This is a genomic window from Sphingomonas sp. PP-F2F-A104-K0414 (genome assembly GCF_004340945.1).
Taxonomy (GTDB): Bacteria; Pseudomonadota; Alphaproteobacteria; order Sphingomonadales; family Sphingomonadaceae; genus Sphingomonas.
On record NZ_SLYD01000013.1, the window covers coordinates 1 to 55,399 of the forward strand.

General features: G+C 66.2%; 57 protein-coding genes (1 of these 57 cut by a window edge). 33 read left to right on the forward strand and 24 right to left on the reverse strand.

Features of this window, described 5'->3' with window-relative positions; translation table 11 throughout:
* Positions 1 to 354: 354 nt before the first annotated feature.
* Positions 355 to 1,908, forward strand: coding sequence for a lipopolysaccharide biosynthesis protein (locus tag C8J46_RS19955; protein WP_279388919.1), 1,554 nt, complete (start codon positions 355 to 357; stop codon positions 1,906 to 1,908).
* 27 nt (positions 1,909 to 1,935) lie between these two features.
* Here the strand turns inward: C8J46_RS19955 and C8J46_RS19960 are convergent, their stop codons facing one another.
* A complete protein-coding gene (locus C8J46_RS19960) occupies positions 1,936 to 2,364 on the reverse strand; it encodes a CBS domain-containing protein (protein ID WP_132742438.1) in 429 nt (142 codons plus the stop codon).
* Between the two features lie 71 nt (positions 2,365 to 2,435).
* Here C8J46_RS19960 and C8J46_RS19965 point away from each other — a divergent pair, with 71 nt between their 5' ends.
* Entirely contained in the window at positions 2,436 to 2,726 is a 291-nt protein-coding gene (locus tag C8J46_RS19965; RefSeq protein ID WP_243643540.1) for a hypothetical protein, read from the forward strand.
* A gap of 118 nt (positions 2,727 to 2,844) precedes the next feature.
* Here C8J46_RS19965 and C8J46_RS19970 read toward each other — a convergent pair whose 3' ends face one another.
* The 4 genes from C8J46_RS19970 to hisS all read right to left on the reverse strand — a co-directional run bounded on the left by C8J46_RS19970 (position 2,845) and on the right by hisS (position 7,727).
* Positions 2,845 to 4,089, reverse strand: a complete 1,245-nt coding sequence (locus C8J46_RS19970; RefSeq protein WP_132742439.1) for a DUF4167 domain-containing protein — start codon at positions 4,087 to 4,089, stop codon at positions 2,845 to 2,847.
* A 241-nt stretch (positions 4,090 to 4,330) separates the two neighbouring features.
* Entirely contained in the window at positions 4,331 to 5,137 is an 807-nt protein-coding gene (gene prmC, locus C8J46_RS19975; RefSeq protein ID WP_279388920.1) for a peptide chain release factor N(5)-glutamine methyltransferase, read from the reverse strand.
* Between the two features lie 138 nt (positions 5,138 to 5,275).
* A complete protein-coding gene (gene prfA, locus C8J46_RS19980) occupies positions 5,276 to 6,349 on the reverse strand; it encodes a peptide chain release factor 1 (protein WP_132742440.1) in 1,074 nt (357 codons plus the stop codon).
* A gap of 133 nt (positions 6,350 to 6,482) precedes the next feature.
* Entirely contained in the window at positions 6,483 to 7,727 is a 1,245-nt protein-coding gene (gene hisS, locus C8J46_RS19985) for a histidine--tRNA ligase (RefSeq protein WP_132742441.1), read from the reverse strand.
* Between the two features lie 49 nt (positions 7,728 to 7,776).
* Between hisS and C8J46_RS19990 the strand changes: the two genes are divergently transcribed.
* Positions 7,777 to 8,430, forward strand: a complete 654-nt coding sequence (locus C8J46_RS19990; protein WP_132742442.1) for a DUF1345 domain-containing protein — start codon at positions 7,777 to 7,779, stop codon at positions 8,428 to 8,430.
* A gap of 52 nt (positions 8,431 to 8,482) precedes the next feature.
* Here the strand turns inward: C8J46_RS19990 and C8J46_RS19995 are convergent, their stop codons facing one another.
* Positions 8,483 to 10,516 carry a S9 family peptidase gene (locus tag C8J46_RS19995; RefSeq protein WP_132742443.1) on the reverse strand — a complete coding sequence of 678 codons (2,034 nt, stop codon included), beginning with the start codon at positions 10,514 to 10,516 and terminating at the stop codon, positions 8,483 to 8,485.
* Positions 10,517 to 10,764: 248 nt separating this feature from the next.
* On the opposite strand from C8J46_RS19995, the gene C8J46_RS20000 reads away from it, so the two are divergent.
* From C8J46_RS20000 to C8J46_RS20010, 3 genes are read left to right on the forward strand one after another with little or no spacing between them, the layout of a single operon-like run.
* Positions 10,765 to 11,280 carry a DNA-deoxyinosine glycosylase gene (locus C8J46_RS20000; RefSeq protein WP_132742444.1) on the forward strand — a complete coding sequence of 172 codons (516 nt, stop codon included), beginning with the start codon at positions 10,765 to 10,767 and terminating at the stop codon, positions 11,278 to 11,280.
* 9 nt (positions 11,281 to 11,289) lie between these two features.
* On the forward strand, positions 11,290 to 11,790 hold the full coding sequence (locus C8J46_RS20005; protein WP_132742445.1) for a DUF1993 domain-containing protein: 501 nt from the start codon (positions 11,290 to 11,292) through the stop codon (positions 11,788 to 11,790).
* Positions 11,791 to 11,832: 42 nt separating this feature from the next.
* A complete protein-coding gene (locus tag C8J46_RS20010) occupies positions 11,833 to 12,456 on the forward strand; it encodes a DedA family protein (RefSeq protein WP_132742446.1) in 624 nt (207 codons plus the stop codon).
* On the opposite strand, the gene C8J46_RS20015 is transcribed toward C8J46_RS20010, so the two are convergent.
* The 9 genes from C8J46_RS20015 to C8J46_RS20060 form a co-directional block, all read right to left on the reverse strand.
* Positions 12,434 to 12,679: a DUF1488 family protein gene (locus tag C8J46_RS20015; RefSeq protein WP_347812392.1), complete on the reverse strand. Its 246-nt coding sequence runs from the start codon at positions 12,677 to 12,679 to the stop codon at positions 12,434 to 12,436. The two genes, C8J46_RS20010 and C8J46_RS20015, sit on opposite strands and share 23 nt — an antisense overlap.
* Before the next feature lie 85 nt (positions 12,680 to 12,764).
* Positions 12,765 to 15,296 carry a DNA topoisomerase (ATP-hydrolyzing) subunit B gene (gene gyrB / locus C8J46_RS20020; protein WP_132742448.1) on the reverse strand — a complete coding sequence of 844 codons (2,532 nt, stop codon included), beginning with the start codon at positions 15,294 to 15,296 and terminating at the stop codon, positions 12,765 to 12,767.
* 519 nt (positions 15,297 to 15,815) lie between these two features.
* Entirely contained in the window at positions 15,816 to 16,628 is an 813-nt protein-coding gene (locus tag C8J46_RS20025) for an OmpA family protein (RefSeq protein WP_243643541.1), read from the reverse strand.
* An 87-nt stretch (positions 16,629 to 16,715) separates the two neighbouring features.
* Positions 16,716 to 17,924: a DNA replication/repair protein RecF gene (locus C8J46_RS20030; protein ID WP_243643542.1), complete on the reverse strand. Its 1,209-nt coding sequence runs from the start codon at positions 17,922 to 17,924 to the stop codon at positions 16,716 to 16,718.
* A 45-nt stretch (positions 17,925 to 17,969) separates the two neighbouring features.
* Positions 17,970 to 18,770 (reverse strand): Coq4 family protein, encoded by an 801-nt coding sequence (locus C8J46_RS20040; RefSeq protein ID WP_132742449.1) that lies wholly within the window; start codon positions 18,768 to 18,770, stop codon positions 17,970 to 17,972.
* A 52-nt stretch (positions 18,771 to 18,822) separates the two neighbouring features.
* Positions 18,823 to 19,251 (reverse strand): type II toxin-antitoxin system VapC family toxin, encoded by a 429-nt coding sequence (locus C8J46_RS20045; RefSeq protein ID WP_165886691.1) that lies wholly within the window; start codon positions 19,249 to 19,251, stop codon positions 18,823 to 18,825.
* Positions 19,251 to 19,484, reverse strand: a complete 234-nt coding sequence (locus tag C8J46_RS20050) for a type II toxin-antitoxin system prevent-host-death family antitoxin (RefSeq protein ID WP_132742451.1) — start codon at positions 19,482 to 19,484, stop codon at positions 19,251 to 19,253. The genes C8J46_RS20045 and C8J46_RS20050 overlap by 1 nt, the downstream gene beginning before the upstream one ends.
* A 61-nt stretch (positions 19,485 to 19,545) precedes the next feature.
* Entirely contained in the window at positions 19,546 to 20,664 is a 1,119-nt protein-coding gene (dnaN, locus tag C8J46_RS20055) for a DNA polymerase III subunit beta (protein ID WP_056017955.1), read from the reverse strand.
* Positions 20,665 to 20,794: 130 nt separating this feature from the next.
* Positions 20,795 to 21,448: an outer membrane beta-barrel protein gene (locus C8J46_RS20060; RefSeq protein WP_107951824.1), complete on the reverse strand. Its 654-nt coding sequence runs from the start codon at positions 21,446 to 21,448 to the stop codon at positions 20,795 to 20,797.
* Positions 21,449 to 21,588: 140 nt separating this feature from the next.
* Here C8J46_RS20060 and C8J46_RS20065 point away from each other — a divergent pair, with 140 nt between their 5' ends.
* From C8J46_RS20065 to C8J46_RS20080, 4 genes are all read left to right on the forward strand, one after another.
* Positions 21,589 to 22,272 (forward strand): histidine phosphatase family protein, encoded by a 684-nt coding sequence (locus C8J46_RS20065; RefSeq protein ID WP_132742452.1) that lies wholly within the window; start codon positions 21,589 to 21,591, stop codon positions 22,270 to 22,272.
* A complete protein-coding gene (locus tag C8J46_RS20070) occupies positions 22,269 to 22,742 on the forward strand; it encodes a hypothetical protein (protein WP_132742453.1) in 474 nt (157 codons plus the stop codon). The genes C8J46_RS20065 and C8J46_RS20070 overlap by 4 nt, the downstream gene beginning before the upstream one ends.
* 224 nt (positions 22,743 to 22,966) lie before the next feature.
* The gene (rlmN, locus tag C8J46_RS20075) at positions 22,967 to 24,175 is read left to right on the forward strand and encodes a 23S rRNA (adenine(2503)-C(2))-methyltransferase RlmN (RefSeq protein ID WP_132742454.1); all 1,209 of its coding nucleotides are present in this window, start codon (positions 22,967 to 22,969) and stop codon (positions 24,173 to 24,175) included.
* Positions 24,168 to 24,926, forward strand: coding sequence for a sulfite exporter TauE/SafE family protein (locus C8J46_RS20080; protein ID WP_347812393.1), 759 nt, complete (start codon positions 24,168 to 24,170; stop codon positions 24,924 to 24,926). Before rlmN ends, C8J46_RS20080 begins: the two co-directional genes overlap by 8 nt.
* A 206-nt stretch (positions 24,927 to 25,132) precedes the next feature.
* Here C8J46_RS20080 and C8J46_RS20085 read toward each other — a convergent pair whose 3' ends face one another.
* Entirely contained in the window at positions 25,133 to 25,750 is a 618-nt protein-coding gene (locus tag C8J46_RS20085) for a flavin reductase family protein (RefSeq protein WP_132742455.1), read from the reverse strand.
* Positions 25,751 to 25,801: 51 nt separating this feature from the next.
* Between C8J46_RS20085 and C8J46_RS20090 the strand changes: the two genes are divergently transcribed.
* From C8J46_RS20090 to C8J46_RS20100, 3 genes are read left to right on the forward strand one after another with little or no spacing between them, the layout of a single operon-like run.
* Positions 25,802 to 26,560 (forward strand): cytochrome b/b6 domain-containing protein, encoded by a 759-nt coding sequence (locus tag C8J46_RS20090; RefSeq protein ID WP_132742456.1) that lies wholly within the window; start codon positions 25,802 to 25,804, stop codon positions 26,558 to 26,560.
* Positions 26,557 to 27,318 (forward strand): molybdopterin-dependent oxidoreductase, encoded by a 762-nt coding sequence (locus tag C8J46_RS20095; protein ID WP_132742457.1) that lies wholly within the window; start codon positions 26,557 to 26,559, stop codon positions 27,316 to 27,318. The genes C8J46_RS20090 and C8J46_RS20095 overlap by 4 nt, the downstream gene beginning before the upstream one ends.
* Before the next feature lie 49 nt (positions 27,319 to 27,367).
* Positions 27,368 to 28,594: a cyclopropane-fatty-acyl-phospholipid synthase family protein gene (locus tag C8J46_RS20100; RefSeq protein WP_132742458.1), complete on the forward strand. Its 1,227-nt coding sequence runs from the start codon at positions 27,368 to 27,370 to the stop codon at positions 28,592 to 28,594.
* A 163-nt stretch (positions 28,595 to 28,757) separates the two neighbouring features.
* On the opposite strand, the gene C8J46_RS20105 is transcribed toward C8J46_RS20100, so the two are convergent.
* On the reverse strand, positions 28,758 to 29,150 hold the full coding sequence (locus tag C8J46_RS20105) for an EF-hand domain-containing protein (protein WP_132742459.1): 393 nt from the start codon (positions 29,148 to 29,150) through the stop codon (positions 28,758 to 28,760).
* A gap of 148 nt (positions 29,151 to 29,298) precedes the next feature.
* Here C8J46_RS20105 and C8J46_RS20110 point away from each other — a divergent pair, with 148 nt between their 5' ends.
* The 4 genes from C8J46_RS20110 to C8J46_RS20125 all read left to right on the forward strand — a co-directional run bounded on the left by C8J46_RS20110 (position 29,299) and on the right by C8J46_RS20125 (position 35,854).
* Entirely contained in the window at positions 29,299 to 30,516 is a 1,218-nt protein-coding gene (locus C8J46_RS20110) for an argininosuccinate synthase (protein WP_132742460.1), read from the forward strand.
* A gap of 228 nt (positions 30,517 to 30,744) precedes the next feature.
* Positions 30,745 to 32,262 (forward strand): NAD(P)/FAD-dependent oxidoreductase, encoded by a 1,518-nt coding sequence (locus C8J46_RS20115; RefSeq protein WP_132742461.1) that lies wholly within the window; start codon positions 30,745 to 30,747, stop codon positions 32,260 to 32,262.
* A 257-nt stretch (positions 32,263 to 32,519) separates the two neighbouring features.
* Positions 32,520 to 34,256, forward strand: a complete 1,737-nt coding sequence (locus tag C8J46_RS20120; protein WP_165886692.1) for a hypothetical protein — start codon at positions 32,520 to 32,522, stop codon at positions 34,254 to 34,256.
* An 11-nt stretch (positions 34,257 to 34,267) separates the two neighbouring features.
* On the forward strand, positions 34,268 to 35,854 hold the full coding sequence (locus tag C8J46_RS20125; protein WP_132742463.1) for a hypothetical protein: 1,587 nt from the start codon (positions 34,268 to 34,270) through the stop codon (positions 35,852 to 35,854).
* Here C8J46_RS20125 and C8J46_RS20130 read toward each other — a convergent pair.
* The 4 genes from C8J46_RS20130 to C8J46_RS20145 form a co-directional block, all read right to left on the reverse strand.
* Entirely contained in the window at positions 35,817 to 36,962 is a 1,146-nt protein-coding gene (locus tag C8J46_RS20130; RefSeq protein WP_132742464.1) for a GNAT family N-acetyltransferase, read from the reverse strand. The two genes, C8J46_RS20125 and C8J46_RS20130, sit on opposite strands and share 38 nt — an antisense overlap.
* A gap of 42 nt (positions 36,963 to 37,004) precedes the next feature.
* Positions 37,005 to 37,469: a RidA family protein gene (locus tag C8J46_RS20135; RefSeq protein ID WP_132742465.1), complete on the reverse strand. Its 465-nt coding sequence runs from the start codon at positions 37,467 to 37,469 to the stop codon at positions 37,005 to 37,007.
* A gap of 191 nt (positions 37,470 to 37,660) precedes the next feature.
* Complete coding sequence (locus C8J46_RS20140; protein WP_132742466.1) at positions 37,661 to 38,287, reverse strand: HAD family hydrolase; 627 nt, start codon at positions 38,285 to 38,287, stop codon at positions 37,661 to 37,663.
* Positions 38,284 to 38,568, reverse strand: a complete 285-nt coding sequence (locus C8J46_RS20145) for a DUF3572 domain-containing protein (RefSeq protein WP_132742467.1) — start codon at positions 38,566 to 38,568, stop codon at positions 38,284 to 38,286. Before C8J46_RS20145 ends, C8J46_RS20140 begins: the two co-directional genes overlap by 4 nt.
* A gap of 36 nt (positions 38,569 to 38,604) precedes the next feature.
* Between C8J46_RS20145 and C8J46_RS20150 the strand changes: the two genes are divergently transcribed.
* Positions 38,605 to 38,967: a response regulator gene (locus C8J46_RS20150; protein ID WP_132742468.1), complete on the forward strand. Its 363-nt coding sequence runs from the start codon at positions 38,605 to 38,607 to the stop codon at positions 38,965 to 38,967.
* Between the two features lie 224 nt (positions 38,968 to 39,191).
* Here C8J46_RS20150 and rpmG read toward each other — a convergent pair whose 3' ends face one another.
* The gene (gene rpmG, locus C8J46_RS20155; protein ID WP_055881863.1) at positions 39,192 to 39,359 is read right to left on the reverse strand and encodes a 50S ribosomal protein L33; all 168 of its coding nucleotides are present in this window, start codon (positions 39,357 to 39,359) and stop codon (positions 39,192 to 39,194) included.
* Between the two features lie 190 nt (positions 39,360 to 39,549).
* Here rpmG and C8J46_RS20160 point away from each other — a divergent pair, with 190 nt between their 5' ends.
* The 5 genes from C8J46_RS20160 (at position 39,550) to C8J46_RS20180 (ending at position 43,696) form a co-directional block, all read left to right on the forward strand.
* Positions 39,550 to 39,912, forward strand: coding sequence for a hypothetical protein (locus tag C8J46_RS20160; protein WP_243643543.1), 363 nt, complete (start codon positions 39,550 to 39,552; stop codon positions 39,910 to 39,912).
* A gap of 3 nt (positions 39,913 to 39,915) precedes the next feature.
* A complete protein-coding gene (locus C8J46_RS20165; protein ID WP_132742469.1) occupies positions 39,916 to 40,482 on the forward strand; it encodes a TMEM165/GDT1 family protein in 567 nt (188 codons plus the stop codon).
* A 61-nt stretch (positions 40,483 to 40,543) separates the two neighbouring features.
* Positions 40,544 to 41,041, forward strand: a complete 498-nt coding sequence (locus C8J46_RS20170) for a DNA starvation/stationary phase protection protein (protein ID WP_132742470.1) — start codon at positions 40,544 to 40,546, stop codon at positions 41,039 to 41,041.
* 234 nt (positions 41,042 to 41,275) lie between these two features.
* A complete protein-coding gene (locus C8J46_RS20175; RefSeq protein WP_132742471.1) occupies positions 41,276 to 42,868 on the forward strand; it encodes a cisplatin damage response ATP-dependent DNA ligase in 1,593 nt (530 codons plus the stop codon).
* Between the two features lie 78 nt (positions 42,869 to 42,946).
* Positions 42,947 to 43,696: an AcvB/VirJ family lysyl-phosphatidylglycerol hydrolase gene (locus C8J46_RS20180; protein WP_132742472.1), complete on the forward strand. Its 750-nt coding sequence runs from the start codon at positions 42,947 to 42,949 to the stop codon at positions 43,694 to 43,696.
* A 24-nt stretch (positions 43,697 to 43,720) separates the two neighbouring features.
* Here C8J46_RS20180 and C8J46_RS20185 read toward each other — a convergent pair whose 3' ends face one another.
* Both C8J46_RS20185 and C8J46_RS20190 read right to left on the reverse strand, forming a co-directional pair.
* Complete coding sequence (locus tag C8J46_RS20185) at positions 43,721 to 44,512, reverse strand: DUF72 domain-containing protein (protein WP_132742473.1); 792 nt, start codon at positions 44,510 to 44,512, stop codon at positions 43,721 to 43,723.
* 178 nt (positions 44,513 to 44,690) lie between these two features.
* A complete protein-coding gene (locus C8J46_RS20190) occupies positions 44,691 to 45,512 on the reverse strand; it encodes a flagellin (RefSeq protein ID WP_132742474.1) in 822 nt (273 codons plus the stop codon).
* A gap of 297 nt (positions 45,513 to 45,809) precedes the next feature.
* Between C8J46_RS20190 and C8J46_RS20195 the strand changes: the two genes are divergently transcribed.
* The 10 genes in view from C8J46_RS20195 to C8J46_RS20240 are tightly spaced (at most 46 nt apart) and all read left to right on the forward strand, a layout consistent with a single transcriptional unit that may run on beyond the window.
* Positions 45,810 to 47,138, forward strand: a complete 1,329-nt coding sequence (locus C8J46_RS20195) for a sigma 54-interacting transcriptional regulator (protein ID WP_132742475.1) — start codon at positions 45,810 to 45,812, stop codon at positions 47,136 to 47,138.
* Entirely contained in the window at positions 47,135 to 47,497 is a 363-nt protein-coding gene (fliE, locus tag C8J46_RS20200; protein WP_132742476.1) for a flagellar hook-basal body complex protein FliE, read from the forward strand. Before C8J46_RS20195 ends, fliE begins: the two co-directional genes overlap by 4 nt.
* Before the next feature lies 1 nt (position 47,498).
* The gene (gene fliF, locus C8J46_RS20205) at positions 47,499 to 49,184 is read left to right on the forward strand and encodes a flagellar basal-body MS-ring/collar protein FliF (RefSeq protein ID WP_132742477.1); all 1,686 of its coding nucleotides are present in this window, start codon (positions 47,499 to 47,501) and stop codon (positions 49,182 to 49,184) included.
* Positions 49,181 to 50,191, forward strand: coding sequence for a flagellar motor switch protein FliG (gene fliG / locus C8J46_RS20210; protein ID WP_132742478.1), 1,011 nt, complete (start codon positions 49,181 to 49,183; stop codon positions 50,189 to 50,191). The genes fliF and fliG overlap by 4 nt, the downstream gene beginning before the upstream one ends.
* Positions 50,184 to 50,921, forward strand: coding sequence for a FliH/SctL family protein (locus C8J46_RS20215; RefSeq protein WP_132742479.1), 738 nt, complete (start codon positions 50,184 to 50,186; stop codon positions 50,919 to 50,921). Before fliG ends, C8J46_RS20215 begins: the two co-directional genes overlap by 8 nt.
* Positions 50,915 to 52,240 (forward strand): FliI/YscN family ATPase, encoded by a 1,326-nt coding sequence (locus C8J46_RS20220; protein WP_132742480.1) that lies wholly within the window; start codon positions 50,915 to 50,917, stop codon positions 52,238 to 52,240. Before C8J46_RS20215 ends, C8J46_RS20220 begins: the two co-directional genes overlap by 7 nt.
* Position 52,241: 1 nt before the next feature.
* A complete protein-coding gene (locus tag C8J46_RS20225; RefSeq protein ID WP_132742481.1) occupies positions 52,242 to 52,664 on the forward strand; it encodes a hypothetical protein in 423 nt (140 codons plus the stop codon).
* 46 nt (positions 52,665 to 52,710) lie between these two features.
* Positions 52,711 to 54,525 (forward strand): flagellar hook-length control protein FliK, encoded by a 1,815-nt coding sequence (locus C8J46_RS20230; RefSeq protein ID WP_132742482.1) that lies wholly within the window; start codon positions 52,711 to 52,713, stop codon positions 54,523 to 54,525.
* Between the two features lie 16 nt (positions 54,526 to 54,541).
* Positions 54,542 to 55,171 carry a flagellar basal body-associated FliL family protein gene (locus tag C8J46_RS20235; RefSeq protein WP_132742483.1) on the forward strand — a complete coding sequence of 210 codons (630 nt, stop codon included), beginning with the start codon at positions 54,542 to 54,544 and terminating at the stop codon, positions 55,169 to 55,171.
* 3 nt (positions 55,172 to 55,174) lie between these two features.
* Positions 55,175 to 55,399 carry the beginning of a flagellar motor switch protein FliM gene (locus tag C8J46_RS20240; RefSeq protein WP_132742484.1) on the forward strand. Its footprint extends 738 nt past the window's final position, so the window shows 225 of its 963 coding nt (coding positions 1-225); it begins with the start codon at positions 55,175 to 55,177; its stop codon lies off the right edge, out of view.

Sequence of the window (55,399 nt, forward strand, 5' to 3'; positions counted from 1 at the left end):
ATGTCAAAGAGCCGACAAAAATACCGACACTCGCATAACCCCTCCCGTAGAAGAAGCTTGCAGCATCTGGTTTTTTGCGACCACCGCGGTAACCAGTAAGGCACTCCGCTGCGGTGACACCCCTCTAGGCGGGGTTCCGATTCGCGTCAAACACAATCTTTCACATTTGTGGCAATTTTCTCGAGTTGGCGCGTTTATGACGCCCCACACCCCCCGGCCGGTGCTGACGAAGCGCTTGTAACTGCACTTCATTCCGCCGCCGGAGATCGCCAAAGGACGCCCCCGCGTCCTGTGGCACGCACCATCCGTCTTTAGGGCCTCGCCTTAAGCGCTTGTGAAGGCCCATATCGCTACATGCCCGATACGATGGATACCGCGATCCCTGCCCCCCCGCCGGCGAACGTGCCCGAGACCCTGTCGGCGCCTGGGTCCTCGGACGCGCCGGGCGCGCCCTCCGGACCGACCTCGCTCGCCGGGCAGGTCCGCAGCGCGCTCATATGGCGATCGGGCAGCCAAATCGTCGCGCAGATGGTGCAGTGGTGCGCGACCTTCCTAGTTATCCGCATCTTGGCGCCTGCCGATTACGGCCTGTTCGCGATGTGCCAGGTGGTTCTCACCTTCATGGCGATGCTCAACGGCTATGGCTTGGCGAGCGGGCTGATCCAGCAAAAGGAGATCAGCGAGCGCGAAGTCCGGCAGCTGTTCGGGATGCTGATCGTTTTGAACGTCGGGCTTGCCGTCGCGCAGCTCTCACTCGCACCACTCGCCTCCGCCTATTATCGCCAGCCGATCGTCGGCGACATGCTCCGCGTCCAAGCGCTGCTCTATCTGACGACCCCCTTCATCGCGCTCCCGTATGCGCTGCTCTCGCGGGCGATGGATTTCCGTCACCAGGCCAAGGCTAACATCACCGCGTCGATCGCCTCGGCCAGTGCGGCGCTCGGCGGTGCGCTCTATGGTCTCGGGGTATGGACTTTGGTGCTGGCGCCGATCGTGCTGTTTAGCGTGCGCGGCGCGATGATGACGTGGAGCGCGCGGTCGCTGGTCTGGCCGAGCTTTGACTTTCGCGGCGCCGGGACGATCGCGCGTTATGGCGGGGTGATGGCCGCGGGGCAGCTGTTCTGGTTCCTGCAGAGCCAGACCGACGTGTTCATCGCCGGGCGCAGCTTTTCGCCGCACATGCTCGGCATCTATACAACCAGCCTGTTCCTCACGCAGATCTTCGTCTCGAAATTCGTGCCGCCGCTGAACGAGGTCGCCTTCTCCGCCTATGCGCGGATGCAAGCCGATCCCGCCGCGATCGGGCGCGCGTTCGTGAAGGGGGTGCGGATGGTGATGATCGTCGCGATGCCATTCTACATGGGGCTGGCCGCCACCGCCGAGCCGCTGGTGCTGACCGTGCTGGGCGACAAATGGCGCGAGACGGCGCCCATCGTCCACCTGCTCGCGCTGGCGATGCCGTTCATGACGTTGCAGGTGTTGTTCACGCCAGCATCGGACGCGCGCGGCCGTCCGGGGATCGGCGTCCAGAACGGCGCGGTCGGTGCAATGATCCTGACCACGGCGTTTCTGGTCGGCGTGCAATGGGGCCCTACCGGCATGGGCATCGCGTGGATCACGGCGTATCCGGTCTACCTGGCGATCAGCGCATGGCGGACACTGCCGGTAATCGGGGTGCGCGCGCGAGACGTGGCGCGGGCGGTCGCATCACCGGCGCTGGCGGCGATCGCGATGGCGCTGATCGTCGGGCTGGTGGATCGCGGCCTGCCGCCGCTCGACTCGCATTGGCGGCTGTTGGTCCTCGTGGCTATCGGCGCAGCGGTCTATGCGGCGTGGATGCTGATCTTTGCGCGGGCGACGGTGCGCGAACTGATCGCCGTGGTGCGGAAGCAACCTGTCGCTGCCTAGTTTAGCCCCCTGGTTTAGCCCCCTGATCTAGGCGGACTGAATGTATTCGCGCATCGCTGCAGCATCGGCTTCGATCCGGTCGATACGGTATTTGACCAGGTCGCCGATCGACACGAAGCCGACCAGCGTGTCGCCGTCGATCACCGGCAGATGGCGGATGCGCCGCTGAGTCATCAGCGACAGCGCGCCGATCGCGGACTCGTTCGGGCCGACCGACTTCACCGCGGTGGTCATCACATCGGCGATCCGCCGGTCCAGCGCGGCAGCCCCGTCCGATTGCAGGCAGTGGATGACATCGCGTTCGGAGAATATGCCGACCACCCGGTCGCCGTCGAGCACCGGTGCCGCGCCGATCCGCTTCTCTGCGAGCAGCGCCACCGCCTCCGCCACAGTCGAGTCCGGGTGGAGCGACTCTATGCCGCCCTTTCGGTCCTTCAGGATCGCCGCGATCGTCATCTTCGCCTCTCCTCATATGCGTCTGGTGCGCCTGACTTGAGGAAACCATGTTTGCGCGGCAATGTGAAGCGATGACCGATCGACTGCCTGAACCACCGGCCGGGTTGGACGACCCGCATTATGCGGCGTTCGCGTGGGCGCGGTTTCGCGCGATCATGGCGTGGATGGTGCTGGCGGCGGCGATCTGCGTCGCGGCGGTGATTGCGGCGATGGCGCACCTGCAGGGGCCGCTGCATCTGGTGACGATGCTCGCGGTGATCGGCGGGGTCGGCGGATCGGTGATGATGGCCGGGCTGCTGATGGGGCTCGCGTTCCTGAGTTCGGGAAGCGGGCATGACGAGGATGTCGCGCGGATCGATTGAGCGCACGCCGATCATAACGTCGATCAGACGTCGAACATGACAAAGGCCGGTGTCGCGTGACGCGGCACCGGCCCTTTCAGGTCTCAGCTATGCCCCGGATCAGTCCGGGATGACGGCTTCAGCCTGCGACCTCGTCCGGTACCGCACGAACGCGGCGACGGCGGGGCTTTTCTTCCGGCGCCGCATCGGTAGCGGTCGCTTCGGTCGCCGGCGTTGGCGCCGGCGTTATGGCCGAGATGCCGAGCGATGGCGGCAGGCGGTCCGCATCGAATGCGGTCGGTGCTGCATCTTCGGTCGCAACGGGTGCGTCGAGGCTGCGATCGCGGCGCGGGCGACCGCGACGGCGGGGCTGCTCCTCGGTGGCCGCGGCGACAGGCGTCGTCGTCTCGACGGCTTCGATCGGCTGGGCAGCCTGCTCCGGGGCTTCAGTTACCGAACGGACCGCGTCGGCTTCCGAATCCTGGTTGGCGTTGGCGACCTGGACGCTGGTGCGCGGCGTGCGACGGATCGTCTCACGCTGCGGCGCATCGCGGTAGTCGGAGCGGGGCTCGCGGACCTGCTCGTCGCGGGGCTGGGTCTCGCGCGATTGGTTCTCACGGGCCTGGTTCTCACGGGCCTGTGCCTCGCGCGCCTGACCCTGCTCTTCGCCGCTACGCTCGTCGCGCTGCTGCGTATCGCGGGGAGCGTTGCGCTGGTTGCGCTGGCCTTCGCCACGAACGCGGTCTTCGCGCTGACCGTCGTTGCGCGACTGGCCCTCGTTACGCTGGCCCTCGTTACGCTGACCTTCGTTACGCTGGCCTTCATAACGGGTGTTCTCGTACCGCGGGCGCTCTTCGCGCTGCGGCCGGTCGTCGCGCTGCGGACGATCTTCGCGGTTCTGCGTGTCGCGATTCTGGCGGGGCGCGCTCTGGTACTGGCCGTTCTGGCCGCCATTCTGCTGCTCAGCCGAAGCCTGCCCCTGCTGCTCGCCCGAGCGGATCGGTTCGCCCTCGTCGCCGTAATCGTCGTCGCCGTCGAGATCGAACGGCTGCTGGCGACGCGGCTGCTGCTGCGCCTGCGGCTGGCTCTCTTCGAAGCGGGCGCGGGTTTCGCTCAGGACGCGGAAATAATGGTCCGCGAACTGGAGGTAATATTCGATGTTGACGCGGTCGCCCTGCTGCTGCGCGTCGCGCGCGAGGTTCTTGTACTTCTCGTACAGCTGGCTCGCGTTGCCGCGCGCGCGGCTGTCGATGCGGTTGCCGGTATCGCGACCACCCTGGCCGCCACCGCCGCCACCCTGGCGTTGACCGCCACCACTACCGCCGCCGCCATTATTATTGTTGCCACGACCGCGACGGCGGCCGGCTTGCCGGTTGTTGATCAAGCTTGTGTCCTCAGTCGTCGAACCAAAATCTGGTCGTGCTCCGAAATGCGGTGCAAACCCCCGTCGCGCACCGACGATCTAGACGAGATCGGTGCGTCGAACTTGCCAGGGCCGCCGGACTGCAGCGACCTCAAAGCGAAGGATGCGGGTCATCGCTCTAAACCGACCAATCGTCGAGAGTGCGTGCCCCTGCCCGCGTGATAGCGGGCGGAAAGGCCATACTACAAGCGAAAACTGCCGGTTAGCGCCGTATTCCTGTCGTCGCGACCAGCGCACGGGGGTTGTTTCCATAGTCGTGGTGCAGCGCGACGTGCAAACCCTGCGCTTCGAGCAGTGCGGTGACGGGCTCGGCTTGCGTCGATCCGATCTCGATGACGGCCGCGCCGCCGGGGGCGATCAGCGCGGGGAGTTGCGCGGCGAGGATGCGGTAGTCGTCGAGCCCGTCGCGGCCGGCGAACAGCGCGGCGTGCGGTTCGTGGTTGTGGACTTCGGCCGGGAGTTGCTCGTCGGTGGCTATATAGGGCGGGTTGGCGAGGATGAGGTCGAACTGGCCGACGATCGCGCTGGCCCAACTCCCGCGGATGAAGCGGGCGCGGTCGGTCATGTTGAGGGCAGCGGCGTTGGCGCGGGCGTAATCTAGCGCTTGGGGCGAATAGTCGACGCCGAGGCCTTGCGCGGGCCATTCGTCGAGCGCCGCGAGGAGTAGCGTGCCGGGGCCCGTGCCGAGGTCGAGTACGGTTGCGGGGGCGCGGCCGGCGAAGTGCGCTTGCGCGGCGATCAGAAGCGTTTCGCTGTCGGCGCGGGGGACGAGCGCGCCGGGGCCGACGGTGAGGTCGATCGACCAGAAGCCCCGGGTGCCGGTGATGTAGGCGACCGGTTCGTGGTTGAGGCGGCGTTCGACGAGCGCGGCGAAGGTCGCGGGGACGGCGTAGCGATCCGGGTCGAGAAGGATCGCGTTACGCTCGACGCTGAGGGCGTGCGCCATCAAGATTTCCGCGTCGAGGCGCGGGGTGGCGGAGAACGCGAACTGCGCAGCGGCGGCGGCGATCGCCGAACTTACTGCTCCCCTTCCGCTCGCGGGAGGGGTCGGGGGAGGGGCTATCACCGGGCGGCGGCGTTTGTGGGACACCCCTCCCCTAACCCCTCCCGCAAGCGGAAGGGGAATGCCGTTGCGGCTGGGGAAAGCTCAGCCATCCAGCTGCGCCAGGCGGTCGGCCTCGTCCTGCGCGATCAGTGCGCCGATCAGTTCGTCCATCTCGCCCGCGACGATCTCAGGCAGGCGGTGCAGCGTCAGGTTGATGCGGTGATCGGTCACGCGGCCTTGCGGGAAGTTGTACGTCCGGATCCGCTCCGAGCGATCGCCCGAGCCGACCATCGATTTCCGCGCACCCGCCCGCTCGGCATGCAGCCGGTCACGTTCCGCCTCGTACAGCCGCGTTCTGAGCACGCGCAGCGCCTTAGCCTTGTTCTTGTGCTGCGACTTCTCGTCCTGCTGGATCACCGTCAGCCCGGTCGGGATGTGAACGATCCGCACTGCGGAATCAGTGGTGTTGACCGACTGGCCGCCCGGCCCCGACGAACGATAGACGTCGATGCGCAGGTCCTTGTCGTCGATCTTGACGTCGACCTCCTCCGCCTCGGGCAGCACCGCGACGGTCGCTGCCGAGGTGTGGATCCGACCGCCGGCCTCGGTGGTCGGCACGCGCTGGACGCGGTGGACGCCGCTCTCGAACTTGAGCTTGGCGAACACGCCCTGGCCGGTGACGCTGGCGACGACTTCCTTGAAGCCGCCCGCGTCGGACGACGATCCGGAGATCATTTCGACCCGCCAGCCCTGCGATTCGGCATAGCGCTGGTACATCCGGAACAGGTCGCCCGCGAACAGCGCCGCCTCGTCGCCACCGGTGCCGGCGCGGACTTCGAGCATCGCCGAGCGCTCGTCGGCGGAGTCGCGCGGCAACAGCGCGAGCGCGAGTTTGCGGTCCGCGGTTTCGAGCAGCGTGCGGTTCTCGTGCAGTTCGTCCGACGCCATCGCGCGCAGTTCGTCGTCGGCATCCTCGGCCATGAACGCGAGGCTCTCCGCCTCCTGCCGTAGTCGCCGCACTTCGGTGGCGGCCTGAGCGACAGGTTCGAGCTCGGCATATTCCTTCGACACCGCGACGAAGCGGTCCGAGGGGAGATCGCCGGTCGACATCAGCGCCTGCAGCTCGTCACGCCGAGCCTCGATCGCGCGGATGCGGTCGGGGGAGATCTGGGTCATTCTCCCGCCCCCTTATCCGTCATCCCAGCGAACGCTGGGATCTCACTGGGGCGGGTGTTGCGTCCGCCAACTGGGATATCCCAGCTTTCGCTGGGATGACGGGTGGGGGGCGAGCCGGCAGACGGCGCGACGTTCAACGCAGCGCCTCCGCAAGATTTGCGAATGCGACTTCGGCTTGCGTTCCCGCGCCAAGGGTCTTCACCGCAGCAACACCCTTGGCGAGTTCGTCGTCGCCGATAATGATCGCAAACCGTGCACCAAGTGCATCCGCCTTCGCCATCCGCGCCTTCATCTTACCCTTATACGCCATCTCGACCGCCACGCCTGCACGCCGCAGATCGGCAACGATACCGGTCGCGCGGGTTTCAGCCTCGGCGCCCATTGGTACGACGACCGCATCGATCGTAGCCGCCGCCGGTTCTTCCAACAACATAGCCAACCGCTCGACACCAGCGGCCCAGCCCACGCCGGCCGTCTCCGGCCCGCCGAGCGAGCCGATCAACCCGTCGTACCGGCCGCCCGCGAGCACAGTTCCCTGCGAGCCCAACCGGTCGGTCACGAACTCGAACGCGGTGTGGCGATAATAATCGAGGCCGCGGACGAGGCGCGCGTTGCGCTCCCACGCGACACCCGCCGCATCGAGCCCGGCCGTCACCGCCTCGAAGAACGCGCGTGCCTCGGGCGTCAGATATGCGTCGATATCGGGCGCGCTGTCGGCGATCGGGCGGTCGCGCGGATCCTTCGAGTCGAGGATCCGCATCGGGTTCTTCTCGAGCCGGGTCAGGCTGTCCTCGGACAACTCACCGCGATGCGCCTCGAAATGCGCGACCAGCGCCTCGCGCCACGCATCGCGCGTCGCCGCGTCGCCCAGCGTGTTGAGCTGCAACGTCACGCCCTCGGAAATGCCGAGTTCGCGCAGCAGCTGGTCCGCCAGCACGAGCAGTTCGACGTCCGCCGCTGGTTCCGCGGCACCGATCACCTCGGCGTCGATCTGGTGGAACTGGCGGAAGCGCCCCTTTTGCGGGCGCTCGTAGCGAAACACCGGGCCGCTGGTGGTGAGCTTCAGCGGCGCGAACTGCTGCCAGCCCTCGGTCAGGTAGGCGCGCGCGATGCCTGCGGTGAACTCCGGGCGGAGCGTGAGCGAGTCCCCGCCGCGATCCTCGAACGTGTACATTTCCTTCGACACAACATCGGTCGTCTCGCCGAGCGAGCGCGCGAACACCGCGGTCGACTCGAACACCGGGATATCGACGCGCTGGAAGCAATACAGAGCCCGCACGCGTTCGAACGTCGACAGGACGTGCGCGAGGCGGCGCTGCTCGTCGCCGAAAATGTCCTGGGTGCCACGGATGCGGCGCGGGGTTTCTGTCTTGGCCATGATGCGCGCGTATCTAGGCGACGTGCCCGCGAAGCGCTAGCGCTGTGGCATGACCAGCAAAGCCAGATATTGGGGCCTAGGCCAACGCGTTGCCCCGCCGCGCTTCATCCTGTTCGTGCTGGTCTTCGCGATCGGCCTCGCCGCGCTGATCCCACGTATCGGGTTGGGCCGGGGGACGATGGCGGCGTTCGACGTCGCTGCGGTCGTGTTCCTGATCGCGGTTTCGACGCTATTCCGCAACGCCACCGCGGCACGGATGCGCCGCGCGGCGGAAGAGAACGACGCCAATCGCGCGGTGCTGCTCGGGTTCAGCGGTATGATCATGCTCGTCATCCTGGTCGCGGTCGCCAAGGAACTGCAGGGCAAGAACGACGCGGTCGGGATCGCGCTGACGATCGCGACGCTGGCGCTGGCGTGGCTGTTCTCGAACATGATCTACACGCTGCACTACGCGCATCTTTATTATGTCGACGATCCGGACGGGAAGGACGCCAAGGGCCTCGATTTCCCGAGTTGCGACGAGCCCGATTACTGGGACTTCGCCTATTTCGCGTTCACGCTGGGGATGACGTTCCAGACCTCCGACGTCGAGATCACCTCGCGCCGGGTGCGCAAGGCGGCGCTTGGCCAGTGCATGGCGGCGTTCGTCTTCAACATCGGCGTGCTGGCGTTCACGATCAACGTGCTGGGGAGCGGTGGCTGAGGTGAGCTCGTGTCGTCATGCCGGAAGGGCTCCGGCATGACGACATGCGGAATTATTTCGCCGTCCACTTCCCCATCCAGCCGAGCACTTCGCCATACCATTGCCGCGAGTTCTTCGGCTTCAGCACCCAGTGGTTCTCGCCCGGATTGACCAACAGCCGCGACGGGATGCCGCGCCGCTGGAGCGCGGTGAACGTCGCCAGCCCCTGCGTGTAAGGGATGCGGAAATCCTTCTCGCCGGTGATCACCAGCATCGGCGTCTTCCACTTGGCGACGTAATTGACCGGGTTCCATTTCTCGAACGCCTGCGGGTCCTCGTAATAGGCCTTGCCGCCATGCTCCCATTCGTCGAACCAAAGCTCCTCGGTTTCATATGCCATCGCGCGTGCGTCGAACACGCCGTCATGCTGGACGATGCACTTGAAACGATCGGGCCACTGCCCCTCGATCCAGTTCATCATGTAGCCGCCGTACGACGCACCGAGCGCACACGCATTGTCCGCATCGAGCCACGCGAACTTGTCGGTCGCGGCCTTCAGACCCTTTTGCAGATCCTCGAGCGGCCAGCCGCCCCAATTGTTGCTGATCGCATCGGTGAAGCCCTGCCCGTAGCCGGTCGACCCGTGGAAATCGACCGCGACCAGCCCGTAGCCCGCGCCCGCGAACACCGCGGGGTTCCAGCGATACGACCAGCTGTTGTTGCTCGATCCCTGCGGCCCGCCGTGGACCATGTACGCGATCGGGACCTTGCCGGTGGAGCCGTAGGGCTTCACCGCATAGCCCCAGACGGTGTCGGCGTTCGCGCCCTTGAAGTTGAACCGCGTGACCGTCGGCATGTCGATCCCCGCGAGCTTCGTCGCGTTGACCTGGGTCAGGCGCTGCGGCGCACCGGTGCTTGCGACACGGTAGAAATCGGCGGGTGCGGTGAGGCTGTCAGTCGCTACCACGGGACCGCGCGGGGTAATCGCGACCGCGCTGACATGGCCCTCCTGAGTCAGCCGCGTGACCGCGCCGGTGGTCGCATCGACGCGAAACAGCGGCGTCTCCTGCGTGTCGTCCGCCGTCACGTAGAGCGACTTCGAATCGGGCGCCCATGCGATCGAACCGACCGAGCGGTCCCAGCGCTCGGTCAGCGACACCGTCTTGCCGCTGGCGATATCGCGCAGCGTCAGTACTTGGCGATCCGCCTCGAACCCCGGCCGCCGCATCGCGAAAAACGCTAGCGTGCGGCCATCGGGCGATACCGTCGGCAGGTTGTCGGTCGCCTTGTTCGCCGCGGTCAGGTTGACCGGTGCAGCCGAACCGTCCGCGGGGACCGAGAAGATGTCGAGGTTGGTCGACAGCGCCTCGATCCGGCCAGCCTCACGCATCGCGAAATAGACGGTGCGGCCGTCGGGGCTCCACGAGATTTCCTCGCCGCCGCCATTGGGCTTCGAGGGCGTATCGCCGACGAGCGCGCCGACGATCGCGACGCCGTTGCCGGGCGCGCCGGTCGCGGTCAGCGGCAAGACGAACAGCTGCGATCGCGTACCATCCGCCCACGTATCCCAATGCCGTACGAACAGCTGGTCGTAGGTGCGGCCGGCGCCCGCGTTCGGATCCTTCTTCACCATCGCCGGCTCGAGGCTCGGCGCGCCGGGCTTGCGATCCGCCCAGACGAGCAGCCTGTCGCCGGTCGGCGCGACCTTGAAGCCGCTGAACCCACCCTTGAAGCTGGTCAGCTTGCGCGGTGTGCCGCCCGTTACGGGCACCGACCAGACTGCATCCTCGCCGCCCTTGTCTGAGGTGAAATACACCGTGTTGCCGACGATCTGCGGGTCGTTCTCGTTGACCTGCGGATCAGCGAGCAGCTTCACCGGCGTCGCGCCCGGCGTGCTCAGGTCGAGCCGCCAGAGATCGTAGCGCCCCTTGTCCGCCGCGAGATCGGTCTCGCGCTGCGCCCAGACGAGCCAACGCCCGTCCTGCGACGCGGTCGGCGCGCCGACGCGGCTGAGCATCGTCACGTCGTCGATGGTGAGTTGCCGGGCGGCGGCGGGGGCACTCGCAAAGGCGAGCACGGCGAGGCTGGCGGAGAGCATGATCTTCATGCGCGTGTGATAGGACGCTTGCGGGATTATGCGCAATCACCGGGGTTTGGTGACGGATCGATTTGCCTGCGGGATCAAAGACGAGATGGACAGATGCGATAGCGATCCGCAGCGCCTCGCCTCGTCATCCTGACGAAAGTCAGGACCCAGTGTTACGAACGGTGACTTTCGCGGCTCGGGGTCCTGACTTTCGTCAGGATGACGGATGGGGGTTGTCGAACGGAAAGCTATCTTCACTAAAGACACCCATGTCCCTCAAGCACTCCTTCCCCCCGATCGCCGCGCCCGATGCGCGCCTGCTCGTCCTCGGCAGCCTGCCAGGGGATCGCTCGCTTGCGGCGCAGCGCTATTACGCACATCCGCAGAACCAGTTCTGGCAGCTGATGTCGCCCGTCGTCGGTCGCGACCTCGCCGTGCTGGACTATGACGACCGGCTCGACGCGTTACGCGAGGCCCGCGTCGCGCTGTGGGACGTCATCGGTTCGGCCCGCCGCGCAGGCAGCACCGATGCGGCGATCGTCGATATCGCAGGTAACGACCTCCCCGCTCTGATCGCCACCCTGCCGCATCTCCGCGCGATCGCGTTCAACGGCGGCACCGCGCTCAAGCAAGGCATGAAGCTCCTTGGCCGCGACGTCGCTGGCCCCGAGATCGTCGCGCTCCCGTCGAGCAGCCCGCTCCACACGGTCGGCATTGCGGCCAAGCACCCCGCTTGGAGCGCACTGGCGACGTTCCTGCTCGACCCGCCTGCAAAGCGCGCCTAGCCTTCTCGCATGACCAGCCTCTACGACCTCACGGTCCCCGCCTTCCGCCGCGGTTTTGCCAGCCTGTCGACGATCCTGACCGTCGGCGAGACGTTCGCGCGCGACCACGGCATCGCGGAGGCGGACATGCTCGACACCCGGCTGACCGCCGACATGACGCCGCTGACCGCGCAGGTGCAGCGCGCGAGCGACACCGCAAAGGGCGCGATGGTGCGGATCGGCGACATCCCCAATCTCGCCATGGTAGATGACGAAGCCAGCTTCGCCGCGCTCCAGCAGCGGATCGTCGCGACGCTCGCGTTTCTCGACACCGTTCCCCGCGCAGCGATCGACGGCAAGGAGGAGGCCCCGGTTACGCTCGTCACGCCGGGTGGCAGCATCGACTTCACCGGCAAAAGCTACGTGCTCGGCTTCGTCCTGCCCAATTTCTATTTCCACATTACAACGGCCTACGCGCTTTTACGGATGCGCGGCGTGCCGATCGGCAAGATGCATTATCTGGGCCGATAAGCACGGCTGGCCAAACCCCGTGCGGTCCGGCAAGGGCGGCGAATGTCGATCGAAAGCTTCATTTCGCAGTACGGCCTTGCCGCGATCTTCCTCGGCGCGGCATTCGAGGGCGAGACCAGCGTCGTCACCGGCGGCCTGCTCGCGCACCAGCATCTGGTATCGCTGGTCGGCAGCGCCGCCGCCGCGGTGACCGGATCGTTCTTTGCGGATCAGCTCTTCTTTTTCGCCGGCCGCCGTTACCGCGACACCAAGCGGGTCCGTCGGATTGCCGAGAAGCCCGCCTTCGCTAAGGCGCTCGACACGCTCGATCGACATCCGACGGTGTTCATCCTCGGCTTCCGATTTTTGTACGGACTGCGCACGATCAGCCCGATCGCGATCGGTACCTCGCATATCCCCGCGCGCACCTTCGTGGTGCTCAACGCGATCTCTGCGCTGGTGTGGGGGGTGCTGTTCACCGGGATCGGCTATGTGTTCGGCGACGGGCTGATCGAGCTGGTCGACAAGGTAATGCCGAAGCAGAAGCTCGTCGGCGTCGCGATCCTGGTCGCGGTCGCGGCGTTGGTAATCACCGCGATCCGCTTCTGGCGGGGCCGCCACGTCCGCAAGGCGAGCGCGACGACCGCCACGTCAAACGCCGTCGTCAGTCGAGATCGTTCTCGCTGATCACGACGATCTCCTGGTCGGGATCGCGGGCCAGCGCGACGACGCCGAGGTCGGCGATCTCGTCGAGATGCTGTTTGAAGATCGCCACCGCATCACCCTCGGGCGCCACCGTGCTCAGTGCTTCGAGCACATCATACTGCACCGCGAACTGATAGCGTTCTTCGCTGACTTCGCCCTCGAATTCGACCTGGCGCAGGTCGCTATTGTCTTCGAGGGTCTTCATATCGATGTCCAACCGGTCTTCGGCCATGTTCTACGCTCCTAGATAGATGGCCGTTAAGCGCGGTTGGACGTTCGATGTTCCGTCCTTAGACGTCGAGATTGGCGACGTTGAGCGCGTTATCCTGGATGAACTCGCGGCGGGGTTCGACGACTTCGCCCATCAGCTGCGTGAAGATCTCGTTCGCGCTCTCGGCGTTGAGCGCGGTGACGCGGAGCATCGAGCGGACCGACGGATCGAGCGTGGTTTCCCAGAGCTGTTCCGCGTTCATCTCGCCCAAGCCCTTGTAGCGCTGGATCGCGAGACCCTTCCGGCCGGCGGTCAGGATCGCGTCGAGCAGATGGCTCGGACGCGAAACCTGCGTCGAGCCGCGCGCGGCGACCGCCGTGACCGAGCCGATCACACCGGCACCCGCCTCGGTACCCTCCTCGGCCTCCGGCTCTTCGGCTTGCGATGCCTTGCTGGCGGGGACGAGGTTAGAGGTCTGCGCATAGCTTTCGGCGTGCTCGCCCGACAGCGCGTGGAGTTTCCGCGCTTCGGCCGACACCAGGAAGCTGGCCTCGATGATGTGGTGGTCGGTGACGCCGCGCCATGCACGCTGGAAGTGGATGCCGCCGTCTTCGGTCAGCACCGCGGTCCAGCGGGCATCGCCGTCGTCGAGTTCGAGACGACGCGTCACGACTTCGAGACGCGAGGTGCGGTCCTCGACCGAAGCCTCCGGATCGAACACGCCGCCGAGTGCGAGTGCCTCGATCATACCGGCATCATAGCGCTTGGGGACGTAGCGCATGAGCGTCCGCATCCGGCGCGCGTGATCGACCAGATCCTTCAGGTCGCGCCCCGAACGACCGCCACCGGGACCGTCGAGCACCATCGTATTGACGCCCGCATCGACCAAATACTCGTCGAGCGCCGCGTCGTCCTTGAGATACACCTCGGACCGGCCCTTGGTCGCTTTGTAAAGCGGCGGCTGGGCGATGTAGAGGTAACCACCCTCGATGATCTTGGGCATGTGACGGTAGAACAGCGTCAGCAGCAGCGTGCGGATGTGCGCGCCGTCGACGTCTGCGTCGGTCATGATGACGATCTTGTGGTAGCGCAGCTTGTCCGCGTTGAAGTCGTCGCGGATGCCGGTGCCCATCGCGGTGATGAGCGTGCCGATCTCGCGGCTCGACAACATCCGGTCTTCGCGCGCGCGCTCGGTGTTGAGGATCTTGCCGCGCAGGGGCAGGATCGCCTGGAAATGGCGATCGCGGCCCTGCTTTGCCGAGCCGCCTGCCGAGTCACCCTCGACCAGGAACAGTTCGGACTTGGCGGGATCGCGCTCTTGGCAGTCGGCGAGCTTGCCGGGCAGCGAGGCGATGTCCATCACGCCCTTGCGACGCGTCAGTTCGCGGGCGCGCTTGGCGGCTTCGCGGGCTGCGGCGGCGTCGATGATCTTGGCGACGATCGCCTTGCCGTGTGCAGGGTTTTCCTCGAGCCATTCGGCCATCTTGTCGGCCATCAGGCTTTCGAGTGGCTGGCGGACTTCGGACGAGACGAGCTTGTCCTTGGTCTGGCTGCTGAACTTCGGATCGGGCAGCTTGACCGAGACGATCGCGGTCAGGCCTTCGCGCATGTCCTCGCCGGTGAGCTGGACCTTCTCCTTCTTCAACAGCCCCGATTTCTCGGCGTAGTTGTTGAGCGTGCGGGTCAGCGCGGCGCGGAATGCGGCCATGTGCGTGCCGCCGTCGCGCTGCGGGATGTTGTTCGTGAAGGCGAGGACGTTCTCGTAATACGAGTCGTTCCACTGGAGCGCGACGTCCATCGTGACGTCGTCGCGCGTGCCGCTGATCGCGACGGGCTCGGGCATCAGCGGGAGCTTGGCGCGATCGAGATACTTCACGAATGCGGCGATCCCGCCCTCGTAATAGAGCTCGACGGTCTTCATCTCCTCGTGCCGCGCGTCGCTAAGAAACAGGCGGACGCCCGAGTTGAGGAATGCCAGCTCACGGTAACGATGTTCGAGCTTGTCGAAGTCGAAATCGGTGATCTTGAAGGTGGCAGGCGACGGGAAGAAGGTGACGCGCGTCCCCTTCTGGCCCTCGGTGGCGGGGCCGACGACCTTGAGCGGGGCGACCGCGTCGCCGAACGCGAAGCGCATGTAATGCTCCTCGCCGTTGCGCCAGATCGTCAGGTCGAGCCATTCGCTGAGCGCGTTGACGACCGAGACGCCGACGCCGTGCAGGCCGCCCGAAACCTTGTACGCGTTTTCGTCGCTGGTGTTCTCGAACTTACCGCCGGCGTGGAGCTGGGTCATGATGACCTCGGCTGCGGACACGCCTTCCTCGGTGTGGATCCCGGTCGGGATACCGCGGCCGTTGTCGGTGACGGAGACCGAGCCGTCGGCGTTGAGGACGATGTCGATGCGGTCGCAATGCCCGGCGAGCGCCTCGTCGATCGCGTTGTCGCTGACCTCGAATACCATGTGGTGGAGGCCCGAACCGTCGTCGGTGTCGCCGATGTACATGCCGGGGCGTTTCCGCACCGCGTCGAGGCCCTTGAGGACCTTGATCGAGTCGGCGCCGTAGTCGCCCATGTTCGGGAGGTTGGGATTATTGGATTCAGGGTTGGATGCCATGACAAGTATATAGGCATCGGACGGCCGAAACGGAAGCGAAATGGCCGGCGCGGGCTGGGGCGCGCGGGAGTGAAGTATAGGAAGTGCAGACGCTGAGAGCGTTTTGTGTCGAGTGTGCACTTCGCGTGTCGGGCGTGTCGGTTTCGAGGAGGTTAGGAGCGCCATGCGGGGATAGTGACAGCGTAGGGTCGTGTAGGACAGCGGCTCGCGGCTTCTCCGGTGAAGCCACCTCCCCGGCGCAGGCCGGGGCCCAGGTGGAAAGGTTTCAATAACTACGTGCCGCACTCTGTTAGCGACGTCGCCCAACTGGGCCCCGGCCTTCGCCGGGGTGGTGGGCGGCTGAAGGGGCGCGGCCCTTACGTCCCTCTCCCCTTTGGGGGAGAGGGAAGGAGGAGCCGTAGGCGACGGAAGGGTGAGGGGGAGTTGGGGCGAACTCCTGAGCCTCACGCCCCTCTCCCTTCCCACCACCAGTGCGGCGGGCCCCTTCCCTCTCCCCGAGGGGGGAGAGGGAGCTGCTCCTCAGAAACGGTCGGCGCGCTGGCCGAGGAGTGTGACTTCGACACGGCGGTTTAGGCGCATGCCGGCCGGCGTCGCGTTGGTCGCGACCGGGTCGTGCTCGCCGTGGCCGACGACGCTGAAGCGAGCGCGCACCACGTCCATGTCGTCGAAGGCCTGGCGGACGCTGGCGGCGCGACGCTCGGACAGGTCCTGGTTATGCGCGTCCGTCCCGCGCGAGTCCGTGAAGCCGTCGATCGCGACGCGGACACCGGGGTTGCCGCGCAAATAGCGGGCGAGCGGCCGCAGCTTCTCGATCGCGCCGGGACGCAGCACGGCGCTGTCGGTACGGAACAGCACGTCCTCCTGCAGCGTCAGCGTCGCGCCGCGCGGGGTCTGGCGGAAGCCGTAGTTGCGCATCGCGCCGCGGTCCCATGTCGTGGTGGTCTCGACTACAGTCGTGCCGCCGCGGTCGCCGCGATAGCCGCGTGGGTCACGGCCGTATGCATCCCAGTCGAAGCGGTCACGGCGGGGGCCAGCAATGCGCGCAAATTCGCGGTTGGCGTCGTCGGCTTCCCGCGGGCTGATCCGGCCATCGCCGTTCGCATCGAAGTTCGGCATCACGAACGCAATGCCGCGCCGCGTATTGCGCAGTTCGGGGAAGAGCACCGGAACGCCGGCGCCTTCCAGACGATAGCCGGGGCGCAACCATGGCGCGCGGCTCATATCGTAGCGCCCCTCGGGCCGTCCTCCGTCACGGACCTGCGCGAAAACAGGGGCGGTGGTTGCTGCAACCATCAGGACGCCAAGGGCTGCGCGCGTGAATTTCCGGGTCATCATCGTCTCTCCGTATCTTCGATGGACGGAGCTTTGCCCGCGCCCGCTTGAACGCGCGGTGAGCCTGCTCGACAGCGCGCGTTCAGCCTAACGCCCGACCGCGATGCGCGTTGCCTGACCGCCGATCGCGTCGAACAGCGCGTCTTCGGTGCCCGTCATCCACACTTGGCTGCGGCCTGCGAGCCGGGCGAATAGCGCCGCGCGGCGGGATGGGTCGAGGTGCGCGGCAACCTCGTCGAGAAGCAGGACGGGGGGCTGGCCGGTTCGCTCGGCGACGAGATCGGCATGCGCCAGGACGATGCCGAGCAGGAGCGCCTTCTGCTCGCCGGTCGAGGCGAGAGAGGCCGCGCGTTCCTTGTCGAGATGGGTGACGATCAGGTCGACGCGGTGGGGTCCGCCGAGCGTGCGCCCGGCAGCGGCATCACGCGCGCGGCCCTGGGCGAGGTCGGCTTGCAGGCGCGCGGTGTCGCCGGCCCAGCCTTCGAGCGTGAGGCCGGCGCGGGGAAATGGGCTGTCGTCCTGATTCGCGAGCCTCGTGCCGAGCAGGGTGACGGTCTCACGCCGGGCCGCATCTACGGCGGCGCCGTGCTCGGCCATCTGCGCTTCGAGCGCCGAGAGCCAGTCGCCGTCGGGACGGCCTTCGTCGGCGAGCAGGCGGTTTCGCGAGCGCATCGCGGCGTCGTAGCGGGCGGCGTGGTGGGCGTGGCTCGGGGCGAGTGCGAGCGTGAGGCGGTCGAGGAAGCCGCGGCGTTCGCCGGCGGGGGCGACGAACAGGCGGTCCATCGCCGGGGTGAGCCACAGGATCGTGAGCCACTCGGCGAGCGCGTTCGCGGTGGTGGTGGCGCCCTGGACGCGGACGATGCGGCGTTCCGGGGCCGAGGCTAGCGTGCCGGTCGCGACGTCGACTTCGGCGTGCGCGTGTATTCCCCCTTCCGGCTCTGACTCCCCTCCCGCTGGCGGGAGGGGTCGGGGGAGGGGCGCGTTCTCCTCGGCACCGGACGCCAGTACGTACGTCGCGCCCTCCCCTAACCCCTGCCGCGAGCGGGAGGGGAATTCTGTTGCGTGCTCGGGAGAAAGTGTCGCCGCGACACCGAAGCCTCCCGCCCCGCCCTGCCGCGCCATCTCGCCCAGCGCGGCGCGGCGAAGTCCGCGGCCGGGTGCGAGCAGCGACACAGCTTCGAGGATATTCGTCTTCCCTGCGCCATTCTCGCCGGTCAACACCACGAACCCCGGCCCCGGCTGGAGCGTCAGGTCGGCATGGTTGCGGAAATCGGTGAGGACGAGGCGCGACAGCATCGCACCGCCCTTAGCGGCAATTTCCGCGCGCCGTCAGCCTTTGCCTCAGGCGGCGATCCGCTCGGGCACAATCACCGGTTCGAGCTTCGCCTTCTGCATGCTGAGATACGAGGCGAGTTCGGGGCCGAGTTCGCGCTGTGCCCGCAGATAGGCGACCGGCGTGACGATCCCGAGCCGCGCGCGCGCCGCTTCGAGCGGTTCGTGGAGGAGGTGCAGATAATCCTCGCCCGAAATCCACTTTGCTTTGCGTCCGTTGCGATAGCCTTCCCAGACTGCCTTCGCGAACAGCTTGCTGCCGGTGACGCGTATGCTCTTCAATGCCGCCGCAGAGCCAATCAGCGCCCAGCCGAGGCCGCCGACCTGCGCATAGCTGAACGCGACGAGCGCCGCCTCGCCCATGCTCTCGTCCGCCTTGTAGCCGGTCAGCACATGCCAGATGTCGTGCGTATCGCGCACCCGCCGGCCGAACCATGCATAGGGATGCGCCAGATCGTCCTCGGACGGCTCGAGCCGCGAGACCTCGACCAACCCGTCCGCGGAATAGCCCGTCGTCTCGAGGAAATTCCGATACGCCGCCCCCACCGTGCCGGGCGCGAAGCTCGCGACGAACGCGGGGTCGGAGAAACGTTGCGCCAGTTCGACGCGGTCATAGGCTATCCGCCCGCCCTGTTCGGTGGCGATCAGCCGCGCGTAGTTCATCGGCGCATTGCCGACGTTCAGCGCGCGCATGATCCGGAACACTTGGGTCGTGTCGTCACCGTTGGCGAGCAGTTTCCTGATCGCGTCGAATGCGGTGCGCCAATCGCGACGACCGGTCGTACCGGGAAACGGAGGAAGCTTCGCCATCGAGTCGACTCCTTACTGACATTGCTGTTAGTATGGCAGCACGTGCGGGGCGTCAAGTATCGCCGATAGCGGCGACCATGACGTCGACGGCGCGAGCACCCTCGATCATACCCTTGTCGAGCGTGGCGAGCGCGAAGCCTCTACGTTGCGCGATCGCCACATGCAGTGCGTCACTGGCGCGCAAGCCCCGCGGTCCGGCATCAACCAACGTCCCGGCACGATCGAAATCGGCGGCTTCGACTTCGACGATCGCCATGCCCAGCGCGGTCCTGCGCCACGCCTCGGCCGCAAGGTCATGTCGATCGCGCGAGAGCACACCCATTCGGTGTTTCATGGCAAAGGCGCTGGCGACCTCGGTAGTAACCCAGCGGCTGATAACGAGGTCGTTCTGCCGTTGGCGTTCGATCCAGGCTGCGGCAACACCGCTGCGTGTTTCTTCGACGAGTAGCGCGACGATCAACGATGCGTCGCAATAGATCATCAAAGGAGGTTCTGTCGGCGCAATTCCTCGACCGTGGTCGTATCGTCGGCGGCGGCCCCAGCGCGAACCTGACGGAGGACCTCCCAATCGATCACTGGCCGTGGGCACTGCACTGGCACAAGTCGCGCGACGGGTCGACCGCGTCGTGTGATCTCCAGCGTCTCGCCAGCCTCGGCGCGGCTGACGAGTTCGCTCAGATGCGCCTTGGCATCCGCAAGCTTGAAAGCCTCCACGACTCGCTCCTGACCAGTTGGATGACCAACTTAGTCATGAGCGAGACGATCGGCAATCAGCTCACACCCGCATCGGCATCAGCACGTACAGCGCAGGCGACTTGTCGTTCTCGCGGATCAGAGTCGGGGCGGCGGCGTCGGCGAGGTGGACCTCGACCATGTCGCCGTCGATCTGCGCGAGGATGTCCATCAGATAGCGGCTGTTGAAGCCGATCTCGAACGGCAGCGCGACGTAATCGCCGGGGACTTCCTCCGCGGCGGTGCCGTTTTCGGGCGAGGTCACCGACAAAGTGATCTTGTCGCGGTCGAGCGCCATCTTCACCGCACGCGTTTTCTCCGTCGCGATCGTGGAGACGCGGTCGACGCCTTCCATGAAGCTCTTGGGGTCGATCTTGAGGATCTTGTCATTGCCGGTCGGGATCACGCGGCTGTAATCGGGGAAGGTGCCGTCGATCAGCTTCGAGGTCAGGATCGCCTGGCCGAGGTCGAAACGGATCTTGGTCGGCGACAGCGACACGCCGACCGAGCCGTCGACCTCGTCGAGCAGCTTGCGCAACTCACCGATGCATTTGCGCGGTACGATCACGTCGGGCATCGATTCGGCACCCTCGGGACGCGGCAGCGTGACGCGCGCCAGACGGTGGCCGTCGGTCGCGGCGGCCTTCAGCACCGGGTTCGAGCTGTCGCCGTCGGCCACGTGCAGGAAGATGCCGTTGAGATAATAGCGCGTCTCTTCGGTCGAGATCGCGAAGCGAGTCTTGTCGATGATCTGCTTGAGCGTCTCGGCGGGCAGCTCGAACTGGGTCGGCAGTTCGCCCTCGGCGATCACCGGGAAATCGTCGCGCGGCAGCGTGCCGAGCGAGAAGCGCGCGCGGCCCGCGACGATGCTCATCCGGCCTTCCGACGCGGCGAGCTGGACCTGCGAGCCCTCGGGGAGCTTGCGGGCGATGTCGAACAGCGTGTGCGCGGACACGGTGGTCGCGCCGGGCTGGTCGACCGCCGCCGCGATCGATTCGTTGATCTGCAAGTCGAGGTCGGTCGCCATCAGCTTGAGCGTGCCCTCGGCCGTCGCCTCGATCAGCACGTTCGACAGGATGGGGATGGTGTTGCGCCGCTCCACCACGGACTGGACATGGCTCAGCCCCTTGAGGAGCGTTGCGCGTTCGATCGTCGCCTTCATCAAAATTCCCCCGGCCTCCACAGCCGGACTCGGGGCTGGGGGCAATCCGCTAATGGCTTACCCAACAACAAAGGGTCGGAGCAAGCGCCCCGACCCTTCTTTGATCACGGTAAACGTCGCGTTAAAGCGATCAGAAGCGGAAGCCGTAGCTGGCGACCACCTGATGACGATCCGTGTCGACGTCGAAGCGGCTGCTGGTGCCGCCAGTCGCATAGTCGATGTTACCGCGCTCATAGTTCGAATAGCGGTATTCGAGCTTGGCGTAGCTGTTCGGGCCCATCGCGTGCTCCGCGCCCGCGCCGACGCGCCAGCCGTCGAGCTTGAAGTTGTTATCGGTGGTCTGGCTGGTGCTGCCCGCGAGCACTTCGAGCTTCGAGTTGGTATAGCCGCCCTTGACGTACAGCATCGTCGTCGGTGCGACGACATAGCCCGCGCGCGCGCCGACATAGATGTCGCGGCCCTGCTTGACGCGGCCATAGCCGAAGTCGCTGGTGTAGTCGTTGCGGTCGCTTTTCGCGGTCGAGCCGGTCAGTTCGGCTTCGGCACCGAGCACGATGTTGTCCGAGGTCGCGATGTCGTAGCCGATGCCGCCGCCGTACAGCAGGCCGTCGATCTTCTGGTCGTCACGCCCGTTGTTGTTGGACACGCTGCTGCCGGCGCCAGTGTGGTCGTAGCCGAGCGTGGCCTCGACGCGGGGGCCGGTGAAGGTCGGGTTGGTCTGCGCGAGGGCGGGTGCCGCGACGGCTGTCGTTGCGAGCAGCGAGACGGCGATAAGCGTACGCATTGGGGTTACTCCTTACTGAACTGGCACCCCATTACGCGGGGCGGACCGCTCCAATGGACCAGTCGGCGAGGCGTTGCATGAACCCCAGATAAACGCGGAAATCCGTTGCTTTTGCGCCACAGGGGGTTGAAACGCGGGCCATGATTCCAAGCCAACGGCAGGGTGAAGCGGACGCCCGTTCAAGCGATACTCCAGCGCTTCGCAAGGGTCGCGATTTCGTCGCGCGGCACGGCGAAACCGTGTTCAATGCGGCGCATCGGTTGCAGGGGGATGCGGCGCATACGCCGTTGACTCGGGCCGGATTCGCGCAGGCGGACGAGCTTGGGCGGGCTTTGCGTGGGGTGCTGGGGGTGAAGCCGAAGCTGGCGTTGTGGGCGTCGCCGACCGGGCGGGCCTTGCAGACGCTGGCGGTGATCTGCGAGCATCTGGAGCTGGATTGGCACGACGCGCGGACCGATGCCCGGTTGGTCGAGATCGACATGGGGTCGTGGGGCGGCCGCTATTACGCGGACGTCGTCGATGAGGTCGGGCCGGTGATGCTGCCGGGGGGCACGCTGAAGCCTGCGCCGGACGGCGAGACGTATGCGGAGATTGCTGCGCGGGTTGGCGGGTGGCTGGCAGATACCGCGGAGGAGTCGGGCGACCGGCTGGTGATCATGCACGGGATCTCGAGTCGGGTGATGCTGGGCGTGATGACAGGTGCGGCGGTCGATCCGTTGCTCGGTGCGCCGATTGCGAAGGGGTTGCCGCAGGGGTCGGTCACGCTGGTGGAGAACGGACGCGCGACAGTGCCGCATCTTGGTACGGGATTCGCTCCAGCGTGAGATTGGCGGCTCTGCTGATCCTCGCGACCGCGGTCCCGGCATCGGCGCGCGACACGATCGGCGTCTACAAGGGCTGGGGGGCGTTTCGCGATGCCTCGCCCCCGCGGTGTTACGCGATTGCTCGGCCGGTGATGGCGGGGGGGCGTTCGTCCGGGTTCGCGAGCGTTGCGACGTGGCCCAAGCGGGGTTTGCGCGCGTCCTTGTACGTGCGGCTCAGTCGGGAACGCGATCGGTCGGCCGGAGTGACGCTGACGGTTGGCGAGCGGCGATTTGCGCTGGTGGCGAACGGGCTGGATGCTTGGGCTGGCGATGCACCGAGCGATCGGGCGATCGTCGCGGCGATGCGGTCGGGACGGAGCATGAGTGTCGAGGCGGTCGGTGTCGGGGGGCGGCCGTTCGTCGATGTCTATACGCTGTCGGGGGGGGCGACTGCGATCGATGTCGCTGTGTTGGCGTGTAGCGGGGGGTGACGTTTTACAGATCGTACCCCAATCCGATGGCACCACCCCGGCGGAGGCCGGGGCCCAGTTGGAAAGGTGGTCGTAACTACGGGCTGAGCGTCACCATCTTCGTCCCCCAACTGGGCCCCGGCCTTCGCCGGGGTGGTGTCTGTCTCCTGAGAGACGGCTGAGCGATTCCGCCCTCGTCCAGCAGCCAGTAGAAAAATCACGAAAATTCCGCTACGGGCTCGCGCATGCAGACCGCCGCGAACCTCATGCCCATCCCCGGGCACATCGATCCCGTGCCCGTTCCCCGCAGCTTCGTGCCGCGCAGCGATGGGCGGATCGATCTGCTCGGGCTGTCGCTCGCCGATCTGCGGATGGCGCTGGAGACGTCGCAGCTCGAGGAGAAGCAGGCCAAGCTGCGTGCGAAACAGCTGTGGCACTGGATCTACAATCGCGGCGCGACCGAGTTCTCGGCGATGACCGATATCTCGAAGACGATGCACCCGTGGCTCGAGCAGCGCTTCGTGATCAGCCGGCCGAACGTGATCGAGGCGCAGGTGTCGACCGACGGCACGCGGAAGTGGTTGCTGCGCTCGGATGACGCGCAGGATTACGAGATGGTGTTTATCCCCGATGCGGATCGCGGCACGTTGTGCGTGTCGAGCCAGGTCGGCTGCACGCTGAACTGCACGTTCTGCCACACCGGCACGATGCGGCTGGTGCGCAACCTGACCCCCGCCGAGATCGTCGGGCAGGTGATGCTTGCGCGCGATTCGCTCGGCGAATGGCCGAGTCAGCCTGAGGGCCGCATGCTCACCAACATCGTGATGATGGGGATGGGCGAGCCGCTCTATAATTTCGAGAATGTCCGCGATGCGCTGAAGCTGGTGATGGACGGCGCTGGCCTCGCGCTGAGCCGCCGGCGGATCACGTTGTCGACCAGCGGCGTGGTGCCGATGATGGCGCGTGCGGGGGCGGAGATCGGCGTGAACCTGGCCGTATCGCTGCACGCGGTGACCAAGGAAGTGCGCGACGAGATCGTGCCGCTCAACCGGAAGTACGGCATCGAGGAATTGTTGCAGGCGTGTGCGGACTATCCGGGCACGAACAACGCGCGCCGCATCACGTTCGAATATGTGATGCTGAAGGACAAGAACGATTCCGACGACGATGCGCGCGAGCTCGTGCGGTTGCTGCGGAAGTACGAACTGCCCGCGAAGGTGAACCTCATTCCGTTCAATCCTTGGCCGGGTGCGACCTACGAATGTTCGACGCCTGAGCGGATCAAGTCGTTCTCCAGCATCGTGTTCGGCGCGGGGATTTCGGCGCCGGTGCGGACGCCGCGCGGGCGCGATATCGATGCAGCGTGCGGACAGCTGAAGACCGCGTCGGAGAAGAAGAGTCGCGCGCAGATCGATCGCGAGGCCGCCGCCGAGGCTGATACCGCTTTTGTCTGATCTGGCTTCGCTGGGATTGGCGGCGGGTGCGGGGATGCTGGGCGGCGCGATGAACGCGCTGGCGGGCGGCGGCAGTTTCGCGACGATGCCCTCGCTGATCGCGCTCGGCCTGCCCTCGCCTATTGCCAATGCGACCAGCAACGTCGCGGTGCAGCCCGCGGCGATGGCGAGCGCATGGGCGTATCGCAGCGATCTCGGGCCGGTCGGCGGGGTCGGTATCCGGACGTTGGCGGGGATCACGTTCGTCGGCGGGTTGGTCGGCAGCCTGCTGCTGTTCTTCACCCCGGCGACCGCGTTCGACGTGATCGTGCCGTGGCTATTGCTGATGGCGACGCTGGCGATCGCGTTCGGCAAGCCCGCCTCGACCTGGCTCCACGCACGCGTCGCGATCGGATCGCGCTCGCTGATCGCCGCGCAGACGTTGCTGGGGATCTATGGCGGCTATTTCGGTGGCGGCGTCGGGATGATGTTGACCGCCGCCTGGGGATTATTGGCCGGCGCCTCGCCCGCCAAGCTCGCCGCGCCGCGCACGCTGATGCTGGCGACCGCGAATGCCGCCGCGACGATCGTGTTCGCGGCGACCGGCATGGTGGCGTGGACATTGTGCCTGCCGATGATGGCGGGCGGCGTGGTCGGCGGGTATTTCGGCGCGCGGTTCGGGCGGAAGCTGCCGGATGGGGTGATCCGCGGGTGGACGCTGCTGGTGACGGCGACGACGACGGTGGTGTTTTTTTACAGAGCATACGCCTGAACCACGATGTTCCCCGCGAAGGCGGGGACCCAGTCTGGGCACCCGCCTTCGCGGGTGAACACGCTTGGTTTGGCGTTACACATTTCCAAAAGAAGCCGTCGCCCCAGCGAAAGCTGGGGTCTCGTGCGGCGAGGGTGCGCTCCGTTACCGGGATATCCCAGCTTTCACTGGGATGACGGACTTTGTAGTGATGACGGAATTTGGGGTCAGCCCGGCCGGCGCATCTTGAAGAGCGCGTCCTCGGTGATCTCGAAGTAATCCGCAGGACCGCCGCCGCGCAGGATCGGTTGCGCGCGCGCCGTCTGGTAGACACCGTCCTCCAGCATCGCTGAGTCGATGTGGATCGCGACCGCCTCGCCGAGCACCAGCCACTGGTCGAGCTCGCGGCCTTCCTTGGTCTCAAGTCGGATCAGTTGCGTCAGCTTGCACTCGAACTGCGCGCGCGACGCCGCAACGCGGGGCGGCTTCACCTTGGTCGACGCGACCATATCGAGCTTGGCGAGCGCGAACTCGTCGACGTCGGCGGCGACGTTCGCGGCGGTCGTGTTCATCGCGTCGCTGAGGTCGCGCGAGACCAGGTTCCAGACGAACTCGCCGGTTGCCTCGATATTGGCGACGCTGTCCTTCCAGCCCATCGACGAGAAGCCGATCAGCGGCGGGCTGTAGTTGAACAGGTTGAAGAACGAATAGGGCGCGAGGTTGGCGACGCCGTCCGCGGACAGCGTGCTGACCCAGCCGATCGGCCGCGGCGCAACGATCGCATTGAGGGGATCGTGCGGCAGGCGATGGCCGTTCGTGGGCTCGTAAGAATGCCATTCGGTCATACATGTATTCCTGCTATGCCATGGTCCGACTGCCTATAGCGAAGGTCGAGCATGAACGATCCCACTGCCCCGACTATCAGCACCTCGATCATCAAGCGCCATCGGCTCGCGACGCGCATATGGCACTGGGTGACGGTGGTGACGATGTTCATCATGATCGGCAGCGGGATCGGCATCCTCAAGGCGCATCCGCGGCTGTACTGGGGCCGGTACGGCGCGAATTTCGACACCGCGTGGACGACGCTCGACCAGTGGCCGAGCTGGCTGGTGTCGCTGCTCAACCTGCTGACGATCCCGACGAGCTACAATCTGGCGCTGTCACGGCGCTGGCATCTGCTGTTCGCGCTGGTGCTCGCCTTCGCGCTGCTCGGGTTCATGATCGTCAGCCTGATCAACAAGCATTTCCAGCGCGACCTGCGCGTGCGCGCCGCCGAGCTGTCGCCGCGCGAAGTGGTGCACGACGTGAAGGAACATCTCGCCTTCCGCTTCCACGATCCCAAGAAGCCGGGCGCGTACAACATCCTCCAGAAGCTGTCCTATGTCGTGACGATCTTCGTGCTGATCCCGGTGATGATCCTGACCGGGCTGACGATGTCGCCGGGGATGGATGCGGCGTGGCCGTGGCTGCTGGAGATATTCGGCGGGCGGCAGTCGGCGCGCTCGATCCACTTCATCGCCGCCACGGGCCTGGTGCTGTTCATCATCGCGCATCTCGCGCTGGTGATCCTGGCGGGGACGTGGAACGAAGTGCGGTCGATGATCACCGGGCGCTGGCATGTTCCCCAGCACCCCTCGGAGGACGTCGCATGAGCTCGCTGATTACCCGTCGCTCGCTGGTTGTAGGCGCGACCATCGGTGCGGGCGCGCTGCTGACCGGCTGCGACAAGATCGCCGCGAACCCCGAGGCGCGGAAAATCCTGTTCATGGGCGAGGACATGAACCGCGGGCTGCAACGCGCGCTGACCAACCGCAACGCGCTGGCGCCTGAGTTCAGCCCTGCGCAGATGTCGCCGATCTTCCGGTCGAACGGCACAAGCAATCCGGGGACGGCGGATTATACCGCGATGGTCGCCAACAATTTCGCGGATTACCGGCTGAAGGTCGGCGGGCTGGTCGATCGGCCGCTGTCGGTCTCTCTGCCGCAGCTTCGCCAGATGCCCGCGCGCGCGCAGATCACACGGCACGATTGTGTCGAGGGCTGGAGCGCGATCGGCAAATGGCAGGGACCGAAGCTTGGCGCGCTGCTCGACGACGCCGGCCTGAAGCGCACCGCGCGCTACATCGTGTTTACCTGCGCCGACCTGTACCGCGGCGCGAATTATTACGAGTCGGTCGATCTGGTCGACGCGTTCCACCCGCAGACCATCCTCGCCTGGGCGCTCAACGATCAGGTGCTCGACGTCGCCCACGGCGCGCCCGTCCGGCTGCGCGTCGAACGGCAACTAGGCTACAAGCATGCGAAATACGTCACGGCGATCGACGCGGTCGCCAGCCTCGAAGGTATCGGCAAGGGCAAGGGCGGCTATTGGGAAGATAACGTCGATTACGACTGGTACGCGGGGATCTGAACCACCGCGGGGGTGGCGCAATTCCGTACCAGTCATTAGCTAACGCAGCATGGCACTTTTCGATCGTTTCCTGGCCCGGCAGGTTAAAACCGGCGAACTCACGCTCATCCACGCGGACGGCACCACTAAGCATTTCGGCAAGCCCGACCCCGCCTATAACCCGGTCACGATCCGGCTGACCCAGCCGGGGGTCGCGGGCGCGATCGTCCGCCACCCGGCGCTCGGCGCGGCGGAGGCGTTCATGGATGGGCGCCTGGTGATCGAGCGCGGCGACATTCGCGATCTGGTCAATCTACTCAAGGGCAACAGCCCGTGGGAGCGTGGCGGCGGGCTCAATCCGTCGCTGCCGATCAAGCTGCTCGACAAGGTCGTGCACCGCGTCGATCGCGTGAACATGGCGCGCCGGTCGAAGAAGAACGTCGCACATCATTACGACCTGTCGGACCGGCTGTACGACCTGTTCCTCGATGCGGACCGGCAATATTCCTGCGCGTATTTCACCGATCCGGGCAATAGCCTGGAGCAGGCGCAGTCGGACAAGAAGGCGCATATCGCCGCCAAGCTGGCGATCCAGCCCGGGATGCGTGTGCTCGACATCGGCTGTGGCTGGGGCGGGATGGCGCTGTACCTGCACGCGAAGACCGGCGCCGAAGTGCTCGGCGTGACGCTCAGCGAGGAACAGTTGAAGGTCGCGCGGCGGCGGGCCGAGGAGGCCGGGGTCGCCGACAAGGTGAAGTTCGAGCTGATCGACTACCGCGCGCTGACCGGGAGTTTCGACCGGATCGTCTCGGTCGGCATGTTCGAGCATGTCGGCCCGGCACACTACAAGGCGTTCTTCCGCAAATGCCGCGACCTGCTGACCGCGAACGGCGTGATGCTGCTCCACACGATCGGGCGGATGGGCGGGCCCGGCGTCACCGACACGTTCACGACCAAGTACATTTTCCCGGGCGGCTACAACCCGGCATTGTCGGAGATCGTGAAGGGATATGAGGGGCTGCGGATGTTTCCGACCGATATCGAGGTGTTGCGCGTGCATTACGCGCTGACGATCGACCAATGGTACGACCGGACGGTGGCGGCGAAGGATTCGATCGTCGCGTTGTACGACGAGCGGTTCTACCGGATGTGGACGTTCTATCTTGCGGGCGCGGCGGCGGCGTTCCGGACCGGGGGGATGGTCAACTACCAGATCCAGCTGTCGAAGAGCCGAATGACGCTGCCGCTGACGCGCGATTATATGATCGAGGGTGAGCGGGCGTTGCGCGAAGGCTGACCCACGCTCATACCATCCCCTGTACAATTCGGGCTTGGCGTAGGACGCCGCCCGTCAACCTCCGTGTTCCCCCGCGGAGGCGGGGGCCCAGGACCAAGCAGGGATACGGTACCTAGCTGGGCTCCCGCGTCCGCGGGAGAACAACGGTGTTAGGCGAATGGAGTTAGCGCGGGCCCTGTACGTCGGCCTTCGCCGCGGCGCGTTCGTCGCCGCCGATCTTGCCGTCCTTGTTCGCGTCGTACTTCGCGAACGTCGCCGCGAGCAGCGCCTGCGCCTCGGCCTGCGTCACCTTGCCGTCCTTGTTCTTGTCTGCGCTCGTGAACCACAGATCCGCGAGACGCTTGGCGTGGACCGGGTCCGGACGGCCCTGCCCGCCGACCTTCATGTTGCCGATCCGTGCCTGGACCTCGGCGCGCGTCAGGACGCCGTCCTTGTTGGTATCCGACGCCGCGAATTCGGTCTTGAACTTGGCCGAGGCGGACGCGCGCGTTTCCTGCGCGAGCGCCGGGGTCGCAAGGCCGGCGAGGACGAGAAGGGTGAGGCTTTGGCGTAGCACGGTGGGTTAACTCCAGAGGATTTGCGGCGCGAATAGACCGGTTCGGTTGTACGCGCCATTAACGCGTGCGGTTGCATGCGCAGGTTGCATGAGGGGCCCCCAGCGCATAGGGGCGCGGGCATTGGATATTGCCCGAAGGATTCTGCCCGTGACCGATCAGATCAACCGCGTCGTGCTCGCCTATTCCGGTGGCCTGGACACGAGCGTGATCCTGAAATGGCTCCAGCAGACGTACAACTGCGAGGTCGTGACCTTCACCGCCGATCTCGGCCAGGGCGAGGAACTCGAGCCGGCGCGCGCCAAGGCCGAGATGATGGGCGTCAAGCCCGAGCATATCTTCGTCGACGATCTGCGCGAGGAGTTCGTGCGCGATTACGTATTCCCGATGATGCGGTCGAACGCGCTGTACGAGGGGCTGTACCTGCTCGGTACGTCGATCGCGCGGCCGCTGATCGCCAAGCGCCAGATCGAGATCGCCAAGATGGTCGGCGCCGACGCGGTCAGCCACGGCGCGACCGGCAAGGGCAACGATCAGGTCCGCTTCGAGCTCGGCTATTACGCGCTGTCGCCCGATATCAAGGTGATCGCGCCTTGGCGGGAGTGGGATCTCACCAGCCGCACCAAGTTGATCGAGTTCGCGGAAGCGCATCAGATCCCGGTGAGCAAGGACAAGCGCGGCGAGTCGCCCTTCTCGACCGACGCGAACATGCTGCACACCTCGTCAGAAGGTAAGGTCCTCGAGAACCCGTGGGACGAGGTCCCCGACTACGTCTATTCGCGCACCGTGAACCCCGAGGACGCGCCCGACGCGCCGGAATACATCACGATCGATTTCGAGCGCGGCGACGGCGTCGCGATCAACGGCGAGGGCATGAGCCCGGCCACGCTGCTGTCGACGCTCAACGACTATGGCCGCCGCCACGGCATCGGCCGCCTCGACCTCGTCGAGAATCGCTTCGTCGGCATGAAGAGCCGTGGAATGTACGAGACGCCAGGCGGCACGATCTATCACCTCGCGCATCGCGGCATCGAGCAGCTGACGCTCGATCGCGGCGCCGCGCACCTCAAGGACGAGCTGGCGCCGCGCTATGCCGAGCTGCTCTACAACGGCTTCTGGTTCTCGCCGGAGCGCGAGATGCTGCAGGCGGCGATCGATCACAGCCAGGAGAAGGTGTCGGGCACCGTCCGGCTGAAGCTCTACAAGGGCGGCGTGTACGTGGTCGGCCGGAAATCGCCGAACTCGCTGTATTCGGAAAAGGTCGTGACGTTCGAGGACGACCAGGGCGCTTACGATCAGCGCGACGCGGAGGGCTTCATCAAGCTGAACGCGCTGCGGTTGCGGTTGCTTGCGAAGCGCGACCGGTAAACCCCTGCCACGATTATACCTCTCCGGCGAAGGCCGGGGCCCAGTTGGGGGACGCCGCTAACGAAGGTCGGCGCGCCGTTACCGAGACCTTTCCATCTGGACCCCGGCCTCCCCCGGGGAGGTGCACTTGGCGTGAGCACTTCCGCTCAATCCCTCAACGCCCCGCCCCGTTAACCACGCCTTAGGCATCTTCCCCCATAGATCGAGCATCTTGTGGGGAATGCCTGGATGCCGAACACACCTGTCGACGTTGCGATCATTGGCGCCGGCCCCGCTGGCCTCACCGCGGCCTATCTGCTTGGCAAGGCTGGCTATTCCGTCACCGTGATCGAGAAGGATCCGGTGTACGTCGGCGGGATCAGCCGGACCGTCGAGCATCAGGGCTTCCGATTCGATATCGGCGGGCACCGGTTCTTCTCGAAGTCGCAGCCGGTGGTCGATCTCTGGAACGAGATTCTGCCCGACGACTTCATCGAGCGGCCGCGGATGAGCCGGATCTATTACGAGGGCAAATTCTACAGCTACCCGCTGCGCGCATTCGAGGCGCTCGGCAATTTGGGGATCTGGCGCTCCACGCTGTGCATGGCGAGCTATGCCAAGGCCAAGTTGCGTCCCAATCCCAACGTGCGCAGCTTCGAGGATTGGGTCGTCAACCAGTTCGGCCACAAGCTGTATTCGATCTTCTTCAAGACCTATACCGAGAAGGTCTGGGGCATGCCGTGCGACACGATGTCGGCGGATTGGGCCGCCCAGCGCATCAAGGGACTGAGCCTTGGCGGGGCGGTGCTTGATGGGCTGAAGCGCTCGCTCGGGCTGAACAAGCGGCCGAACGACGGGATGCAGACCAAGACGCTGCTCGAAAGCTTCCGCTATCCGCGGCTCGGGCCGGGGATGATGTGGGATGCGGCGCGCGACAAGGTGCTCGGCCACGGCAATACGATCCTGATGGGGCATGCGCTCAAACAGCTTGCCGAAGATTCGACCGGTCGCTGGCGGGTTACCGCGACCGATCGCGACGGCGCGACCGTCACGATCGATGCGGGCCATGTGATCAGCAGCGCACCGATGCGCGAGCTGGCGGGTCGTCTGCACCCGTTGCCGACGACGTTGCCACAAGCGAGCGCGCTCAGGTACCGCGATTTCCTGACGGTGGCGCTGATGATCAAGTCGCCCGACCTGTTCCCCGATAACTGGATCTACATCCACGATTCGAAGGTGAAGGTCGGCCGCGTCCAGAACTTCCGCAGCTGGTCGCCCGAGATGGTGCCCGATCCCGACATCGCCTGCGTCGGTCTCGAATATTTCTGCTTCGAGGGCGACGGGCTGTGGGCGTCGAGCGATGCCGACCTGATCGCGCTGGCGACGAAGGAGATGGCGATCCTCGGGCTGTGCGATCCGGCGCACGTCACCGGCGGTGCGGTGGTGCGGCAGGAGAAGGCGTACCCGGTGTACGACGAGGATTACCGCGACAACGTCGATGCGCTGCGCGAGGAGATCGAGGCGCGGCATCCGACCTTGCACTGCGTCGGGCGCAACGGGATGCACCGCTACAACAACCAGGATCACGCGATGATGACCGCGATGCTGACCGTGCGGAATATCCAGGCGGGCGCGCGCGTGCACGACATCTGGAGCGTCAACGAGGACGCGGAATATCACGAGGCGGGGAGCGAGGGAGAACAGGCGGGGATCGCCGCGGCCTTGTCGAGTGTGCGTGGGGTACCGGAGCGCCTCAAGGCTGCATGATGGGCCTGCGTCTACGTCATTCGTGAGCACCACCCCGGCAAAGGCCGCGGTCCAGTTGGAAAGGTTGTAGTAACAGCGCGATGCCCTCCGTTTGCGACGTCCCCCAACTGGGCCCCGGCCTTCGTCAGGGTGGTGTAAATAGGGCTGATCGCTGGAACGAACACGGCATGATTGACGCCCCCTTCCCCTCTGCCACACCGAAGCTCGACACCCGCCTCTGGCCAACCGTCCTGGGCGGTTGGGCACTCGCGGCGATCGTGCTCTGCCTCGCCTATTCCGGCGCGATCGCGACGTTGCGCTTCCCCGACCCCGACGATGCGATGCGGTTGCTCGAAGTGCGCGACTGGCTTGGCGGGCAGAGTTGGTGGGACGTCGCCCAGCACAGGCTGAACGGCGGCGACTTCGCGATGCACTGGTCGCGGCTGGTTGACCTGCCGATCGCTGCGGCGATGCTGGTGCTAGATCCGTTTTTCTCGACCGATACGGCGAACCGGATCGCGATGACGGTCGTGCCGCTAATTACCCTGCTCACGCTGATGGCACTGGTCGCTGCACTGACGCGGCAGGTGAGCGATGTCGAACGTGCCAAGCTTGCGCTGCTGCTGGCGCCGCTGTCGGTCCCGATCCTATATCAAATTCGCCCGCTCCGGATCGACCACCATGGCTGGCAGATTGTGCTCGCGATGGCTGCGACCATGGCGCTCCTCGGACGTGCCAACCTGCGAAACGGTATCCTTGCCGGGCTGGCGTTGGCGACGCTTGTGACGATTTCGCTGGAAGGGTTGCCGGTCGCCGTCACCATAACCGCAGTTGGGGCGCTGGCCTGGGCGTGGGACCCATCGCGGCGCGCTGCCTTGATCGGCCTTGCAATTACGTTCTTCGTAGCGGCTTTGATGCTGCACATCGCTACGCGGGGGCCGGGGGCTTTCACCGCTGTTTGCGACGCGGTGTCTCCAGGCTGGTTGGCAGTGCTGGGCGTTGCGGCTGTGGGACTGTCGGTAGCGACGCTAATTGGGGCTCGATCGCTAGCGGCTCGACTTGGAGCACTGGCTGCCGGCGCCGGCGCCGGCGCCTGCGTGGCGACGCTCGCCTTTATAACGCCGGAATGCCTTCGCGGGCCATTCGCAAGCCTCGATCCGCTTGTTTACAATCTGTGGTATCTCAAAGTTTCCGAAGGCCTTCCGATCTGGGACCAGATGCTGGTGCCGGCAATCATTACGATAGCGTCCCCCGTCGTTGGTCTCCTTGGAACCGCGCTTGCACTTCGTCGAACGTCCGGTGTGGGGCGAGAGAGTTGGGCTATGTTACTGGCGATATTGCTGGGCGCATTCGCAGTCTCCCTCATGGTTCAACGAGCCGCAGGCACCGCTAATGCATTGGCCTTGCCGGGTGCGGCGTGGATTTTATTGGCCATGCTCGAACGGGCACGGCGCATCGTGCCTGTCTTGCCCCGTATATTAGCGACGATGTTGGCTTTGATCGTCGTTTCGCCGGGCATCGTAGCCGGCACCGTTTATTCGGTATCGCGCTCAAACGCATTGCCGGGCGGCGCTGTAACACAGCTGACCGACCGCGTTGCCTGCACGAAATTTTCCGATGTACGCGGTATAGCGATACTGCCGCCCAGCGTGATCTTTGCGCCCCTTGATCTTACGCCCGACCTGATCGCTACCACGAAACACCGTGGCATCGCCTCAGGCTATCATCGCAATGTGGCTGCTATGCACCGGGTCATCGCCACCTTCACGGGAAGCCCCAAGGCAGCCGAAGCGATGATCATCGCGAGCGGGGCGCAATATGTCGTTGGGTGTCCAGCACTCGACGAAACCGAAATATATAAGCACTTCGCCCCAAATGGCCTTTGGGCCCGTCTTGAACGCGGCGAGCGGTTCGCGTGGCTGACTCCCGTCCCGATCGCCGGATCGCCGGTTCTTGCATGGCGCGTGAACAACTCGTCGCGCGCACCCTTGTCTGGAGCGCCCGTCCGCCCCTAGGGTCGGACGATATGATTACTCAGGGGGAAACGCTGCACTGGTGGCAGACGCGCGGCTTTGTCGTCGCGGTGGCGCTGGCGTCGATGATACCGTTGCTGTGGCCGGAAATCCCGCCGCTGGTCGATCTGCCCGGCCATATGGGGCGCTACCGCGTCCAGCTCGCGATCGGCAACAATCCCTGGCTTTCTCAGTGGTATAACTTCCATTGGCAGATGATCGGCAACCTCGGCATCGACCTGCTGATCGAGCCGCTCGCGCCGATCTTCGGGTTGCAGCTGGCGGTGAAGCTGATCGTCATGACGATCCCGGCGCTCACTGTGACGGGGCTGCTGTGGATCGCGCGCGAGGTGCATGGGCGTATCCCGGCGACCGCGTTGTTCGCGTTGCCGCTCGCCTACAGCTACCCGTTCCAGTTCGGATTCGTGAATTTCGCGCTGGCGATGGCGCTCGCGCTCAACCTGTTCGCGCTGTGGCTGCGGATGGGGCGGCTCGGACGCACCAAGCTGCGCACCGCGATCTTCATCCCCGTCTCGTGCCTGTTGTGGCTGTGTCATACGTTCGGCTGGGGCGTGCTGGGCGTGCTCGCCTTCTCCGCCGAGCTGATCCGCCAGCACGACATCCGCCGCGACAGCGATCCCAAGAGCTGGGCGCATGGCTGGTTCAGGGCGTTCGTCCAGGCGGGACTGAACTGCCTGCCGCTCGCATTGCCGATGGTGATGATGGTGGTGTGGCGGTCGGGCGATCATGTCGGCGGCAAGACGCAGGACTGGTTCAACTGGCGCTGGAAGATGAACTGGATCACGATGGTCCTGCGCGATCGGTGGATGGCGTTCGACATCGCGTCGGTCACGGTGCTGTTCGTGATCCTGTTCCGCGGCGTACGCGACCAGACGATCGAATATTCGCGCAACCTGGGGCTCTCCGCGCTGTTCCTGGCGGCGGTGTACGTGCTGTTGCCGCGGATCGTGTTCGGGTCGGCCTATGCGGACATGCGGCTCGCGCCTTTCGTGCTGGCGATCGCGGTGATCGCGCTGCGACCACGGCATGGGCTGTCGTTGCGTGGGGCGGCGGTGCTCGCGGTGCTGGGGTTTGCCTTCTTCGGGGTGCGGCTGGCAGGGACGACGATCAGCTACCTGATCTACGACCGCAGCTACGACCAGGCGATCGCGGCGATCGATACGGTGCCCGAGCGCTCTCGCGTGGTGTCGTTCGTCGGGCGGCGGTGTCGCGACGACTGGGCGTATTCGCGGCTCGAGCATGTACCCGCGTTGCTGCTGGAGCGGCGTCTCGCCTTTACCAACGATCAGTGGTCGATGGCGGGGGCGCAGTTGCTGACGACCAACTATGCGGCGGCGAAGGGCTTTGCGCACGATCCGTCGGAGGTCGTGAGCGACGTCAAATGCCGCGGCCAGTTCTGGCGGCCGATCTCGATGGCGCTCGCGAAATTCCCGCGCGATGCGTTCGATTATATGTGGCTGATCCACCCGCAAAAGTTCGACCCGGCGCTGGTCCAAGACCTGACGCTGATCCGTCGCGATGGGACCAGCCTGTTGTACCGCGTCAACAAGCCTGCGGTTCGCCCCGCCGGAACGGAGTAAGCTCGCCGAGATACTCCTGCTGCTCGGCGACGGCTTCGCGTTCGCGGACGAGATAGTCGGCGATCGCGCGGCGGAAGCTCGGGTCGGGGATGTAGTGCGCGGAATAGGTCGCGACGGGCGCGTAGCCGCGCGCGAGCTTGTGTTCTCCCTGCGCGCCGGCCTCGACGGTCTGCAGGCCACGCGCGATGGCGGCGTCGATCGCCTGGTAATAGCAGACCTCGAAATGGAGGAACGGCACCTCCTCGGTCGCGCCCCAATAGCGGCCGTAAAGCGTGTCCTCCCCGATCAGGTTGAGTGCGCCGGCGATGGGGATGCCGTCGCGCTCGGCAAGGATCAGCAGAATCTGGTCGCCCATCGTCTTGCCGATCTGGTCGAAGAACGCGCGCGTCAGATAGGGCTGGCCCCATTTGCGGGCGCCGGTGTCCTGATAGAACACCCAGAACGCGTCCCAGTGCGCGGGCGTGATCTCGGCGCCTGTGAGGTGGCGGATCGTCAGGCCTTCGACCGCGGCCGCGCGTTCCTTGCGGATCGCTTTCCGCTTGCGGCTGGCGAGCACGGCGAGGAAATCGTCGAAGCTCGCATAGCCGTCGTTCTTCCAGTGAAACTGCGTGCCTTGCCGGATTAGCCAGCCGGCGGACTCGAACAGCGCCACTTCGTCGGGGTCGATGAAGGTCGCGTGCGCGGAGGACAGCCCGCTCTGGTCGGTCACCGCCTCCAGCGCGGCGATCAGCGCAGGGGCTTGGTCGTGATCGCGGAGGAGAAGGCGCGGGCCCGGCACCGGGCTGAACGGCGCGGCGATCTGGAGCTTGGGGTAATATTGCCCCCCTGCCCGCTCCCATGCATCGGCCCAGCTCTGGTCGAAGACGTATTCGCCCTGACTGTGGCTCTTGGCGTAGGCGGGCGCGATTCCCGCGGGCTTGCCGTCGGGACCGTCGACCACGACCGGCAGCGCCTGCCAGCCGGAGCGGCCGCCGACGCTGCGCGATGTTTCGAGTGCAGAGAGGAAGGCGTGGCCGACGAACGGGTTGGCGGTGCCGGAGCACGCGTCCCAGTCCTCGGCCGCGATCGAGGTGACGCCTTGGGCGATGCGAGCAGTGACCGAATTCATCACTGCCTTAGGTAGAGACGCGAGGGCACGCCTCCAAGGCGTTCAGGCGGAAACCTGCACGATCGCGTCGATCTCAACCGCGGCGCCGAGCGGCAGGACCGCCACGCCGACCGCCGAGCGCGCGTGCTTGCCGATATCGCCGAACAGCGCGACCATCAGTTCGGAGGCGCCGTTGGCGACCTTGGCCTGGTCGGTGAAGTCGCCGGTCGAGTTGACGAATACGCCGAGCTTCACGATCCGCTCGACGCGGCCGAGCGTGCCGAGCGCCGCCTTCATCTGCGCGACCAGCATGAGCCCGCAGAGCTTGGCTGCCTCCTGCGCGTCTTCCAGAGACACGTCGTCGCCGACGCGGCCCTTGACCAGCGCGCCGTCCTTGAACGGCAACTGGCCCGAGATGTGGAGCATGCCGTTCGCCAGCACGGTCGGGACATAGGCGGCGACGGGCGCGGCAGCCTGGGGAAGGGTGAGGCCCAGCTCTTCGAGCTTGCGGTCGATACGATCGGTCATGGCGGAGGTATCACCACAGCGGTGGGGGATGGGTCAAGTGCGTGGGCTTACCTATCATTTTCGAACGCCGTTCCTTCCCTGCAAGGGGAGGTGGCAGCGCAACGCGCTGACGGAGGGGTGACCCGCTCTCGATGGGGCGTCACCCCTCCGTCGCTTCGCGCCACCTCCCCTTGCAGGGGAGGATCGAGAGGTCAGGCGTCAGCCGGCACACCCGCCTCGAACCGCGCGGCGATCCAGTCCGCGGCCTCACGCCAGTCGTCGATGCGCACGTGGGCTTCAGGCGCTTTCGGCACATTCACCGCCAGCGTCGGCTCCGAGACCATATGCAACCTGTGCACCCCCGGGGCGTGCTTCGCGACCGACTCGTGATGCACCGCTAGATCGTCGACGAACACCGCCACAGGCGACCCGTATTCCTCGACCAGTCGCGACACCGGCGTACCCTTGCCGCCCTGGTTGCACTCCACCCGATGTTCGATGCCGAACTTCGCCAACTGTTCGATCCGCGGCTGGCGGCACTCGTCCTGAAGGTTGGTGAGGATCACGATGTCCGCCACCCGCGCCAATCGCTCCAGCGCCTCGACCGCATGCGGCACCAGCGTCTGGCGGTGCATCTCGGCGGGGAAGAACTCGCCGAGCATCGCCCACATGTCCTCGCGCGTCGGCGGCGGACCGCCGTCGCGGCGAGTCATCGCGGTCGAGAAATCGCCGTGCTGGATCGCAAAGTCGATGTCGTGGCGCTCGTCGAGCCAGACGCCGAAATGCTTGACCATGTGCAGCAGCACCTCGTCGCAATCGCTGATCAGCAACGGCCTCATGCTTCGAATTCTCCTTGGTCCAGTTTGGCGCGCGCGCGAACTAGCGCCTCGGGCTTTACGCCGAGCGATTCGGCGCACGCGATCAGGTCCGGCTCGTGGTTTTCGAGAAAGCCCAGCGCCGCCGACAGCACCGCGGGATCGCTCGCGCGTGCGCGCAGGTCGCTCGGGTCGAGACCAGTCACCGACAACAGCCGCATCGCGCGGTCGGGCTCGACCAGCGTCCATACCAGCGCGCGCAGGGCGAGCGCTTCGGCGTCTTCGTTTGAATCGCGGTCGCGCATTGCCTATCGTGCCTTCTTTCCGGATAAGGTGCGGCGGTGACAAAGAAGGTGCTCGTTGTCGAGGACAACGAACTGAACCTCAAACTATTCTGCGATTTGCTGCGCGCGCACCAGTTCGCCGTCGAACCCGTGCGCGACGGCCGCGAAGCCGTTGCGCGGGCACGGGATTTCGTACCCGACCTGATCATCATGGACATCCAGATGCCGCATGTCACCGGCTACGAGATCATCCTGGAGCTGAAGGCGGACGAGGAGCTGCGCGCGATCCCGGTGATGGCGGTGACGGCGTATGCCGGGCGCGAGGATGAGGAACGGATACGGGCGGCGGGCGCGGATTCGTATGTGTCGAAGCCGATCAGTCTGGCGCGGTTCATGGATGCGGTCGGGGCGTTGATCTGAAGACAGGCTCCCTTGCGTTGCCTATCTACCCCCCGCCCCACACCGTCACCCCAGCGAAAGCTGGAGTCTCCCCGTTACGGGCGTACCCTCGCGGCGGGAGATCCCAGCTTTCGCTGGGATGACGAAGTTGCGAACGACGCCCAGCACAAACGCCAAAAGCCGCGGAGTTACCCGCGGCTTTCCGGATCTTCACAATCAGTCGGCGGCTTCCGCCGCCAACCCGATTACTTGATCTTGGCTTCCTTGAACTCGACATGCTTGCGCACGACGGGATCGTACTTTGAGAAGGAGAGCTTCTCCGTCTTGGTACGGGGATTCTTCTTGGTGACGTAGAAGAAGCCGGTGTCAGCGGTGCTGAGCAGCTTGATCTTTACGGTCGTCGGCTTGGCCATGAGCCCAATTCCTATGGCTTGAAAATGCGAAAGCGGCGAACTCGCGCCGCCGCTCCATCAGGGGCGGCGCATGGCGGACGTGAGCAGCGAAGTCAAGCTTTACGGCCCCTGCATCCGCCACGACGCCGCATTTAACCCGCTATTCACCACCGCAAGCGCATCATATCGTCAGATAAAAAGGAGCGGGATCATGGGGCAGGCGCGACGACTCACCGAGATGGTACCCGCGGACATAGGACGAATCGACGCCATGATCGCGGTGAAGGCCGATCTCGCCGCGCGAATCGCCGCGATCGACGTCCGAGCGCCCTATTCCCGCCCGTGCGACATCGCCACCGAGATCGATGCGATCCGTGTGATCGCGCATAGCAACGGCCTCAACCCCGCCGTCACCGTCGCGCACTTCGTCGATTCGGCGCTGTCACGTGGCGAGCACGGCGCGCTGGTCCATGGCTGGCTGGCGATCCTGCGCGATGCGGTCGGCTGCGAACGGCAGGACGTCCAGGCGTGCCACGCCTTCGCCGCCGCCTGTTCGGTGCGTCTTGCGGGATAATCCATGGACGCCTTGATGGCGGCCCTCGTCGCGGCCGCGCTCGCGCAGGTCGGCGACCGCACCGCGTGGCTCGCGGCGATCCTGTCGGACCGGTACGCAAAGCCGGGGCTGGTGATCCTCATGGCCGCGATCGCATTGCTAGCAGCGAGCGGCTTGGCGGCGACGCTCGGCGCGATCATCGGGCCGAAGCTCGCGCCCAACGCACAACAACTCATGCTCGCGCTCGCGCTGCTGTTGCAAGGCGGCGGGTCGTTCTTTCCGGCCAAGGCGCCCGAGCGTCTGACCGGCTGGAAGATCGGCGCGCTCGCCACCACCGCACTCGGGCTGTTCATCCTCGCATTCGGCGACGGCGTGCAGTTCATCGTCCTGACCCTCGCCGCACGCACCCCCGTCCCTGCGCTCGCCGCGATCGGCGCGATGATCGGCTCGCTAATCGTGATCGTCCCCGCAGCCATGATGGGCGAAGCCGCATGGCTGAAACTTCCGCTCAAGCCGGTCCGCATCGGCATCGGGATCGTATTCGTGATCTTCGGCCTCGTCCTCGCGCTGGGTGCGCTTCGGCTCGTTTGACGGGAGGAGCATTTTCGCGTTCGGATCGTTTACGCAACGATCTTCAAAACCGGAGTTAGCCATGGCCGATATCAACCCTGCCCTCGACACGCCGACCGATCTGCCGAGCAACAGCACCAAGTCGGTCGCCGACGCGCTGAACGCCGCGCTCGCCGATTGCTACGCGCTGTATCTCAAGACCAAGAACTTCCATTGGCACATGTCGGGGCCGCATTTCCGCGATTACCACCTGCTGCTCGACGACCAGTCCGCGCAGATCATCGGCGTGACCGACGCGATCGCCGAACGCGTGCGGAAGACGGGCAACACGACGTTGCGCTCGATCGGCGACATCTCGCGGCACCAGACGATCGCCGACAACGACATGGCGTTCGTCGGCCCGACCGAGATGCTGGCCGAACTGCGCGAGGACAATCTAAAGCTCGTCGAGCAGTTCCGCATCGTTAAGGACGCCGCCGATGCGGCCAAGGATAATGCGACCAGCGGCATCGTCGATGAATGGACCGACCACGCCGAAGAGCGCGCCTGGTTCCTGTTCGAGGCCAGCCGCAAGGGCTGACTCACGCGGACCTCACGATCCTCCCCCGCAAGGGGGAGGTGGCGCGAAGCGACGGAGGGGGAGCGTAACGCAACAGCTGTGATCGCCCCCTCCCCCTCCGTCTGGCAAGGGCCAGCCACCGCCGAAACGGTCGGCCGACGGTACGCCTAAAAGCGCGGAGACGACCGTCGTCGGAATCCTCCGGCGGTCGTTTCGCTTCTGCATCCGTTCGGGCGGCAGGTGCGTTTACCGACGATGCACGCTTTCGCCGCCCTGCTCGATTCGCTCACCTACACCCGGTCGCGCAACGCGAAGCTGAAGTTGATCGCGGATTACCTGCGCGCGACGCCCGACCCCGATCGCGGCTGGGCGATGGCGGCGTTGACCGGCGATCTCGATCTCAAGGGCGTGAAATCGGCGGTCATCCGAGGACTAATCGAGGAGCGCGTCGACCCGGTGCTGTTCCGGATGAGTCGCGACTATGTCGGTGATACCGCGGAGACGGTGGCGCTGCTCTGGCCCGAGCCGACGGTTCCGGTCGATCCGACGCCGCTGTCGATCACCGATGTCGTCGAGCGGTTGGCGGCGCTGTCGCGTGCCGATGCCCCCGGCGCGCTGGCCGACATGCTTGATCGCTCCGATGCAGAGGAGCGGTTCGCGTTGCTCAAGATGGCGACCGGCGCGCTACGGATCGGCGTGTCCGCGCGGCTGGCCAAGACCGCGCTCGCCGACGCGTTCGGGCTCGATGTCGATGCGGTCGAGGAGGTCTGGCATGGGCTCGATGCGCCGTATCCGAGCCTGTTTGCCTGGGCCGAGGGAACGGGCGAGCAGCCGACGCCGGCCGACGTGCCCGTGTTCCGGCCGTTCATGCTCGCGCACGGTCTGGAGGATCTGCGTGTCGATCTCGCCGACTATGCCGCCGAGTGGAAATGGGACGGCATCCGCGTGCAGATCGTCCATGTCGCGGGCGAAACGCGACTCTACAGCCGCACCGGCGACGACGTGACGGGCAGCTTCCCCGAGATCGCCGCCGCATTCCGGACGCCGGGGACGGTCGACGGCGAACTGCTGGTGAAGGGCGAGCATCAGGGCGGCACGCTGGAGGATGGCGGCGGTGCGGCGAGCTTCAATGCGTTGCAGCAAAGGCTCGGGCGCAAGACCGTGTCGGCGAAGATGCTGGCCGAGTATCCCGCGTTCGTCCGGCTCTACGATCTGCTGATCGATGGCGAGGATGATCTGCGCACGCTGCCGTGGGCCGAACGGCGCGCGCGGCTGGAGGCATTCATGCCGCAACTCGATGCCGAGCGGTTCGACCTGAGCGCGGTCATCGAGGCGGACGACTTCACCGCGCTGGAAGCGATCCGCGCAACCTCGCGCGATGCGGCGATCGAGGGCGTCATGCTCAAGCGCCGCGATTCGCCCTATGTCGGCGGGCGCCGTGCCGGGCTCTGGTACAAATGGAAGCGCGATCCGCTGACCGCCGATTGCGTCATGATGTACGCGCAGCGCGGGTCCGGGCGACGCTCCTCCTATTATTCGGACTATACGTTCGGCTGCTGGACCGAGGAGGGCGAACTGCTCCCCGTCGGCAAGGCCTATTCCGGGATTACGGATGAAGAGCTGAAAATGCTCGACAGCTTCGTCCGCAACCACACGCAGAACCGGTTCGGCCCGGTGCGTGAGGTCGAGAAGACGCTGGTGCTGGAGATCGCGTTCGATTCGCTTCACGATTCGAAGCGGCATAAATCGGGCGTGGCGATGCGCTTCCCGCGGATCGCGCGGATCAGGACGGACAAGCCAGCGGCGGAGGCCGATCGGATCGAGACGCTCAAACGGATGATCACGTAATCCGCGCGTCATGAAAGCGCATGGGAGGGCGGCCTATCGCCGCCCGATCGTAATACGCGTAAGGACGGTCCGGTGAACATGACGAAGCATCCCCGCACGGTCGTGGCACGGCGCGTCCGCCGCGGCGCCTGGGTCACCGGGATCATCTCGGCGATCATCGTGCTCTTCGTCTACCTCGCCGGCTATTTCGACCGCGATCCAGTGCATGTGTACCCGGCGCTTGGCGTGCACGGATCCGGACCGCCGCCAATCGCGGTGGTGAACTTTTCGGGCGACATGGGGCTGCGGTTCCTGCTCGGCGCGTCGACGTCGCGAGGGCTGACCGAGCACGGCATTCCGGTGGTCGGGATCACCACGCCGGCGCTGTTCGCACATCATGTCACGCGCGCCGAGCTCGATGCGATCATCGCGGAGGGCATCCGGACCGCGCTGGCGCGGACCGGTGCGAAGCGGATCGTCGTAATGGGGCAGTCGTACGGCGCGGATATCGTCCAGACCGGTCTGGCCAACCTGCCGGCGGACTTGCGCCCGCGCGTTGCCGCGATCGTGCTGATCCTGCCAGGGGACACGGTGTTCTATCGCGCCGATCCGTCCAGCCTGCTCTACGATCATGGCACCCCCGACAGCATGGGTGCGACCACCGGCAACCGACTGACTTGGGCGCCGGTCACGTGCATCTATGGGGTGGAGGAAACCGACAGCCTGTGTCCGCTGCTGACGACGCCGAACGCGCGGAAGGTCGGGATGCCGGGGGGGCATAATATCCGTCACGATGCCGATGGCCTGCTCGCGCATGTGCTGACCGCGATCCGGTCGGTTTCACCCTAGGCCGGCGAAGCGTTCGACTGATGGTCAAGCCGTGATGCGCGCGATCAACGCCATTGCGGCCTGGGGAGCACGCACCTTCGCACCGTTGATGAAGAACATAAACGTCTCACGGGGCTGGTTCGGCGGCGTGGCATCCTCGACATAGGGTAGCCCCTGCGGTCTGCCACCAGCAGCCCAGATCTCCGCTTTGCCCGCCCAGTCGTCGAGCGCGGTCGGGGCGTAGCCGGCGACGAAGCGCTCCTCCGCATCCTCCAGTCGCGCATAGACGAAATCGCCGGTGATGTCGGCGATCGCCGGGTATTCGGCGGATTGCGCGAACACGATCGCGACCCCCGCATCGCGGCACATCGCGACGAATTCGGGGACCGCGAAACTCTCATGCCGGACCTGGATCGCATGACGCAGCGCGACGCCGTCCTGCCGATCGGGCAACAGTTTCAGGAACGCGGCGAAATCGTCCGCATCGAAAGTCTTGGTCGCCATGAACTGCCACAGGATCGGCCCGAGCCGGTCGCCGAGTTCGACGATCCCCTGCCCGGTGAACCTGGCAATCGACTCCCCCGCCTCCGCGAGCACCTTGCGATTGGTGCAATAGCGCGAGGCCTTGAGCGAGAAGACGAACCCGTCGGGTACCGCCTTGGCCCAGGCGGCGAACGTCGCGGGCTTTTGGCTGCCATAATAGGTGCCGTTGATCTCGATTGCGGTGACGTGATCGGCCGCATAGTCGAGTTCGCGCTTCTGCGGCCATTTCTCGGGATAGAAGGTCCCGCGCCACGGCTCGTAGGTCCAGCCGCCAATACCGATTCTGATGGTCATGCCATATGTGTAGCGCGTCGGCGGCCGTGCTGGCGACATCGCTTCGGCGTTTTGGCGCAAAACCCCAAAAACCCCGACGGCCTGCGCCATCGGGGTTTCGTACCGCCTGAACGACGGGGCGGCGGATCCGATCGGCATCGTCATCCTTTGGGGGGCGATGCCGATGCCGGGGCTCGGATTACTGAAGCAGCTTCAGGACGCTCTGCTGGCTCTGGTTCGCCTGGCTGAGCATCGCCGTCGATGCTTGGCTCAGGATCTGTGCCTTGGCGAGTGCGGTCGTTTCCGACGAGAAGTCGGTGTCTTGGATCCGGCTCTTGGCGTCCGACAGGTTGGTCGCGTTCGAGGTCAGGTTGTTGACCGCCGACTGGAGCTGGTTCTGCGATGCACCGAGCGAGGCGCGACGGTTCGAGACGTTCGAGAGCGCCGTGTCATAGTCAGCGAGCGTGCCTGCCGAACCGGTTGCAGTGACGACCGTGCCGAGGCCCGTGCCGGCAGCCTTGAGGTCGCCGCCGAGCGCGAGATCAATCGCGTCGGTCGAGTTCGCACCGGCCTGGATCTTCACCGTGCCGCCAGTACCGGCCGAGCCGTCGAACAGGGCCACGCCGTTGAACTTGGTGTTCGTCAGCACGTTGGTGATCTGGGTCGAAAGCGCATCCTGCTCGGCCTTGATGTTCAGAATGTCGCTGGCGGAGTAGGTGCCGTTGCCCTTCTGGACTTCGAGTTCGCGCATCCGCTGCAGGTTGTTGCTGACCTCGTCGAGCGCGCCCTCTGCGGTCTGCGCCATCGAGATGCCGTCATTGGCGTTGCGGATGCCCTGGTTCATGCCCTTGATCTGCGACGTCATCGACGACGAGATGGCGAGGCCGGCGGCGTCGTCCTTGGCCGAGTTGATGCGCTTGCCGGTCGACAGACGCTCCATCGAGGTCGACAGCATGTTCGAAGCCGAGGTCGATGCGTTCTGCGCGCGCAGTGCCGAGACGTTGGTACCGATGACAGTCATTGCGAAATCTCCGTGAATGTTCAGACGATCCGCGCCGCCCCCATGGCGAAGTCCCGTGCCGTCAGAGTGAGTAACGGCCGGGTCGAAGCGGGCTTTAGAAAAAAATTGCAGGCCCCGACCGCGTTCGGATCGCCTCGCACGTAGGCGGGACGCGTGCTCGCAGGCAGGACGCGCGCGTGCAGGTGAGCCCGTGTGTCCGCGCGAACGCGCCCGGATAAAATTTGCCGGCAGACGGCAGCGTTTAACCACAAGTTTACCACCAATGCCCCAATCGACGAATCGTCCAGGGGGAACACCATGCGTTCGATTTTTCCATCAGCCGCAGTCACTTCGCGGAAATACGCGCTCGTCTCGTCGCTGCGCGCGCAGGGTTTCGGCGTGGGCTCGTTCGCCACCACCCAACCCGGCCCGAACGATCTGTTCCTCGTCGCGGATGGCGAGGGTATCACTGCCCCTGCCCGCACCGTGGTGATCGGCTGCGAAGGCCGCGAAGTCACCCCGTCGCGCGCTGGCGCACCGGCGCGGATCAGCTTTGCCGCCGAGGATACCGCGGTCGGCAACGGCTTCGCCCGGGCCCTGATCGGTGGCCCGGAAATGCCGACTGCCGCAGACCCCGAGTCGCTCGCGCTGCTCGCTCTCGCGGAGCGCGTTGCCACCGCCGATATAACCGTGCTGATCAACGGACCGACCGGCACCGGCAAGGAAGTGCTCGCCCGCGCCATCCACAATGGTTCCGCGCGGAAGGACAAGCCGTTCATCGCGATCAACTGCGCCGCGCTCCCCGAATCGATGCTCGAAGCGCTGCTGTTCGGTCACCAGAAGGGCGCATTCACCGGCGCCTCCAGCGGCGGCGACGGGTTCTTCCGCGCGGCCAATGGCGGCACGATTTTGTTAGACGAAATCGCCGAGATGCCGCTCCAGTTGCAGGCGAAGCTACTCCGCGTGTTGCAGGAGCGCGAGGTCGTGCCGCTTGGCGCGTCGGTGCCGCAGCCGATCGACGTCCGCGTGATCGCCTGCGCCAACCGCGATCTTCACGCCGAAGTCGCCGCCGGCCGGTTCCGCGCCGATCTCTATTACCGCCTCGCCGTATTTCCGCTCGCGACCAAGTCGCTGGCCGAGCGCCCTCAGGACATTCCCGCGCTCGCCGCGACGCTAATCCTGCGTCATGCCGGCAACCGCAATGTCATCCCCTGGCCGAGCCACGCGGCGATCGAGCAACTGATGCTGCACGACTGGCCGGGCAACGTCCGCGAGCTGGAGAACGTGATCCAGCGCGCGCTGCTGTTCTGTGGCGGCGATACGATCGAGGCGAACCACATCGTGTTTGATCGCCCGGTGACGATGACGTTCCAGCGCACTATCGCCGTGGCGCCGCTCGCGCCTGTCACGGTATCGTCAGAACCCGAGACGCCCCCCGGGACTCTGGGCAACATCGTCCAGATGAGCGAATTCGCCGCGATCCGCGAGACGCTGAGGGCGTGCAACGGCAGCCGGATCGAGACCGCCAAGCGTCTCGGCATCTCCGAGCGCACGCTGCGCTATCGCCTCGCCAAGGCGCGCGAGCAGGGTGACGATATCGGCAACGCCCAAAACTGGAACAACGCTAACTGGGCCGCCTCGGCATGAGCGGCGTCTCGGGCATCGGTGGCGGCGCGATGAGCGTCGACCGCGTGATGGCGCTGCGCTCGCAGATCCTCGAACGCAACCAGGCGCTTTCGCGCGCTGGCGCGGCGGGCAACGTCACGCCGACCGAGCAGGTCAAGCCGACCAGCTTTGCCGACTCGATGGAAACCGCGCTGAAAAGCGTCAACGACGGCCAGACCCAAGCGGCCAAGCTCAGCGAAAGCTATGAGCGCGGCGAGACGGTCGACATCGCGAAAGTGATGCTCGCCCGCCAGCAGGCGTCGGTCGGGTTCGAGGCGACGTTGCAGGTCCGCAACAAGCTGCTGTCCGCCTACAAGGATATCATGAGCATGCCGGTCTGACATGAGCACCGCACTCATCCCCACATCATCCGGCGGCACCGAACGGTTCGCCAATCCCCTCCAGCAGATCAAGGGCGCGTTTGCGCAGCCCGCGGTCCGCCGTTCGCTGCCGATGGCGCTGATGGTCGGCTTGATCGCCGCCGCCGCACTCGCGTGGATGAGCCTGTCGACGCCGACGCAGAAGACGCTGTTCAGCGGCCTGCCCGATTCGGACAAGGCCGCGGTTACGTCCGCGCTGACGACGGCCAACATCAAGAGCCATATCGACGAAGGCACCGGCGCGCTGACCGTCGGCGAGGAGGATTACAGCCGCGCCAAGATGCTGCTCGCGGGCCAGGGCCTGCCGAAAGCAGCACCGGGCGGCTACGCGATCCTCGACCAGTTGCCGATGGGCGTTTCGCGCGCGGTCGAAGGCGAACGCCTCCGCCAGGCCCGCGAATCCGAGATGGCGAAGTCGATCGAGGAGATCGACGCCGTCGCCGAGGCGCGCGTGCATCTCGCGATGCCCGAAGCGTCGGTGTTCGTCCGGGACAATGCCTCGCCGTCTGCGTCGGTCATCCTGAAATTGCAGGGCGGCCGCTCGCTGAGCGATGCGCAGGTCAGCTCGATCATCAACCTCGTCGCCTCGTCGGTGCCGGGAATGAAGCCCGAGGCCGTGACGATCGTCGACCAGATGGGCGCACTGCTCACCAAGGCTGGCGGCAACGACGGCGCGGGTGCGGCGAGCGACGCGCGGATCGATATCCAGCGCCGCATCGAGGACAAGTATCGCACCCAGCTGATCGCATTGCTCACGCCGCTGGTCGGCGCGGGCAACTTCACCGCCGAGGTGCAGGCCGACGTCAATCTCGACGAGAGCCAGGCGACTCGTGAAAGCTATGAGAAGCAGGGCGTGCTGCGCGCCGAGACGGGCAACTGGACCGGCAACCAGAAGGACGGCGCAGGCGCTGCCCCCGGCGGTATCCCCGGCGCACTGAGCAACACGCCTCCCGCCGCCAGCACCTTGTCGACGCCGCAAGCTGCGACCGGCAATCCTGGTACGCCCGCCGCACAGCCGGTTGCCGGTGGCCCCGCGCCCGATGCGATGAAGCAGTCGGACCAGTATCAGCGCGCGTATGACCTCGGCCGCGAAGTCTCGGTCACACGCGCCACGCCCGGCGGCGTGAAGCGCCTGTCGGTCGCCGTCCTCCTCCGCGATCCCGACAAGACCCGCCGCACCGCGATGGAGATCAACCAGATCACCGATCTCGTGAAGAGCGCGGTCGGCTTCGACCAGGCACGCAACGACAACGTCACGGTTATCAGCCGCAAATTCGCCGGCGCGACGGATGCCGCCGCTGGTCCCGCCTGGTACGACAACGCCTGGCTGCCGGTGCTCGCGCGCAACGGCACCGCGATCCTGATCGCGCTGCTGGTCTTGCTGCTCGGCGTCCGCCCGATCGCCAAGGCGCTCATGAAAAAGCGGGACGAAGCCACGTCGCGCCCCGCGCTCGGCCAGCCGATCGGCGGCGTCGATGGCGAGGGTGGCGTGACCGGGATCGGTGTCGCCGCCCCGGTCAGCCTCGACCAGCTCGAGAACACGCGTGGCTATGACGACCGGATCGGCGCGGTCCGCGGCTTCACCCGCGACAATCCCACGCGCGCCGCGCTCGCCGTGCGCGACATGATCAAGGCGGACGCGAAGTGAGCGACGTCGCCATCCGTACCTACACCGGCGTCGAGCGCGCCGCGGTGCTGATGATGCTGGTCGGCGAGGAGGAGGCCGCCGCCATCCTCCAGAAGCTCGACCCCGAGGAAGTGCGTCAGCTGGGCGCGGCGATGTTCAAGGTCGCCGACGTGTCCGAGCAGGAAGTCGAGGACGTGCTCGACGATTTCGTCGGCCACGCACGCGAGCGCACCGCGATCGGCTTCGACCCGCGCCCGCAGATCGAGGCGGTGATGAACCGCGCGCTCGGTCGCGAAAAGGCCGAGAGCGTGCTCGCGCGGATCACCCCGGCCGAAGCCGCCTGCGAACTCGAGCTGCTCGACTGGCTCGACGCGCCCGAGATCGCCGCGATGATCGAAAAGGAACATCCACAGATCGCCGCCGTCCTGATCGCCAACCTCGACGCGTCGATTGGCGGCCAGGTGCTCGAGCTGCTGCCGGATGCGGTCCAGCCCGACATCCTCCACCGCATCGCGCGGCTCGGGCCGATCACGCCCGAGGCGGTCGATACGCTGCGCACCTTGCTCGCCAACCGCACCGCCTCCGCGCCGGGCGGCGCCGGCGTTACGTTGGGTGGCACGCGGGAGGCCGCCAAGATCCTGTCGGGCGCGCGAAAAGCGACCGAACAGCGCGTCATGCCGAAGCTGTTCAAGATCGACCGCGAAGTGGCGAAGGCGATCGAGGAAGCGATGTTCATCTTCGACAATCTGCTCGACCTCGACGACAAGAATCTGGGCACGTTGATCCGCAACGTCGACAGCGAGATCCTGACCAAGTCCCTGAAGGGCGTCGACGAGACGATCCGCAACCGCTTCCTCGGCTGCATGTCGGCGCGCGCCGCCGACGGTATCCGCGACGAGATGGAGGCACGCGGGCCGATGAAGCTCGCCGAGGTGCTCGAAGCGCAGAAGGCGATGATCGCGATCGCGCGCGGGCTCGCGAAGGACGGCACGATCCAGATGGGCGGGGGCGAAGACGATTATGTCTAACGGGTTCACGGCGGGCTTCGCGTCGCGCCACACGACGACCGCGAATATCCTGGCCAGCGCGTTCGCACCGCCGTCCGGCTTTGCCGCCGCGGATATCCGCGAGCGCGCGACGGTGCGTCCGGCTACCTTCGCGTCCCCGAACTTCACGACGGAGCCGAGCGCACCGAAGCATTTCAGCCCGGCGGACAAGGATGTGAACCCGACCGCCGGCTGGGATCCGCTCGATCCGGTCAGCGAGTCGTCGTTCATCGATCCGCTCGCCGACGCACATGCCGCCGGCTATGCAGAGGGTCTCGCCGCTGCGGCCGCGGCCGCACAGGAAACGGCTGCACGGGACGGCGCGCTGCTCGGCGATCTCGCCAGCGCGCTCGGCAACGACCGGATCGACCGCGACCGCGTTGCGGCGCAGCTCCGCCAGACGGTACTCTTCCTCGTGTCGAAGCTGGTCGGCGAAGTCGGCATCGCGCCCGACGTGCTCGCCGGTCGGATCGAGACTGCCGCCGAACTCCTGTCCGACTCCGCCGAATCCGCGCTGCTCCGCGTCCACCCGGAAGACGTCGCATTGCTCGAAGGCCGGTTGCCCAAATCGATCTTCGCCGCGGGCGATCCGGGCGTTGCACGCGGCAGCTTCGTGCTCGAAAGCGCATCGACCATCGTCGAGGACGGCCCTGAGCTCTGGCTCGACCAGTTGGCGCACGCGATCGACCGCGTGCCGGTGCCCAAATGCTGAACCGCTTCACCGCCGATTATCTCGAAACCCTCTCCAACGCCGATTTCGTCGCCAAGCCAAAGGTCTCCGGTCGCCTAGCCTCGTTCGACGGGCTCCTGATGGAAGCGGTCGGACTGACATTGCCGGTCGGCACTGTCTGCCAAGTCGGCGAGGGCGCGGCGAGCGTCGAGGCCGAGGTCATCGGCTTCCGCAACGGCCGCACCTTGATGATGAACCTCGGCGGCGCCGCCGCGCTCCTCCCGCGGGCGCCAGTCAAGCCTATCGGCGCGCCGGGCGAAGCCGAAGTCGGTGCGGCATTGCTCGGTCGCGTCGTCGACGGCGCCGGCAAGCCGATCGACGGGCTCGGCCCGATCCGCGGCGCCGGTCGCTGGCCGCTCGCCGGCAAACTCCAGTCGCCACTCGACCGTGGCCGCGTACTCGAACCGCTCGACGTCGGCGTTCGCGCGATCAACGGCCTGCTGACGATCGGCCAGGGCCAGCGCGTCGGCATCATGGCGGGCTCGGGCGTCGGCAAGTCGGTGCTGCTCGGCATGATCGTCCGTGCCGCGCAGGCCGACGTCATCGTCATCGGCCTGATCGGCGAGCGCTCACGCGAAGTCGCCGACTTTCTCGAAACCAAGGTTGCAGGCGCAGCGCGGAAACGTTCGGTCGTCGTCGCAGTCCCCGCCAACCACTCGCCGGTCCTTCGCATCCGCGGCGCGCTCCGCGCGCATGCGATCGCCGAATCCTTCCGCGACGAGGGCAAGAAGGTCCTGCTGATCATGGATTCGCTGACCCGCGTCGCGCATGCCGGCCGCGAGATCGGCCTCGCGCTCGGCGAACCCGCGTCCGCGCGCGGTTATCCCCCGAGTGCCATCGCGATGCTGCCGAACCTGATCGAGCGCGCCGGCGTCGACGTCCACACCGGCGGGTCGATCACCGCGATCTACACCGTGCTGGCGGACGGCGATGACGGCAACGACCCGGTGGTCGACTCGGCCCGCTCGATCCTCGACGGCCATATCGTCCTCAACCGCCAGCTCGCCGAGCGCGGCGTGTATCCGGCGATCGACATCGGCCCTTCGGTCAGCCGCGTCATGACCGATATCGTCGACGCACCCCACGCCAAGGCTGCGCGGACCTTGCGTCGCCACCTCGCGACCTATGAGGAAAACCGCGATCTCGTGCTGATGGGCGCGTATCGTCACGGCGCCGATCCAGCGATAGACGCGGCGATCGCCTGCCACCCGGCGGTCATGGAATATATCCGCCAGGATGCCGACGAGACCGTATCGCTGAACGACGCCGTCGCCGAACTGACCGGCGTGTTCGGCGGCTGAGATGGACAAGCGCGGCAAGACACTCGCCCGCATCCACCGCGTCCGCACGCTCCAGCTCGGGCTGACCCGCGCCGACGAAGCCCGCGCACACGACAAGTTCGCCAGCGAAAAACTCTTGTCCGGGCGTATCGCGCTGCTCGTCGAAGCGGTCGCGCCGGTCCACGAGACGCAGGTCGCGGTGTCGCTGGGCGCCGCCGCGCATTACCGCGAACGCCTGCAGAAATCCGCCGACGCCGCAGTCGAGCGCATGCAGGCGGCCGAACACCATGTCGACCGCGCCGCGGAAGCGACGCGCGCCGCCAAGCGCGATCAGACCGCGGTCGAGAAGCTGCTCGCACGCGCCGACGCCGATGCTGTGCTGAAGGCGATCCGCGCAATGGAGGAATCGCCCGCCTTCCGAAGGGTTCGGCACGATCCTTGCTGAGCGGGAGCCGAACGGCGCCATACCGCCACCCGAACGAGTATCCTGCATGATCCAGACCGCGACTCTTTCTCCCATGCTGCCGGCCCAGGCGCGGTCGACGACCGTGCCAAATGGTCCGACGCCGGGCGATTTCGCGGGTTCCTTCGCGCAGGCGAACGACGACGCTGCCGCGGAGGGTGAGCCGACGACGCCGGCTCCGATCGTCGCGATCCCGGCGCCGTCGGCCGGCACGATCGTCCGGCAGGACGCCGCCGCGACCGGCAACACCTTGCCGACCCCGATCGTGACGGAGGCCGCACAGCCGATCGTCCCGGCGATCGTCACCCTCCTCGCCGAACCGCTTGCGGCAGGTCTGCGCCCGACATCGCCAACGCTCGTACAGCCAATAATCCCGGCAACTCCGGAGCCCGCGACGCCTGACATCGTCAAACGCACCATCGCCCCGCGTCCGAGCCCCAGTGCGGCGCGTCCCGCGGCGTTCGCGATCGCGCCCCGCGGCGGCAAGGCCAAGAACGACACCCCGACGACCCCGTCGGACGACACCGCCGACGCGACACTCGCCGATCAACCGGCCCTCCCCGATCAGCCCATGATCGCGCAGCCCACGCTCGCTCCTCCCCTTGCGCAGGCAAACCCGGACATCCCGCTCGTCGCGTCCCCCGCACCTTCGCCGCCCCCCGAAGCCGCCAAGATGATCGTGGCCGAGAACGCCGTCGCCCCCGCCGGATCGGCGATTGTTGGCGCGAAACCCAGCGCTACCGGTGCGGCAGACGCAAAGCCTCTCGTGGCGGCGGAACCGGACCTCACGACCTCGATCACCCCGGCCCCCCGGCAATCCCGCAGCGCGACGAAGCTCGCACAGGCCGAACGGGCTGTGCCAACAGCGATTCCCGTCGCGCCACCCGCACTTCTGCAAAATCCGATCGCGCTACGCCCAGTCGCACAGCCCAGCGCCCTACCCGTCGCCACAGCCTCGCCGCAACCTGCGGTGGGAGTCGTCGACCGTAGCCAGATCTCTCCGCGAGAGGTCACGCCGGTCGCCCTGACGCCCGCCACCCCGGTCATCACCACGCCCGTCGCGGCTCCGCCGTTGCAGATCGTGGCGCTAGCGGGGACCGTGCCCGTCGCACCACAAATCTCGAGCGTGAGTCCCCCACTTGGTCTTGCGAGCGAACCCGGTTCGACCGCGCAATCGTCGCTGCCAGCACCAGACGCCGACACCGCGCCGGCCACGCCGCGCTGGGTCGCGACCGACGCGACGACCCCGGTGGCGCTAACGCTCGCGCAGCCTGCCGCGATCCAGCCGCAACCGGGCACCGTCGCGTCCGCCAGCCAGGTATTCGGCGCCGCGATCCAGGCCGCCACCAAGGCGCGCGACGAGCGCGACACGCCCGATCCGACCGCGCCATCGGTCGCCGCCGGAGCGCCCATATCGGCGCCTGCGATCAAGACCGCCGAAGCGCAACGGGCCCCGCTCGACATGCGGCAGGAGCGCTGGCCTCACGCGATGATCGAGCGCATCGAGATCCTGCGCGACGCCGCCGAAGCGACCGATACGCGAATCCGCCTGGTCCCCGACGCGCTCGGCGCGATCAACGTCTCGATGCGCAAGGATGGCGACACCGTCCACGTCCATTTCAACGCCGAGCAGGTCGCGACCCGGACGCTGCTGGCCGACGCGCAGCCGCGCCTCGCCGAACTGGCCGAAGCACGCGGACTTAAGCTTGGCCAAGGCGCGCTCGGTGACGGCAATGCCGGCTCCAGCCAGCAGCGCGCACCCGCCCCATCACAGATTCCGAATCGTACGACGACGACGGCCGCGATGATCGCGGACGCTGCCGAAGACACCCGAATCGCTTGACCCGAAGGACCCTGACATGAGCGACAAAAAAGAAACTTCAGACGCCGCCCCGAAGAAGAAGGGCAAGATGAAGACGATCCTGATCGGCGGCGTTGCGCTGCTGGTACTGGTCGGCGGGGGCGTCGGCGCGGGTGTCTATGCGTCGAACGCCGGGTTGCTTGGTGGCGGCCATGCCGAAGTCGACGACGGCAAGCCTAAGCTGGTTCCCAAGAGCGAGCAGAAGCATGCCGGTGAGGGTGGCGAAGAGGGCGGTGGTCATGGCGGCGGCGAGGAGGCCGCGCCTGAAAACCACGGGATGAAGCCGCCCGCGGGCGAGGGCGGCGACAAATACGCGTCGACCTATTACCCGATGGAGAAGGAGTTCACCTCGAATCTCCAGGACTCAGCGCACTTCGTCCAGGTCGGGATCGCGGTCGCCACGCCGTATGACGATACGGTCATCACCAACCTCAAGACCAACGATATCGCGGTCCGGTCTGCGATCCTGATGGCACTCGGCGACACCACCGAGGAGCAGGTGATGAGCAGCGACGGCAAGCGCCAGTTGCAGGTCCGGCTGGCGAAAGCGATCAACGATACGCTCAAGCAGAAGGAAGGCTTTGGCGGGATCGGTAACGTTTACTTTACCAGTTTCGTTGTTCAGTGAGGCATGGTTAACGAGGCCCCAGCAAAGACACGCGAGCGACGCGACCGGGACCGCTCCAGCGCGCCCAAGGACGGCGTGCTGCATCAGGGTGTGCTTGGCGGGGCCAAGCTCAATCCGTTCGGCGACCTGCATTCGTTGCAGCATCTCTCGGCACGGTTCGCACGCGGTTTGCGCGGCGTGTTCGAGCCGTTGCTGCGCCAGGAGGTCCGCTGCTGGGCCGAGCCTTTG

Bases quoted from the DNA above. Each gene is read 5' to 3' on its own strand.
- C8J46_RS19965 (WP_243643540.1), top strand. From the start codon at position 2,436: ATGACCGATCGACTGCCTGAACCACCGGCCGGGTTGGACGACCCGCAT.
- C8J46_RS19990 (WP_132742442.1), top strand. From the start codon at position 7,777: ATGACCAGCAAAGCCAGATATTGGGGCCTAGGCCAACGCGTTGCCCCG.
- C8J46_RS20000 (WP_132742444.1), top strand. From the start codon at position 10,765: ATGTCCCTCAAGCACTCCTTCCCCCCGATCGCCGCGCCCGATGCGCGC.
- C8J46_RS20125 (WP_132742463.1), top strand. From the start codon at position 34,268: ATGATTACTCAGGGGGAAACGCTGCACTGGTGGCAGACGCGCGGCTTT.
- C8J46_RS20135 (WP_132742465.1), bottom strand. From the start codon at position 37,469: ATGACCGATCGTATCGACCGCAAGCTCGAAGAGCTGGGCCTCACCCTT.
- C8J46_RS20015 (WP_347812392.1), bottom strand. From the start codon at position 12,679: ATGAAGACCCTCGAAGACAATAGCGACCTGCGCCAGGTCGAATTCGAG.
- C8J46_RS20140 (WP_132742466.1), bottom strand. From the start codon at position 38,287: ATGAGGCCGTTGCTGATCAGCGATTGCGACGAGGTGCTGCTGCACATG.
- C8J46_RS20170 (WP_132742470.1), top strand. From the start codon at position 40,544: ATGGCCGATATCAACCCTGCCCTCGACACGCCGACCGATCTGCCGAGC.
- C8J46_RS20225 (WP_132742481.1), top strand. From the start codon at position 52,242: ATGGACAAGCGCGGCAAGACACTCGCCCGCATCCACCGCGTCCGCACG.
- C8J46_RS20185 (WP_132742473.1), bottom strand. From the start codon at position 44,512: ATGACCATCAGAATCGGTATTGGCGGCTGGACCTACGAGCCGTGGCGC.
- C8J46_RS19955 (WP_279388919.1), top strand. From the start codon at position 355: ATGCCCGATACGATGGATACCGCGATCCCTGCCCCCCCGCCGGCGAAC.
- prfA (WP_132742440.1), bottom strand. From the start codon at position 6,349: ATGACCCAGATCTCCCCCGACCGCATCCGCGCGATCGAGGCTCGGCGT.
- C8J46_RS20180 (WP_132742472.1), top strand. From the start codon at position 42,947: ATGACGAAGCATCCCCGCACGGTCGTGGCACGGCGCGTCCGCCGCGGC.
- fliF (WP_132742477.1), top strand. From the start codon at position 47,499: ATGAGCACCGCACTCATCCCCACATCATCCGGCGGCACCGAACGGTTC.
- hisS (WP_132742441.1), bottom strand. From the start codon at position 7,727: ATGGCCAAGACAGAAACCCCGCGCCGCATCCGTGGCACCCAGGACATT.
- C8J46_RS20085 (WP_132742455.1), bottom strand. From the start codon at position 25,750: ATGACCGAATGGCATTCTTACGAGCCCACGAACGGCCATCGCCTGCCG.
- rlmN (WP_132742454.1), top strand. From the start codon at position 22,967: ATGCAGACCGCCGCGAACCTCATGCCCATCCCCGGGCACATCGATCCC.
- C8J46_RS20145 (WP_132742467.1), bottom strand. From the start codon at position 38,568: ATGCGCGACCGCGATTCAAACGAAGACGCCGAAGCGCTCGCCCTGCGC.
- C8J46_RS20160 (WP_243643543.1), top strand. From the start codon at position 39,550: ATGGGGCAGGCGCGACGACTCACCGAGATGGTACCCGCGGACATAGGA.
- C8J46_RS20230 (WP_132742482.1), top strand. From the start codon at position 52,711: ATGATCCAGACCGCGACTCTTTCTCCCATGCTGCCGGCCCAGGCGCGG.
- C8J46_RS20100 (WP_132742458.1), top strand. From the start codon at position 27,368: ATGGCACTTTTCGATCGTTTCCTGGCCCGGCAGGTTAAAACCGGCGAA.
- fliE (WP_132742476.1), top strand. From the start codon at position 47,135: ATGAGCGGCGTCTCGGGCATCGGTGGCGGCGCGATGAGCGTCGACCGC.
- rpmG (WP_055881863.1), bottom strand. From the start codon at position 39,359: ATGGCCAAGCCGACGACCGTAAAGATCAAGCTGCTCAGCACCGCTGAC.
- C8J46_RS20005 (WP_132742445.1), top strand. From the start codon at position 11,290: ATGACCAGCCTCTACGACCTCACGGTCCCCGCCTTCCGCCGCGGTTTT.
- C8J46_RS20190 (WP_132742474.1), bottom strand. From the start codon at position 45,512: ATGACTGTCATCGGTACCAACGTCTCGGCACTGCGCGCGCAGAACGCA.
- C8J46_RS20045 (WP_165886691.1), bottom strand. From the start codon at position 19,251: ATGATCTATTGCGACGCATCGTTGATCGTCGCGCTACTCGTCGAAGAA.
- C8J46_RS20195 (WP_132742475.1), top strand. From the start codon at position 45,810: ATGCGTTCGATTTTTCCATCAGCCGCAGTCACTTCGCGGAAATACGCG.
- C8J46_RS20130 (WP_132742464.1), bottom strand. From the start codon at position 36,962: ATGAATTCGGTCACTGCTCGCATCGCCCAAGGCGTCACCTCGATCGCG.
- C8J46_RS20090 (WP_132742456.1), top strand. From the start codon at position 25,802: ATGAACGATCCCACTGCCCCGACTATCAGCACCTCGATCATCAAGCGC.
- C8J46_RS20220 (WP_132742480.1), top strand. From the start codon at position 50,915: ATGCTGAACCGCTTCACCGCCGATTATCTCGAAACCCTCTCCAACGCC.
- C8J46_RS20030 (WP_243643542.1), bottom strand. From the start codon at position 17,924: ATGCTGTCGCGCCTCGTCCTCACCGATTTCCGCAACCATGCCGACCTG.
- C8J46_RS20025 (WP_243643541.1), bottom strand. From the start codon at position 16,628: ATGACCCGGAAATTCACGCGCGCAGCCCTTGGCGTCCTGATGGTTGCA.
- C8J46_RS20040 (WP_132742449.1), bottom strand. From the start codon at position 18,770: ATGGCGAAGCTTCCTCCGTTTCCCGGTACGACCGGTCGTCGCGATTGG.
- C8J46_RS20165 (WP_132742469.1), top strand. From the start codon at position 39,916: ATGGACGCCTTGATGGCGGCCCTCGTCGCGGCCGCGCTCGCGCAGGTC.
- C8J46_RS20175 (WP_132742471.1), top strand. From the start codon at position 41,276: ATGCACGCTTTCGCCGCCCTGCTCGATTCGCTCACCTACACCCGGTCG.
- C8J46_RS20115 (WP_132742461.1), top strand. From the start codon at position 30,745: ATGCCGAACACACCTGTCGACGTTGCGATCATTGGCGCCGGCCCCGCT.
- C8J46_RS20010 (WP_132742446.1), top strand. From the start codon at position 11,833: ATGTCGATCGAAAGCTTCATTTCGCAGTACGGCCTTGCCGCGATCTTC.
- gyrB (WP_132742448.1), bottom strand. From the start codon at position 15,296: ATGGCATCCAACCCTGAATCCAATAATCCCAACCTCCCGAACATGGGC.
- C8J46_RS20065 (WP_132742452.1), top strand. From the start codon at position 21,589: ATGATTCCAAGCCAACGGCAGGGTGAAGCGGACGCCCGTTCAAGCGAT.
- C8J46_RS20235 (WP_132742483.1), top strand. From the start codon at position 54,542: ATGAGCGACAAAAAAGAAACTTCAGACGCCGCCCCGAAGAAGAAGGGC.
- dnaN (WP_056017955.1), bottom strand. From the start codon at position 20,664: ATGAAGGCGACGATCGAACGCGCAACGCTCCTCAAGGGGCTGAGCCAT.
- C8J46_RS19960 (WP_132742438.1), bottom strand. From the start codon at position 2,364: ATGACGATCGCGGCGATCCTGAAGGACCGAAAGGGCGGCATAGAGTCG.
- C8J46_RS20215 (WP_132742479.1), top strand. From the start codon at position 50,184: ATGTCTAACGGGTTCACGGCGGGCTTCGCGTCGCGCCACACGACGACC.
- C8J46_RS19995 (WP_132742443.1), bottom strand. From the start codon at position 10,516: ATGAAGATCATGCTCTCCGCCAGCCTCGCCGTGCTCGCCTTTGCGAGT.
- C8J46_RS20060 (WP_107951824.1), bottom strand. From the start codon at position 21,448: ATGCGTACGCTTATCGCCGTCTCGCTGCTCGCAACGACAGCCGTCGCG.
- C8J46_RS20095 (WP_132742457.1), top strand. From the start codon at position 26,557: ATGAGCTCGCTGATTACCCGTCGCTCGCTGGTTGTAGGCGCGACCATC.